Genomic DNA, 53,915 nt, shown 5'->3' with positions numbered 1-53,915 from the left:
ACCTGGCGCATGGTGCTCGGCGCCTTCGTGGTCGGCCTCATGCTGATCGCCGGCGCCTTCGTGCTGGGCTACAACATGGTCCACATCCCCAAGCCGCAGGACGCCGCGACCAAGCAGTCCAACGTCTACCTGTACGCGGACGGCACCCAGATCGCCCGCGACGGCGAGGTCAACCGCGAGAACGTCCCGCTGTCGAAGGTCTCCAAGGCCGCCCAGCAGGCCGTACTGGCCGCCGAGGACCGCGACTTCTACTCCGAGCCGGCCATCGACCTCAAGGCGATGGCCCGCGCGGCCTGGAACACCGCGACCGGCAAGGGCAAGCAGTCCGGCTCCACCATCACCCAGCAGTACGTGAAGAACTACTACCTGGCCCAGGACCAGACCGTCACCCGCAAGGTGAAGGAGTTCTTCATCGCGATCAAGCTGGACCGCGAGGTCACCAAGGACGAGATCCTGGAGGGCTACCTCAACACCAGCTTCTTCGGCCGCAACGCCTACGGCATCCAGGCCGCCGCCCAGGCCTACTACGGCGTCGACGCCGACGAACTCACCGCCGAGCAGGGCGCCTACCTCGCCGCCCTGGTCAACGCGCCGAGCATGTACGACGTCGTCGCCCACCCCGAGAACAAGGGCGCGGCGGTCGCCCGCTGGAACTACGTCCTGGACGGCATGGTCAAGGAGGGCTGGCTCAAGCAGTCCGAGCGGACCGGCGCCAAGTTCCCGATGCCGAAGCAGGCCACCACCTCGACCGCCTTCTCCGGCCAGCGCGGCTACCTCGTCGAGGCCATCAAGTCGTACCTGTACGACCACAAGATCATCGACGAGGAGGCGCTGGAGAACGGCGGTGGCTACCGCATCACCACCACCATCCAGCCCAAGATGCAGGACGCCTTCATCAAGGCCGTCGACGACCAGCTGATGGACAAGCTCGACAAGAAGAACCGCAAGGTCGACAACTACGTCCGCGCCGGCGGTGTCTCCATCGACCCGAAGACCGGCAAGGTCATCGCGATGTACGGCGGCATCGACTACACCAAGCAGTACGTCAACAACGCGACCCGCCGCGACTTCCAGGTCGGCTCCACCTTCAAGCCGTTCGTGTTCACCTCCGCCGTGGAGAACGCCTCCAACACCCAGAGCGGACAGGCGATCACCCCGAACACCGTCTACGACGGCACCAACAAGCGCCCCGTGGTGGGCTGGCCCGGCCCGGTCTACGACCCCGAGAACGAGGACTACGTCAACTACGGCAACATCTCCGTCCGCCAGGCCACCCAGAGCTCGGTGAACTCGGTGTACGCGCAGATGGCCGTGGACGTCGGCCCCGAGAAGGTCGAGAAGACCGCGATCGACCTCGGACTGCCCAAGAACACCCCGGACATGAACCCGTACCCGTCCATCGCCCTGGGCACCGCCACCGCGAGCATCCTCGACATGACGGAGGCGTACGCCACGCTGGCCAACCACGGCAAGCACGGCACGTACACGATGATCGAGAAGATCAGCAAGGACGGCGAGGTCGTCAAGCTCCCGACCACGGAGTCCACGCAGGCCGTCAGCCGCAAGGCCGCCGACACCACCACCTCCATCCTGCAGAGCGTCGTGCAGAGCGGCACCGCCACCGCCGCGCAGGCATCCGGTCACCCGGTCGCCGGCAAGACAGGCACCGCCGAGGAGGACAAGGCGGCCTGGTTCGCGGGCTACACCCCCGACCTCGCCACCGTCGTCTCCGTGATGGGCCAGGACCCCAAGACCGGCGCCCACAAGCCGCTCTACGGCGCGATGGGCCTGCCCCGTATCAACGGCGGTGGGGCGCCCACCGAGATCTGGGCGCAGTTCACCAAGGCCGCCCTGAAGGGCAAGAAGGTCAAGGAGTTCGACCTCGACCTCCAGGTCGGCGCGGACGTCGTGATCACCCCGCCGAGCACCCCGGCCGACGAGCCGAGCGCCACCGGCGACGAGGAGGAGACCGGCGACCCCACGGGCGGCGAGGAGACCGGCGACCCGACGGACGGCGGCGGCACCGACGGCGGAGCGACCGACGGCGGCACACCCACGACCGACGGCGGCGCGGCCGCCACAGGCGGCACGGCGACGGACGGAGGAGCCACCGCCGACGGAGGAGCCACCGCCGACGGCGGGGCCACGAACGGCGGAGCCACCGCCGACGGAGGAGCGTCGGACGGCGGAGCCACGGCCGACGGAGGAGCGGCACAGGGCGGAGGGACCTCGGAGGGCGACACCTCGGTGGGACCCTTCGGGTAGCCGCGGCCGCTCAGTGACCTGAGGTGGCCTTCAGTCCCACCACGGCCACGAGCAGCAGACAGACGAAGAAGATCCGGGCGGCGGTGGCCGGCTCCCCCAGCCACACCATGCCGAACACCGCCGCCCCGGCCGCCCCGATGCCCACCCACACGCCGTACGCCGTGCCGATGGGCAGGGTGCGGGCGGCGTAGGACAGCAGCAGCATGCTGGCGACGATGCCGGCACCGGTCAGCACACTGGGCAGCGGGCGGGTGAATCCGTCGGTGTACTTCATCCCGATCGACCAGCCGACTTCGAGCAGACCGGCGACGACGAGCAGAACCCAGGCCACGACGAGCACCTCCATGAGAGATCAACAGGTGCGTCGTCTTTTCTCTCCTGGCGGACCCGGTACGGCGCGTCTCGTCGGGTTCCTTCAAACATAGCAAGCAGACGCCGTGAGGGGCTGGTGACCATGGTCACCAGCCCCTCACGCCTATGAAAGCAATGCCTACAGATAATGCCTACAGATACAGGCCCGTGGAATCCTCCGACCCCTCGAAGCGGTCCGCGGCCACGGCGTGCAGATCGCGCTCACGCATCAGGACGTACGCCACGCCCCGGACCTCGACCTCCGCGCGGTCCTCCGGGTCGTAGAGGACCCGGTCGCCGGGCTCGACGGTGCGGACGTTCTGGCCAACCGCGACGACCTCGGCCCAGGCGAGACGCCGGCCCACGGCCGCCGTCGCGGGGATCAGGATGCCGCCGCCGGAACGCCGCTCGCCCTCGGCGGTGTCCTGCCGCACGAGCACACGGTCGTGCAGCATCCGGATGGGCAACTTGTCGTGCTGGGTCTTCTCGCTCACGCCCCGAACCTACCTGTCCCCGTCAGACCCTACGACGCCGAGTACCGAGCGCCAGGAGCCCGACGACGGCGACGACCGCGAGGGCGACGGGCACGATGCGCTCGACCCGGGGCGCGCCGTCCTCGTCGACGAACTGGCCGCGGACGTCGCCGACCACTCGGTTGACCGAGACGTACGCCGCGCCGAGGGTGTGGTCGATGTTGGAGACGACCTTGGCCTTCGCGTCGCCCACGATGGTCCTGGGATGGACCCGGACGCCGATCTCGTCGAGCGTCTCGGCGAGGGTCTCGCGGCGGCGCTTGATGTCCGCCTCGATCTCGGCCGGGGTCCTGATGTCCGAGCTCTCCGCCACCGCGCGGCCTCCCGTAGTCGGTTGTCCCTGAAATCCCTTGGTTACGGACAGTCTGTCAGCTCCACCCGGCGCGGCACCGCCAGGGCCCGCCATTACGCTGGACCGATGAGCGAGCGACTCCAGCCCGGCGACGTGGCCCCCGCCTTCACCCTCCCGGACGCCGACGGCAACGAGGTGTCCCTGTCCGACCACAAGGGCCGCAAGGTCATCGTCTACTTCTACCCGGCCGCCCTGACCCCCGGCTGCACCAAGCAGGCCTGCGACTTCACCGACAACCTGGAGCTCCTCGCGGACGCCGGGTACGACGTCATCGGCATCTCCCCCGACAAGCCCGAGAAACTCGCCAAGTTCCGCGAGAAGGAGTCCCTGAAGGTCACCCTTCTCGGCGACCCCGAGAAGACGGTGCTGGACGCCTACGCCGCGTTCGGCGAGAAGAAGAACTACGGCAAGACCTACATGGGCGTCATCCGCTCCACGATCATCGTCGACGAGGAGGGCAAGGTCGAACACGCCCTCTACAACGTCCGAGCAACAGGCCACGTAGCCAAGATCATCAAGGACCTGGGCATCTGAGGTCTTCCCTCGCGCCTCGTAGAACGCGGCCCGTACCGGAACTATCCGGTACGGGCCGTTCCGCATCCCGGACGTGACTGCCCGGTCTGCGGTTCGTTACTTCATGCGAGGACTGATCAAACAGTCGAACGGGAGGGGTGGGTGGGCATGGATGCGTACCGCAGGGAGCGACTCGTTCCAGCCGTCGCCGAGGCACGCAACTGGACAGACCTGATGCGGCGGCTCGATCTCCGGACAAGCGGGGGGCAGCGACGTGTACTGCAGGAAAAGGTCGCCAGTCACGGGCTGGACACAAGCCATTTCGCCAAGCGCAGCCCGTGGCGCAAGTACCCGGACGCCGCCATCGCCGAAGCCACCGCCTCGTCCTCCTCACTGCGTGAGGTAGCACTCAAGCTGGGCGCCACTCCGGCCACCGGCACGCTGTCCCATATCCGACGCCGCATCGACGCGGCAGGAATCGACATCAGCCATTTCCCAGGTATCGACCGCCCGGAGCTGGACCTACCCTTCACCACCGAGGAACTGAGAGCAGCCGCAGCCACATCGCACAGCGTGCGCGGCGTGGCGCGCTCATTGGGCGTTCCGGACGACAGCCGCTCGCGCGCCACGCTGCTACGCATGTTGCGCGAACGGGACGTTGACACACAGCACTTCACCCACACCCGTTTGGCGATTCCCGAGGACGCACTTCGCACCCTGATCCCCCAGGCATCAAGTTATGCCGATGTGATGCGAGGCCTTGATCTGGCGGTCAACGACACCAACCATCGACGCGTGCGGCGTGCCGCAGCGCGCCTCGGACTCGACACCAGCCACTTCAAGCGCCGCGCCTGGGGCAAGCCGGACAGCCCGGCTCCCGCCCCGACGGCTCATCGTGTACTCGTCGTTCTGCCCGAACACGCCGGACGGTCCAACAGAGCCCAACTACACCGAGCCCTGACCGAAGTCGGAGTGCAGTACGCGTGCGCGAGTTGCGGCAACCCTGGTGAATGGCTGGGCCGTCGCATCACCTTGCAGATCGACCACGTCAACGGGGACTGGCACGACAACCGTCAGGAGAACCTGCGGTACCTGTGCCCGAACTGCCACGCGCTGACAGATACGTGGTGCCGACAGAAAGAGCGAACGCCACTCGCAGGATAGGGGCCGATCACCGTACACTTGCAGCCGCCCGTCATGCTCGACGACGAGCAGCCAGCGGCCTTGGCGGAACGGCAGACGCCTCGCGTTTAGGGCGCGATGGGAGAAATCCCGTGAGGGTTCGAATCCCTCAGGCCGCACTCACCTTCATTTTCAAGGCCCGGCTTGCGACTTCCGCAGCCGGGCCTTGCCAGTGGGCACGCCTCAGCCCAACAGCTCCCGCAACACCGGCACCAATCCCCGGAACGCCTTGCCCCGATGGCTGATCGCGTTCTTCTCCTCCGCCGTCAGCTGGGCGCAGGTGCGGGTGTCGTCGTCCGGCTGGAGGATCGGGTCGTAGCCGAAGCCGTTCGTGCCTGCCGGCGCATGCCGCAGTACGCCCCTCAGCCGGCCCTCGACCACCCGCTCCGTGCCGTCCGGCAGGGCCAGGGCCGCCGCGCAGTTGAAGTGGGCGCCGCGGTGTTCGTCGGCGATGTCGCCGAGCTGGGCGAGGAGCAGTTCCAGGTTGGCCTTGTCGTCCCCGTGGCGGCCCGCCCAGCGGGCGGAGAAGATGCCGGGGGCGCCGTTCAGGACGTCGACGCAGAGGCCGGAGTCGTCGGCGATGGCGGGGAGGCCGGTGGCCTGCGCGAGAGCGTGCGCCTTCAGCAGCGCGTTCTCGGCGAAGGTGACGCCGGTTTCCTTGACGTCGGGGATGTCCGGGTAGGCGTCCGCGCCGACGAGGTCGTGGGTCAGACCGGCGTCGGCGAGGATGGCCTTCAGCTCGGTGAGCTTGCCGGCGTTGCGGGTGGCGAGGATCAGGCGGGTCATGCCCACCAGTATCGCCACCCGCTCCAGGGCCTCGTGGGGCCGTTACGACGTGCAGACCTTCGTCAGTTCGCCCGCCGCGTCGGTGATGCCGCTGATGTCGGGCGTGGTGTCCCCGTTCTCCACGGCGGTCTGGGTGTCGGTGACGGCCTTCTGGAGCGAGTCGACGGCCTTGTTGACGTCGGCGTTGTCCGTCTTGTCGCCGATGTCGTCGAGGTTCTTGTCGATGGAGGCGAGGGACTCCTCCAGCTGCGTGGGGTCGTCCGCGGCGGTCTGCACGGCCTGCTGGAGGTCGTTCACGCTCTGGGCGATGGCGTCGGCGGTCTGGACGCAGTCCAGGGCCTTGTTCACGGCGTCGCAGCCGGTGGTGAGCCCGGCCGTCAGCGCGACGGCGGCTACGGCTCCGGCGATGGTGGTCATACGACGTCGTCGGCTCGCGGCCATGGAACGGTCCTCCTGATGGACTGGGTGCAGGCCTGACGGCCCCCTGCGTGGTGCACGAACGGCTACTGCGGTGTGGCCGGGCGCACGGTGGTGTGCCGTGCGCCCGTATGTGCAAGGACGCGGGCGGGGTCGCCGCGGTTGCCACCGGCGGCCGCACCCTTGGTGCGCCCTTTACCCTTCTTTACCTTTCGAGGACCGTATCAAGCGCCTTGCGCTGAAGGGCAGCCAGTTCGTCACAGCCGGAAACGGCCAGGTCGAGCAGGGAGTTGAGCTCCTCGCGGGCGAACGGCTCGGCCTCGGCGGTGCCCTGGACCTCGACGAAGCGGCCGTCGCCGGTGCAGACGACGTTCATGTCGGTGTCGGCCTTCACGTCCTCCTCGTAGCGGAGGTCGAGGAGGGGGACGCCGCCGACGATGCCGACGGAGACGGCCGAGACGGTGCCGGTGAGGGGCTGCCGGTTGGCCTTGACCAGCTTCCTGCCCTGGGCCCAGGCGACGGCGTCTGCCAGCGCGACGTACGCGCCGGTGATGGCTGCCGTACGGGTGCCGCCGTCGGCCTGGAGGACGTCGCAGTCGAGGACGATCGTGTTCTCGCCGAGCGCCTTGTAGTCGATGACGGCGCGCAGGGAGCGGCCGATGAGGCGGGAGATCTCGTGGGTGCGGCCGCCGATCTTGCCGCGTACGGACTCCCGGTCGCCGCGGGTGTTGGTGGCGCGGGGGAGCATGGAGTACTCGGCGGTCACCCAGCCCTCGCCGCTGCCCTTGCGCCAGCGGGGGACGCCTTCGGTGACGGAGGCGGTGCAGAAGACCTTGGTGTCGCCGAAGGAGATGAGGACGGAGCCCTCGGCGTGCTTGCTCCACCCGCGTTCGATGGTGACCGGGCGGAGCTGTTCGGGCGTGCGGCCGTCGATTCGAGACATGCCGCTGAGCTTAGGGGGTGTCGTGGGACACCCCCTCACCGCACCGGGGCGCTACATCATGTCCTCGATCTCGGCGGCGATGGGGTCGGCGTCGGTGCCGATGACGACCTGGATCGCGGTGCCCATCTTGACGACGCCGTGGGCGCCGGCGGCCTTGAGGGCGGCCTCGTCGACGAGGGAGGCGTCGTGGACCTCGGTGCGCAGGCGGGTGATGCAGCCCTCGACCTCGTCGATGTTGTCGAGGCCGCCGAGCCCGGCGACGATCTTCTCAGCCTTGGTGGCCATGGCGCTTCTCCCTGATGACCGTGTGGATCCGGTGGATCGCTTGGACCCGTGTGGACCGTATGGACCGCGTGGATCGTTGCGAATCGTTGGCGACTGGTCTACACCACGCGGGGGGTGCCCGCCAAGCGCGGGGCTCGTCGGGTGGCGCGAACGGGAGGCGAAGCAGGGGTGACATCACGAAGGCATAAAACGGGAATCGCGGGTTCCTTGGCCGCCCCCGGCCGTGCTACAACAGGTCTACACCACTGAATGGTGTAGACCTCTCCCGTGCTGCCCTCCCCCACACTCCCGTCCCTGGGTGGCGCCCTGCTCTCATGGAGGAAGTTGTGACCACGGCCAGCGCCGCTCCCGCGGCCGCAGACAACAAGGGCCCCAGCTGGGGCTCCCGCACGATGGCTGTCATGCAGCGTATCGGCCGCAGCCTGATGCTGCCGGTCGCCGTTCTGCCGGCCGCCGCGCTGCTCGTCCGGCTCGGCACCAAGGACATGCTGGGCAGCGAGTCGCTCCCCTGGTTCATCACCAAGTTCGCGGGCTTCATGGCCGCCGGCGGCGGTGCCATCCTCGACAACATGCCGCTGCTGTTCGCGGTCGGCATCGCGATCGGCTTCGCGAAGAAGTCGGACGGTTCGACCGCCCTCGCCGCGGTCGTCGGCTACCTCGTCTTCCAGAAGGTCCTCGGCACCTTCACCGACTCCAACCTCCCCCAGGTGGGCACGGTCGTCGACGGCAAGGTCGTCATGGTGGACGCGTCCGTCAACGCCGGCGTCCTCGGCGGTGTGGTGATGGGCCTGGTCGTCGCCCTGCTCTACCAGCGCTTCTACCGCACCAAGCTGCCCGACTGGGCCGGCTTCTTCGGCGGCCGCCGCCTGGTGCCCATCCTGGCCGCGTTCGCGGGCCTGCTCATCGGCATCGTCTTCGGTTACATCTGGCCGGTCCTCGGTGCGGGTCTGCACCACTTCGGCGAGTGGCTGGTCGGCTCCGGCGCGGTGGGCGCGGGCATCTTCGGTGTGGCCAACCGCGCGCTGATCCCGGTCGGCATGCACCACCTGCTCAACTCCTTCCCGTGGTTCCAGGCCGGTTCGTACGAGGGCAAGAGCGGTGACATCGCGCGCTTCCTGGCCGGCGACCCGACCGCCGGACAGTTCATGACCGGCTTCTTCCCGATCATGATGTTCGGCCTGCCGGCCGTCTGTCTCGCGATCTACCACGCGGCCCGCCCCGAGCGCCGCGCGGTGGTCGGCGGCATGATGTTCTCCATGGCGCTGACCTCGTTCGTCACCGGTGTCACCGAGCCGATCGAGTTCACGTTCATGTTCATCGCGCCCGTCCTGTACGCCATCCACGCGGTGCTCACCGGCATCTCCCTGGCCCTGACCTGGGCACTCGGCATGAAGGACGGCTTCGGCTTCTCGGCGGGCGTGATCGACTTCGGCCTCAACCTGGGCATCGCCACCAAGCCCTGGGCCCTGCTCCTGGTGGGCCTGTGCTTCGGCGCGCTGTACTACGTGATCTTCCGGTTCGCGATCGTCCGCTTCAATCTGCCGACCCCCGGCCGGGAGTCGGACGAGGAGCTGGCGGAGCTGCAGAAGGCGGAGGCCAAGTAGCCGCCGCGGCTCCCCCGAGCACGAGGAAGGCCCCCGGAGTCCGCTCCGGGGGCCTTCCTCGTACGACGTGCTCGCATCCGTACACCTGCTCGGATCGCGTACGGCGTCCTCAGATCTCGTACGACCTCCTGGGCACCGCCAGCTCCACCGGGCCGTCGTACACCGCGCGGGCGTCGACCAGGTTGACCTGGGGGTCCGTCCACGGCGGGACATGGGTGAGGACGAGACGGCGGGCGCCTGCCCGGGCGGCCGTCTCACCGGCCTCGCGGCCGTTGAGATGGAGGTCCGGGATGTTCTCCTTGCCGTGCGTGAAGGCGGCCTCGCACAGGAACAGGTCGGCGTCGCGGGCCAGTTCGTCCAGGGTGTCGGTGACGCCGGTGTCCCCGGAGTACGTCAGGACCCGGCCGGCGTGTTCGATCCGGATGCCGTAGGCCTCGACGGGGTGCGCGACCCGTTCCGTGTGGACGGTGAACGGGCCGATCTCGAACGTGCTCGGCTTGACCGTGTGGAAGTCGAAGACCTCGCTCATGGAGGAGGCGGACGGGGTGTCGGCGTAGGCCGTGGTCAGGCGCTGCTCGGTGCCCTCCGGACCGTAGACCGGGATGGGGTCGCAGCGGCCGCCGTCGTGCCGGTAGTACCGTGCGACGAAGTACGCGCACATGTCGATGCAGTGGTCGGCGTGCAGATGGCTGAGGAAGATCGCGTCGAGGTCGTAGAGACCGCAGTGGCGCTGCAGCTCGCCCAGGGCACCGTTGCCCATGTCGAGGAGCAGCCGGAAGCCGTCGGCCTCTACGAGGTAGCTCGAGCAGGCCGATTCCGCGGAAGGGAACGACCCCGAGCAGCCGACGACGGTGAGCTTCATGAGAGCTGGAACCTCCGCGCTGGCGTGAAGTCGTGACAGTCGTGTCAGTCGTGACGTGCAGACGGGTTGCGGATTGCAGTTGGCGGGGTTGCGAAGGACGGACATGGGTGCAACACGAGTGGTGCGGTCCGTTGAGCGTAAGGCGCAAAACGGTGGGTCGCTCCTCCGCCAGGGGCCGTTGTGGGCGAACTCACCTGTGCTGTCACCGGTTCGGCTGGTGGTGGGCCTTCACGGCGCACACGCGTGCGACGGGGGTGGACGTGAGGAGGGTGCGTTGTCGGGTGCGGGTGGGTGGGGGTTGCTCGCGCAGTTCCCCGCGCCCCTAAGAACCCAGGCCCTGCGGGCCTGAAAAGCGCGGGGCGCAGCCCCGGCTCTTCAGGGGCGCGGGGAACTGCGCGAGACGCCCCACCGGACCCGCACCCGCCGACGAGACAGGCACCCCCGAGCCATGACGCGACCTATGCCCAGAGCTGGCCCTGCAACGTCTCGATGGCCTCTTCCGTCGTCGCGGCGGTGTAGACGCCCGTCGACAGGTACTTCCAGCCGCCGTCGGCGACCACGAAGACGATGTCGGCCGGCTCGCCGGACTTGACCGCCTTGTTGCCGACACCGATCGCGGCGTGCAGCGCGGCCCCCGTGGAGACGCCCGCGAAGATGCCCTCCTGCTGGAGCAGCTCCCGCGTGCGCGTCACGGCGTCGGCGGAGCCGACGGAGAAGCGGGTGGTGAGGACGGACGCGTCGTAGAGCTCCGGCACGAACCCCTCGTCGAGGTTGCGCAGGCCGTACACGAGGTCGTCGTAGCGCGGTTCGGCGGCGACGATCTTGACGTCCGGCTTCTGCTCGCGGAGGTAGCGGCCCACGCCCATGAGGGTGCCGGTGGTGCCGAGGCCCGCCACGAAGTGCGTGATGGAGGGCAGGTCCGCGAGGATCTCCGGGCCGGTCGTGGCGTAGTGGGCACCCGCGTTGTCGGGGTTGCCGTACTGGTAGAGCATCACCCAGTCGGGGTGCTCGGCGGAGAGTTCCTTGGCGACGCGTACGGCCGTGTTGGAGCCGCCGGCGGCCGGGGACGGAATGATCTCGGCGCCCCACATGGCGAGCAGCTCACGCCGCTCCTGGGAGGTGTTCTCGGGCATGACGCAGACCATGCGGTAGCCCTTGAGCTTGGCCGCCATGGCGAGGGAGATGCCCGTGTTGCCCGAGGTGGGCTCCAGGATCGTGCAGCCGGGGGTCAGCCGTCCGTCCTTCTCCGCCTGTTCGATCATGTGCAGGGCGGGCCGGTCCTTGACCGAACCCGTCGGGTTGCGGTCCTCCAGCTTCGCCCAGATCCGGACGTCGGCGGACGGCGACAGCCGCGGCAGGCACACCAGAGGGGTGTTGCCCACCGCGGCCAGCGGGGAGTCGTAGCGCATGGGTGATCAGGCCATGCCGCCGGCCACCGCCGGCAGGATCGTCACGTTGTCGCCGTCGGAGAGCTTGGTGTTGATGCCCTCCAGGAAGCGGACGTCCTCGTCGTTGAGGTAGACGTTGACGAAGCGGCGCAGTTCACCGCCGTCCACGATGCGGGCGTGGATGCCCGTGTGGCGGCTCTCCAGGTCGGTGAACAGCTCGGCGAGGGTGGCACCGGCCCCCTCCACCGCCTTCTGACCGTCGGTGTACTGGCGGAGGATGGTGGGGATGCGGACCTCGATGGCCATGGTGTGCGGCTCCTGTCGGGAGTGGTCGGGGCGGTGGGCGCGCGGCGGCGCGACGCGCGGTGGTCACACGGGTGAGGGCGCCGCGGCTCACGGCCGTACGGCGGCAGGGGTCGGCGTCAACAGATGGCGCTGGCAAGCCTGCACAGGTCGACGTGCAGCCGCGCCACGAGCAGTGCGCCCGGCGTCTTCTCGCTCACGTCGTCAAGAACCATGGGCTCATCGTATCGATTCCCGGTCCGGGTCCCGGAGTGTGATCCCACATGCCGGACGGTTTCGGGCCGGGGAGCGAGACGACGCACCTCAGCGGCCGTACGGTCACCCGCTCGGGCGGACTGGCGTACGGCTTCAGGCGGAGCGCCGTACGACGAGTCGCGTCGGGGTGACCACCGACGACTGGGGGCCGGGCGCCGTCGCCCCGCCGGGCGTCGGGCCGTCGTCGGTGGGGCTGAACAGCAGGCGGGCCATCAGCCGGCCCATGCCCTCGATGTCCTGGTGGACGGTGGTCAGCGGCGGATCGGTGTGCTCGGCGATGGGCGCGAGGTCGTCGAAGCCGACGACGGCCACGTCGTCCGGGACGCGGCGGCCCCGCTCGCGCAGCACCTGGAGCGCGCCGGAGGCCATGAGGTCGGAGCCGACGAAGACGGCGTCGAGGTCGGGGCAGCGGTCGAGGAGCGCGGTCATCGCGTCGACGCCGCCCTGCCGGGTGTAGTCGGAGTGTTCGACCAGGAGGGGCGAGGCGTCCGGCAGGACGTCCCGGTAGCCGTCCAGGCGGTCGACGGCCGAGGCCTCCTGGTCGACGGGGCCGGTGATGGTGGCGACGCGCTCGCGGCCGAGGGCGACCAGGTGGCGGACGGCCTCGCGGGCGCCGCCCCGGTTGTCGGCGTCGACGTACACGCGGTCGTGCGCGGGCTCGCCGTCGCGGACCAGCGGCCGGCCGCCGAAGACGGCGGGCAGGCCGAGCCGGTCGATCATGCCGGGCAGCGGATCGTCGGCGCGCAGGGAGAAGAGCAGGGCGCCGTCGACGTGGCCGCCGCCGAGGAAGTCGCCGACCCGCGGGTACTCCTCGGGTTCCTCCAGGAAGAGCAGGACGGGCTGGGCGCCGTGGGCCACCAGTTCCTTGCGGATGCCGCGGAGGTGGAGGTCGAAGAAGGGGTCGATGAAGAGGCGGTTCTGCGGCTGGCTGGCGACGACGGCGATGGCGTTGTTGCGGCGGGTGACCAGCTGGCGGGCGGCGGAGTTCGGTACGTAGCCCAGTGCGTCGATGACCTCCCGGACCCGTTCGACGACCTCCGCGCGCACCTTGTCCTCGCCGTTGATCACCCGCGAGACGGTGGACTTCGAGACCCCCGAGCCGCGTGCCACGTCGTCGAGGGTGGGGCGCCGGCCGGGCAGTCGTCGCGTCTGTCGTGTCAACACCGTCTCCGTCACGGGCCGTTGGGTGCGTGCGCGTGCGTACGCATGGGCACGACCACCGTAGCCGCGAACAGGGTCCGCCGACGGTTCAGTACGCGTCGACGATGCGCACCTCCTCCTCGGTGACCTCGCCCTCGACGATCCGGTACGAGCGGAACTGGAAGTCGCCGAGGCCGTCGGTGTCGGCGGTGGAGACGAGGACGTAGTGGGCGCCGGGCTCGTTCGCGTAGGAGATGTCCGTGCGGGAGGGGTAGGCCTCGGTCGCCGTGTGGGAGTGGTAGATGACCACCGGCTCCTCGTCGCGGTCGTCCATCTCGCGGTAGAGCTTGAGCAGGTCGCCCGAGTCGAACTCGTAGAACGTGGGCGACATGGCCGCGTTCAGCATCGGGATGAAGCGCTCGGGGCGGTCCGAGCCGGCCGGTCCGGCGACGACGCCGCACGCCTCGTCGGGGTGGTCCTTGCGCGCGTGGGCGACGATCTGGTCGACGAGGGCCTGGGTGATGGTCAGCATGGTCGCCAGGATAAGCAGAAGGGCTGTTCCGTACCGGGGGGTGGTACGGAACAGCCCACATGCTGGGACCCCTTCTGGGGGGGGCGGGTCAGCCGACCTTCTCGAACTCCGGGTCGCGGCGCTCGGTGACCTCCGGGTTGCGGCTCTTCAGCACGGCCCAGCCGATGCCGAGGGCCGCGGCCCAGCCCGCCATGACGTAGAGGCAGACGCGGGAGTCGGCGTCGTAGGCGATGAGGCCGGTGACGAAGAGCAGGAAGACGATGGCGACCCAGCTGCACTTCGCGCCGCCGGGGGCCGGGAAGGAGGAGGCGGGCAGGCGGCCGGCGTCGACCGCGCGGCGGTAGAGGACGTGGCTGATCAGGATCATCAGCCAGGTCCAGATGCCGGCGGCGGTGGCGACGGAGACGACGTAGCCGAAGGCCTTCTCCGGGACGATGTAGTTCAGGATCACGCCGATGCCCATGAAGAGCACGGAGACGGTGATGCCGAACGCCGGGGTCTTCGTCGAGGAGAGCCTGCTGAAGACGCGCGGGGCCTCGCCGTTGTCCGCGAGGGTGCGGAGCATACGGCCGGTGGAGTACATGCCCGAGTTGCAGGAGGACAGGGCCGCCGTCAGCACGACGAAGTTGACGATGGCCGCTCCGGCCGGGATGCCGATCTTGGCGAAGGCGGCGACGAAGGGGCTCACGCCGGGCGCGAACTCGGTCCACTTGACCACGCAGAGGATGACGGTGAGGGCACCGACGTAGAAGAGCGCGATCCGCCAGGGCAGGGTGTTGATCGCCTTGGGGAGGGTCTTCTCCGGGTTCTCCGACTCGCCGGCCGTGACTCCGACCAGCTCGACGGCGAGGTAGGCGAACATCACGCCCTGGAGGGTCATCAGGGAGGAGCCGATGCCCTTGGGGAAGAAGCCGTCGAAGGCCCAGAGGTTGGAGACGGCGGCGGTGTCACCGGCGGCGCTGAAGCCGAAGGTGAGGACGCCGAGGCCGATCACGATCATGCCGATCAGGGCGGTGACCTTGACCATCGAGAACCAGAACTCGATCTCGCCGAAGATCTTCACCGAGATCAGGTTGGCGGCGAACAGGACCACCAGGAAGACCAGGGCGGTGACCCACCGCGGGATGTCCGGCCACCAGTAGTTGACGTAGATCGCGGCGGCCGTGAGTTCGGCCATGCCGGTGACGACCCACATCAGCCAGTACGTCCAGCCGGTGAAGTAGCCGAAGAACGGGCCGAGGAACTCGCGGGAGTACTCCGCGAAGGAGCCCGAGACCGGGCGGTAGAGCAGCAGCTCGCCGAGCGCCCGCATGATGAAGAAGATGATGACGCCGGCGAGGGCGTACATGAAGATCAGGCTGGGGCCGGCCTTGGCGATGTTCGCCCCGGCTCCCAGGAAGAGGCCGACGCCGATGGCGCCGCCGATCGCGATCATCTGGACCTGACGGCTGCCGAGCCCGCGCTCGTACCCCTCTTCGGGTGCGTCGCCGCGCACGGCCTCGTCGCCGTTCTTGCTGACCTGAGCGGAGGTCATTGTGTGGTGCGCCTTTCTCCACGCTGGGCCGATCCGAGCCGTTCGTCGACCCCGGATCGGGTTCCGATCCCCCCGGATGTGATGGAGCTGTGCCTGGTCGGCGATGGCCGACTCGGTGGCGCACCCGAGCGGACATGGGTGGCGTCCGTCGGGCGGTCTGGAAGATTTAACACGGCCGCAACAGTGATCGGCCGGACGTCGTGTGGCGCACGGCACAGGGAGAAGCGGACAAAGAACACCCGCGAGGGCATCCCTCGCGGGTGCGGTGACACGATCGTTATCCGGATTTGAGTGTCCTCTGAGCGAACACGGGACGAATCCGGAGGGCCCCGAAACTGAATGAAAGAGGGACAGAAGGGGCCCTGGAAGAGGCTCAGGCCATCAAGGTCGCGACGAGCGAGTCCTGGAGACCGCCCAGCCACAGGTACGCCATCACCATCGGCTTGCGCGGGTCCTCGTCCGGGAGGCGGTAGAGGAGGTCGGTGTCCTCCTCGTCGACGACGTCGAGCCGGGAGCCGATGGCCAGGCGCAGGTCGTTGAGGCAGCCGAGCCACTGCCGGGACTCCTGCGCCGACAGCTTGAGCACGGCGCCGCCCTCACCGGTCGCGGCCAGCGCGTCCAGGGAGTGGATCACCGCGAGGGCGTGGTCGCGCTTGCCGGCCCGCAGGTCGTTCTCGGTGAAGCGGCGGAACTCCGAGGAGTGCGCCCGCTGCTCCTCAGCCTCGCGGGCCGTCGGGGTGCCCTCGGGGTCGCTGTAGGCGTCCGGGAACAGCCGGAGCAGGACGGGGTCCTTCGGCGGTTCGCTCGGGCCCTCGGCGAAGAGTTCGGCGAGCGGGTCGTCGCCCGCGTCCTCCGCCGGTCCCGGTCCGATCAGCTCCAGGAGCTGCACCGCCAGCGAGCGGATGATGGAGATCTCGACCTCGTCGAGCGCGACGGCCGCGCCGCCGCCGGGGAGCGCTTCGAATTGTCCTGGCATCAGGTGCGTCGCTACTTCCGGTCCTGCTGGAGGGTGGCCCACAGGCCGTAGCCGTGCATGGCCTGCACGTCGCGTTCCATCTCCTCGCGTGTTCCGCTGGAGACGACCGCGCGGCCCTTGTGGTGGACGTCGAGCATGAGCTTGGTGGCCTTGTCCTTGGAGTACCCGAAGTACGTCTGGAAGACGTACGTCACGTAGCTCATCAGGTTCACCGGGTCGTTGTGGACGATCGTCAACCACGGCACGTCGGGTTCGGGTACGGCGAAGACCTCCTCCGCCGACTCGGTCTTCTCGATCTCCATGGGTACGGCTGCCGTCACACGGCCCATGCTGCCACCACAGGGGGGTGCCCGCACAAATGCAGGCCCGTGACCAGGGCCGACGAGAAACGACTCGCCGGAGGTTCGACGAAGATCTCCCAGAAATCGTCAGACTGACGAAATGGGAGTACGATCCCTTGCCATGAACACAGCGGACCTCGGTTTGCCGGTCGACGTCCCCTCGACCGCGCTCTTCACGGACCACTACGAACTCACGATGCTGCAGGCCGCGTTGAAGGCCGGCACGGCCGAGCGGCGATCGGTGTTCGAGGTCTTCACCCGGCGGCTGCCGGAGGGACGCCGGTACGGCGTGGTGGCCGGCACCGGACGGGTGCTGGACGCGGTCGAGAACTTCCGTTTCGACCCGGCCGTCCTCACCTTCCTGCGCGAACGTTCCATCGTCGACGCCCAGACCCTCGACTGGCTCGCCGGCTACCGCTTCGGCGGCGACGTGTGGGGCTACCAGGAGGGCGAGGTGTACTTCCCGGGCTCGCCGATCATGCGGGTCGAGGGCACCTTCGCGGAGTGCGTGCTCCTGGAGACCGTGATCCTGTCCATCCTCAACCACGACTCGGCGATCGCGGCCGCGGCCTCCCGGATGTCCAGTGCCGCCGGGGGGCGCCCGCTGATCGAGATGGGCGCCCGGCGCACGCACGAGCTGGCCGCCGTGGCCGCCTCGCGCGCCGCGTACGTCGGCGGCTTCACCTCCACCTCGGACCTGGCCGCCGGCTTCCGCTACGGCATCCCGACGGTCGGCACCAGCGCCCACGCCTTCACCCTGCTCCACGACCGCGAGCGGGACGCCTTCCAGGCCCAGGTGGACTCCCTCGGCCGCGACACCACGCTGCTGGTCGACACCTACGACGTCACCGAGGCCGTCCGCACGGCCGTGGACATCGCCGGGCCCGAGCTGGGCGCCGTGCGCATCGACTCCGGGGATCTGCTCCTCGTCGCCCACCGGGTGCGGCAGCAGCTGGACGAGCTGGGCGCGACGAACACCCGGATCATCGTGACCTCGGACCTCGACGAGTACGCCATCGCCTCCCTGGCGGCGGCGCCGGTGGACGCGTACGGCGTCGGGACGCAGCTGGTGACCGGCTCCGGGCACCCCACCTGCTCGATGGTCTACAAGCTGGTCGCCCGCGCGGAGTCCGCCGACCCCACGGAACCGCTGGTGCCGGTGGCGAAGAGGTCCAGCGGCGGGAAGACCTCCGTCGGGGGCCGCAAGTGGGCGGCCCGGCGGCTGGACGAGCACGGCGTGGCGGAGGCCGAGGTGATCGGCACCGGACCGGTGCCGGACGACCTCCAGGAGCGTCAGCTGCTCGTCCCGCTGGTCGAGGGCGGCCGGGTGCTCTCCCGGGAGCCCCTGGACGTCGTGCGCGAACGGCACGCGACCGCGCGGGCCGCTCTGCCGCTGTCGGCGACACAGCTGTCGCGCGGGGAAGCGGTCATCCCGACGGAGTACGTCTGAGCCGCCCGGGTACGTACGGGAGGGTCAGCGGGGGCACGCTGGGGGTGAGCTGGAGTGAACGGGGCCGGCACGCTCCACCACGAGCCCCCGAGCGCCCGCGCGATGGGCCCGTGCTCCGGTCCGCGCATCGGGCGAGCGCCGGATGCCCCCTCCCGAACAGCTCTCGAAGTCTCTAGGCTCGGAAGTTCGCAGTTTCCGACCGCGTCCCGTCCCACCCACACCCGAGAACCGAAGAGTCGAAGGACACCGACACCATGCGCCGCGCCTTGATCGTCGTCGACGTGCAGAACGACTTCTGCGAGGGAGGCAGCCTCGCCGTGGCCGGCGGTGCCGATGTGGCCGCCGCCGTCACCGAGCTGATCGGCCAGGCGGCCGGTCCCGGCTACCAGCACGTGGTGGCCACCCGTGACCACCACATCGCACCCGGTGGCCACTTCTCCGACAACCCCGACTACGTCCACTCCTGGCCCGCGCACTGCGTCGCCGGCACGGAGGGGGTGGGCTTCCACCCGAACTTCGCCCCGGCCATCGCCTCCGGCGCGGTCGACGCCGTGTTCGACAAGGGGGCGTACGCGGCGGCGTACAGCGGCTTCGAGGGCGCCGACGAGAACGGCGCCTCCCTCGCCGACTGGCTCCGGGCCCGTGACATCAGCGAGGTCGACGTCGTCGGCATCGCCACGGACCACTGCGTACGCGCCACCGCCCTGGACGCGGCGCGCGCGGGCTTCCGCACCCAGGTCCTGCTGGACCTCACCGCCGGTGTGGCCGAGGAGACCACTGAGCGGGCCCTGGAGGAGCTGCGCGAGGCGGGCGTGGAGCTGTCCGGCAAGCCGGTCGTGTAGCCCCCGAGAGGGCTCTGCCGGGTCACACCCGCACCGTCGGCCTCCTCAGCAGCGCTCTGATCGGGTGCCACAGTTCCGGGGTCGTCGAGGCCGGGCAGACCCGGGACGTGCGCCATATCAGGCCGTCCGGGTGGTGCAGGACGGCCGTGATCTCGTCCAGGGTCGGGGGCGCCGCGTTGCCGCGGAGGTAGATCGCTCGCATGCCCAGGTTGCGCAGCCGGGTCAGGGCCCGGGCGCGGTTCGCGGCCAGGACGAGCACCCGGACGGAGCCGTCGTCCGGCGGCGCCCACGGCGTGCCCGGAGTGGTCGCCCCGGGCAGGTTCAGGGCGACGACGACATTGCCGTCCGGCAGTTTGCAGAAACCTCCTGCGGCCATGCAGGTCACACCCCCGTGCGCGTCAGTGTCAATAAGAAGGCCACACCACGCACCTAAACACGTCCGGCCGCGACCCGCCAAGAGGGTCACGGCCGAACATGCTCTGACCTGCGGAAATGCTGTCTACTTCACCGCGGGGCCGACCTGGACCGAGATCGTGGAGCCGTCCTTGGCCTCCTTGACGATCTTGATCTTGGTGTTGGTGTCAGTGATCTTGACACCCGCCAGCGGGGTCGCCTCGTCGTAGTAGGTGCTGGTCCGGTCGTTGAACGTGGACACACCCTTCGACGACGGGATCCTCGTCAGCACGTCCGCCTTGTGCAGCTTCAGACCGTCCGTGCGGTAGAGGCTGAAGGGCGAGTCGTAGGACTGGATCCGGCTGCGCATCACCGTGCCGTCGGCCCACTTCAGCGCCGCCGGGTGCGAGTCGACCGGCAGGACGAGACCCGTACCGGGGTGCACGCTGGTGTTGTTGTCCGCCTGCGAGGTGTCCCACTTCCAGATCAACAGGCCGTTCTGGTACGGGAAGTGCTCCACCCAGGACGGACGCGTGGTCGAGAAGCCGAAGTTGTACGGGCCGACCTTCAGCGTCTTGTCGTACGACACGTACTGACGGTTCTCGGCGATGTAGTACTGCGCGTAGTCCTTGGCGAACGAGGCCCCCACGCGGGAGAAGCCCTTGGCGGTCCAGGCCGCGTCCGCGCTCTCCGCGTCGTCCGAGAAGAGGACGGCGCCGTCGGCGGTCACCGCGATCGAGTCGGCCGTGAAGCCCTTCAGGGCCAGGCCGCCGTCGGTCTGGTAGCGGAAGCGGAGGTCGAACTTCTGGCCCGCGTAGGCGTCCAGGGAGTACGACAGCTTCTTGTGCGCGGCGGAGGAACCGGTCAGCGCGGGCTTGCCGCTGGCGTCGCGCGGGATCGCCGCGCCGTCCGCCGTGCCGTCGATCGGCGTCCAGTTGGCGCCGCCGTCGGTCGACACCTCGGTGTAGAGGTAGTCGAACTCGGCCTCGATGTCGTACCAGCCGTCCAGGGTCAGCGCGGCCGAGGACTTGCCCGTGAGGTCGACGGAACGAGTCAGCGTGTTGGAGAAGTTGTTCCCGCTGCCGCTCCACCACTGGGTCGACCCCTGCGCCGGCGCGACGATCTCGGTGGTGACCTCCTTCTTCGGGAGTTCCACCACCAGGGCCTGCTTGTCCTTGGTGTTGTACTCCGCCACCCCGAGCTTGTGCTTCGACTTCGTCGCGGCCTTCGCCGTGTCGTAGTTCAGCCAGCCGAGCTGCAGCTTGTCCCAGGCGGTCATGTCACCGGGCAGGTCGCCGATGGCCTCCTTGCCCGTGCCGAGCCAGGAACCGGAGGACATCAGGGTCCAGAAACCGGTGGAGTTGTCGCCGCCCTGGGTGTCGTAGTGGTCCGGCAGACCGAGGTCGTGGCCGTACTCGTGGGCGAAGACACCGAGGCCGCCGTTCTCGGGCTGGACGGTGTAGTCGCCGACCCAGATGCCGGTGTCACCGATCTTGGCGCCGCCGAGCTTGTTGTCCGCCGGACCCGTGGCGCCGGCGTCCGAGCCGAACGCGTACCAGCGGTGCGCCCAGATGGCGTCCTCACCCTGCGCGCCGCCGCCCGCGGACTCGTCCTCACCGGCGTGCACGATCTGGAAGTGGTCGACGTAGCCGTCCGGCTCGTTGAAGTCGCCGTCGCCGTCGAAGTCGTAGCGGTCCCACTGGTCGAACTCGGCCACGTCGGCCTTGATCTCCGCGTCGGTGCGCCCCGCTGCCTTCTGCTGGGCGACCCAGGACGTGAGACCGTCGCTGACCACGTTCCACACGCTGGAGCAGGTGGACTGGCCGCAGGCGTTGTTGCCGTAGCGCGCCTCGTTGTAGGGGACCTTGACCCAGTCCGAGACCTCGCCCTCGATCGAGTAGCGGCCCGAGGACTGCCTCTCGTAGTACTTCTTCATCGACTCGGTCTTCTTGCCGGTGCCGAAGTACAGGTCCTGGAAGTGCGCCTGGTCGTAGTCCGCCTGCCAGGCCGTGGAGTTGTCCTGCGCGCGGTCCGGCTCGGCTATCTGGTTGTGCAGCGGGCCGGGGGTGCCGCCGTAGCGGCTGTCGATCTCGTCGCCGAACTCGACCAGGATCGTGAAGATCTTGTCGGTCTTCTCGCGGCCGAGCTCGACGTACTTGCTCTTGCCCTTCTTGCTCTTCAGCTGGACGACCTGCGAGCCGTCACGGTCCTTGACCGTGGCGTCGCCGGAGATGACCTGCTGAAGGGCCTCCTCGCGCTGGGCCTCCTGGGTCCTGCTCAGGGGGCCTTCGAGGTCGTGCTCGCCGGCGTGCTGGTGGTCCGACGGGTCGTGCCGGTCGACGGACGCCGCCGACGCGGTGTCGGCGGCCTGCGCCACGGTGAGGGCGGACAGGGTCGCCGCGGCCGTGGCGAGGGCGACACCGATCGCCGCCGCTCGAAACGTCCAGGGTCTGCTGGTCACTTGAGTTCCTCCCCCGCGTACCGTTCGCGCGGAAGGGGGATGGCCCCGATCGTGGAGGAGTCCGCGCGCGGTATACGCGTGTAGTCAAGTGGCGCCATTCGATCGGAGTTTCGACACAAAAAACAGATCTTGACTTGGACAGGTCAAGTGGATTATCGGCGTCCAGGGGAAGCGCTTGTTCGTTACCAGGTCGTTATGGGCGCGGCCCGCCCGCCTCTCGAACCGGCGCGCATATGCGTCCACTTGCCGGACCCCATGAATCCGTGCGCCCCCTGTGCACCCGGCACCGTGTGTCAGGTCACGCTTACCCGTCGTTCCACTCGGGCACCCTGGCGAATAGAGTCGATTGGCGGAGCGCCGGAGGTCGGCAGAAGCCAAGCCGACTGCACTGCTTCACCTTTGATTCCCACCCGAGGACACGATTGCCATGCCTCGTCCGACGACCGCACAGCTCGCCTACGGCTCCTGCACCGTGATCTTGTCCACCCTCGCCATGCTGCTGCTGTCACAGACGAGTTCCGGCGCGGGTATCGCGGTGATCGCCCTGTCCGCCCTGGCACTCGGCCTGCTCGTCGCGCTGACGGTGCCGCTGCCCAAGTCCGCGCCCGGCGCCGCCGCGCGCCCCAAGGCCTCCGCCACGGCCCCGGCCCGGAGCCGGGTGACCGCGCGGTCCCAGGCCGTACGGGAACGCGTGCACGAGCGGATGGGTTCCTGACCCGGCACTGGGTGACAGTGTGCTGAAACGCTTCGGCGGGCCCGTGACCCACGGACCCGCCGTCGTCGTGTGTGCGCCCCCGTGCCCGACCGGCCCGCCCGACCGGCCCGCGCGACCGATCCGCGCCACCGATGCGTTCGACCGGCCCGTTCGAGCCGCCCGTTCAAGCGGTGCTGACCACCACCGTCTTGGCCGCCTTGTCGTGCAGACCCTGTTTGTAGGGCTTGTCGAAGAAGCTCCAGCCGCCCGCGATCGCCGTCCAGATGCAGGCGCAGCAGAAGGCGAAGGGGATCCACAGCACGGCCGCGCGGATCAGCGCGGTCTGCACGGAGGGCGTGGATCCGTCGTTGAGGTTCGCCACCCGCAGCTTCAGCAGCCTCTTGCCGAGGGTCTGGCCGTTCTTGACGGAGAAGTACGTGTCGTAGGCGATGTAGAGGACCGCCGCGAGCGCCTCCTGGGCGAAGGACTTGCCGAACTCGAAGTCGTCCGAGTCCACCGTGTACTGGCTGATCCGGAACGCCCAGGCCAGCAGCCCCACCACGATCCCCACCAGGATCATGTCGATGATCCGCGCGAGCACCCGCTTCCCGCTGTCGGCGAGCGGCGGCATGCCGGAGAGGGGGTCGTTGGGGTAGCGACCGCCGCCGTAGGGGTCACCACCGTAGGCACCGCCGCCGTAGGGGCCCCCGCTGTAGGGAGGCGGCTGGCCGCCAGGGGGCGGCTGACTGCCGTACGGCGGCGGCTGCTTCCTGAACGGGTCGTCGTCGGGGGACTGACCGGAGCCGGAGGGCGGCGGTTCGGTACTCATGGCCCGAGTCGACCGCGAACCCCCCGCCACCGCATCCGGCACGGGGCCGTCCGGAGTACGGCTCCGTGCCCCTGACGGGCCGTTCGGAGGTGCCCCTAGTCGCCCGCCACGAAGGTGTGGGCCGCCTTGTCGTGCCAGCACTGGCGCCACGGCTTGTCCCAGACGCACCACAGCACGCCGACCACGCCGATGCCGAGCAGCCCGGAGACGGTGTGGACGAGCCAGCGGCGCAGGGAGCCCATGAACGACGGGGGCTCCAGGCCCTCGATGTCCCGGACCTCGATACCGAACAGCCGCTTGCCGAGGGTGCGGCCCCACTTGGCGGTGGGCAGCACCTCGTACGCGGCGCTGACGAGGAACAGGACGCCCAGGATGATGCCCAGGTAGACGGAGGTCGTGCCGTCGACCAGCCAGACGGTGACCTTCTCACCGGAGAGCTTGGCCGCGTCGATCTTCTCGTCGATGTGGTCGACCGCCTTGCCGCCGAACGGCACGGCGGCCACGGCCGTGACGCCGCCGACGACCAGGCTGTCCACCAGCCGGGCGGCCAGCCGTCTGCCGAGCCCCGCGGGCCTGGCCTCGGACTGCCGGCGCGCGGCCGCCTGGAACGGGTCCTCGACGACCGGCTTCCACGGCGTGACCGGCTGCTCGCCGTCCCCCCCGGCCAGCCGGTGCACCTGCTGGGCCCAGGAGGGCTGCCCGCCGCCGATGCCGACGGCCATGGGGGTGTCGGCCGACTGCGGGGCCGCGGCCTGCTGGGGCACGCCCGGCGTGAGCGGCGGGGCGGCGACCTGCGGGGACGGGGGCTGGGCGGCCTGCGGAGCAGGCGGGAAGGCGCCGCCGAACGCCGGCTGCTGCGGGGCCGGGACGGCGGGGGCCGCCGGGGCGACCGCCGAGGCCGCCGGGGCGGAGACCGCTGCCGCCGGGGCCGTGCCGCCCTGCTGCGGACCCTGCTGCGGCACCGAAAGGTCCTGCGGGCCGGACGGAGCCGACGGGGGAGAGGAGGACTGCGGGGCGAGGCCGAGGGCCTGCTGGGCGGCGACCTGGGCCGGGGTCAGGTGCGCGCCGAAAGCGGCGGGGGCCGCGGGAGCCGTACCGTCCTGCTGTCCCGCGCGCGAGGAGGACGGACGGAACGTCATCGTGCCGTCCGTCGGGGCGGGTTCCGTGCCGACGGCCGCCTCCGGGGCCCCGGAGCTGTTCGGTCGCCGGAAGACCACCGTGCCCGGTGTGGACCCGGCCTCGTCGTCGTCCGCCGGCGGGATGGTGGCCGTGCCGTCCGTGGTCGCCGTACGGCCGGGGTCACCGAAGGCCGCGGCACCGGTGGGGCCGGCCGGGCCGCCGCTGTCGTCGGCGGAGCCGGCCGTGTCTCCCGTGCCTGTCGTGTCGGCCGTGCCGGCCGAGAGGGAGAGGCGCGGGTCGGCGCCGGGTGCGGAACCCCAGGACACCCGGCGGTCCTTGTCGCCGCCGAAGCCGGTCTGGCGGGAGCGGTCGGCGCCCCACGCGGAGGCGGGCTCGGGGCGGGAGCCGTGCAGGGCGTTGGGGTCGGCGGCCGCCCTGGCCGCGTCACCGTCGCCCGCGGGGTCCTCGTCGAAGAAGTGCGGGCCCGTCTCCTCCACGGCGCCGGACGAGCCGGAGCCGGGCGGCGGGGCGAGCGGCTCACCGTCGGAGGGCGCCGGACGGCTCGTACCCGGCACCCAGGCGGCGCCGTTCCAGTACCGGACATATCCAGGAATGGACGGGTCCGGGTAATACCCTTCGCGGGGCCTGTCGTCACCGGGGGCCGGGGTTGGGGCGCTCATGTCCGTCGTCCCGTATCTGCTCGTGGGTTTGATGGAGGCAACCAGATCTACCAGACGTCGGCCCGGTCCATGACCGCTGCCTCCGGACCCGCCCCATTCGCGCACGGATCTGCTACGGGCGCGGCGGCCCGCCGGACGCGGCAGGACGGTCCGTGGACTCGTCGGAAAAAGTTTCGCGAACCCGCGTAATGCTGCGGGGCCCTGGCCCCTCTCACTCGTACGGGCCCCACCCAGGGGTCCCGCCAAGAGAGAGGAACGATCACCATGCGGCACACCGTCGTGGAGCGCGAACTGGAGCTCAGACTCGTCCTGTCGCCCGAGCGCAGCATCCCCGTGCCGGCCAAGCTGGCCTACCGCGGCGACGACCCGTACGCCGTCCACATCACCTTCCACGTCAACTCCGACCGGCCGGTGCACTGGACGTTCGCGCGGGAGCTGCTCGTCGAGGGGGTGTTCCGGCCGTGCGGGCACGGGGACGTGCGGGTGTGGCCGACGAAGGTGTCGGGCCGCAGCGTCGTCCTGATGGCGCTCAGCTCACCGGACGGGGACGCGCTGCTCGAGGCGCCCGCCGCCGCGGTGTCGGCCTGGCTGGAGCGGACCCTGCGGCTGGTCCCGCCGGGCGCGGAGTTCGACATGCTGGGCATCGACGACGGCCTGGCCCAACTCCTCGCCCAGTGAGGGGCGTGTCCCTGGAAGGCCGACGTCAGAACAGCTTGCCCGGGTTGAGGATGCCCAACGGGTCGAAGGCGGACTTCACCGCCCGCTGCATCTCCATGCCCACCGGGCCGATCTCCCGGGCCAGCCACTCCTTCTTCAGGATGCCCACTCCGTGCTCGCCGGTGATCGTGCCGCCGAGTTCCAGACCGAGGGCCATGATCTCGTCGAAGGACTCGCGGGCGCGCCGGGACTCGTCGGGGTCGGCCGCGTCGAAGCAGACGGTGGGGTGCGTGTTGCCGTCGCCGGCGTGGGCGCAGACCCCGATGGTCAGGTCGTACTTCTCGGCGATGCGGTCGACGCCGTCGAGCAGCTCGCCGAGCCTGGAGCGCGGCACGCACACGTCGTCGATCATCGTGGTGCCCTTGACCGCCTCCAGCGCGGTGAGCGACAACCGCCGCGCCTGGAGCAGCAGTTCGGACTCGGCCGCGTCGTCCGCCGGGACGACCTGGGTGGCGCCCGCCGCCTCGCAGAGCGCGCCGACGGCGGCGAGGTCGGCGGCCGGGTCCGGGGTGTCGAAGGCGGCGAGCAGCAGCGCCTCGGTGGTCTCCGGCAGCCCCATGTGCGCGAGGTCGTTGACGGCCTTCACCGTCGTACGGTCCATGAGTTCGAGCAGCGACGGGACGTGTCCGCCGGCCATGATCCGGCACACCGCGTCGCAGGCGGCTGCCGCCGACGCGAACTCCGCCGCCAGCACCAGCTGCCGGGGCGGCTGCGGCTTGAGGGCGAGGGTCGCGCGGACGACGATGCCGAGCGAGCCCTCCGAGCCGACGAAGAGCCGGGTGAGGTCGTAGCCGGCGACGCCCTTCGCGGTGCGTCTGCCGGTGGACATCAGCCGGCCGTCGGCGAGCACGACGTCCAGGCCGAGGACGTACTCGGCGGTCACCCCGTACTTCACGCAGCACAGGCCGCCGGAGGCCGTGCCGATGTTGCCGCCGATCGTGCACATCTCCCAGCTGGAGGGGTCCGGCGGGTAGCAGAGGCCGTGTTCGTTGACCGCCCGGGAGAGGGCGGCGTTGACGACGCCGGGTTCGACGACGGCGATGCGGTCGACCGGGTTGATCTCGAGGATCCGGTCCATCTTCGTCAGGGACAGCACGATGCAGCCCTCGGAGGCGTTGGCGCCGCCGGAGAGGCCGGTGCGGGCGCCCTGCGGGACCACCGGGACGCGCAGCGCGGTGGCGGTCCGCATGACGTGCTGCACCTGTTCGACGGTCCGGGGCAGGACGACGACCGCGGGGACACCGGCCTCGCAGAAGCTCGCCATGTCGTTGGCGTAGGAAGTGGTGACGTCCGGATCGACGAGGACCGCCTCCGGCGGCAGGCCGCTGAGCAGTCGGTCGACGAGGTTGCCGGTCGTCTCGTCGGACGGGGCTTGGATACGGCTCATGATCACAGGTTCGCACTCGCGGCCATCGGTGTGAACCCGTCGGCGCGAGCGTTCGGGTGCGGGATGTGGTCGTCGTATTGACGCACAGTGACGGCATGTCTGTGGAGAACGAGCAGCGGGCGGTGCGGCGGTGGGCCGCCGGGTTGCGGGCCACCGAGGGACGGGGCGCCGGGCGGGGGCGGCGGGTGGTCTGGGCCGTCGTCGGGTGTTTCGTGCTCGGGGGTGTGCTGATGGTGGTGCCGCCGGACGGAGGTGACGGCGGGGGCGGGGGCGGGGGTCGGGAGGCGCGGGTGGTGGGCGCGGCCGGGCCCGAGGGGCGGCGGGCGAGGACCGTTCCGGCTGCCCGGCTGCTCGCCGGGATGCCTGCCGCGCTGCCCGACGTGGCGGCGACCGTGCGTGAGCGGGAGGCCCGGGTGCGGGCCCGGCCGCGTGACCACGTCTCGTGGGCGGTGCTCGGCGTGGCGTACGTCGAACGGGCCCGCCGGACCGGCGGCGTCCTGGACCACCCCCGGGCCGAACGCGCCCTGCGGACCTCGCTGCGGCTCCGGCCGAGCGGCAACGCCGACGCCCTCGAAGGCCTCACCGCCCTCGCGGTCGCCCGTCGGGACTTCCGGGCGGCGCAACGCTGGGGCGAGAAGGCCGTACGGGTGGCGCCGGGGCGCTGGACCGCGTACGCCCTGCTCATCGACGCGTACGACGGGCTCGGCCGGTACAAGGCCGTGCGCGCGACCAGGGACAGGATGCTCGCCGTCGACTCCGGGCCGGCGGCCAGGGCGCGGGCGGCGCGGGTCTCCTGGGACCAGGGGGCGCGCGAGGACGCGGCCGCGGCGCTCTCGGACGCGGCGGCCACCGAGACGTCGGTCACGGGTCCGTCGGCCGCGGGTGCGGCGTGGTGGGTCCGGGCCGGGGAGCTGGCGTGGGAGCGGGGGGAGGCGGAGCAGTCGTTGCGGTACTGCGAGGCCGGCGGCTCCGGCGTCGCCGGGGGTGACCCGGAGGCCGGCGCGTGCCGGGGGCGTGCGCTGGTGGCACTGGGGCGGACGGCGGAGGGGGTGCGCGAGTACCGTTCGGCGCTGTCGCGGCGGCCGTCCCCCGAAGTGGCGTTGCGGCTGGGCGAGTTGTACGAGTCGCTGGGGCGGGCGAAGGAGGCGCGGGAGCAGTACGGCGTGGTGCGGACGCTGGTGGCTCGGTCCGCCGCGGCCGGGGTGAACGAGTCGCTCGTCCTCGGGGCGCTGGAGGCGGACCACGGGGATCCGGCGGAGGCGGTGCGGGTGCTGCGGGCGGAGTGGGAGCGGCAGCCGGGGTTGCGGGTGGCCGATGCGCTGGGGTGGGCGTTGCATCGGGCCGGGGCGGACGGGGAGGCGCTGGGGTTCGCGCGGCGGGCGACGGATCGGGCGCGGGGTGGGGAGGTGCGGAGTGCGGTGTACGCGTATCACCGGGGGGTGATCGAGCGGGCGGTGGGGTTGGAGGCGGCGGGGCGGCGGCATCTGGAGGAGGCGGGGCGGTTGAATCCGTATGTGGTGAGAGGTGGGTGAGGCGCGGGGGGGTGCGTGGGCGGGTGCGGGTGCGTGGGGGTTGCTCGCGCAGTTCCCCGCGCCCCTGAAAAGCAGGGCTGCGCCCCATGCTTTTCAGCCCGCAGTCCCGTCGCTTTTCAGGCCCGCGGGGCCGTGGCCTTTCAGGCCCGCAGGGCCTGGTCTTTTAGGGGCGCGGGGAACTGCGCGAGCAACCACGACGCACCCGCACCCGCCGACGAGACACGCACCCCCACCCCCTGACGCGCGCCCTCACAAGTTCCCCCTCTTCTCCTGCTCCCTCTCGATCGCCTCGAACAGCGCCTTGAAGTTGCCCTTGCCGAACCCCATCGACCCGTGCCGCTCGATGATCTCGAAGAAGACCGTCGGCCGGTCCTGGACCGGCTTGGTGAAGATCTGCAGCAGGTACCCGTCCTCGTCCCGGTCCGCGAGGATCTTGAGTTCGCGCAGGGTGTCGACGGGCACACGTGTGTCGCCGACCCACTCCCCCAGCGTGTCGTAGTAGGAGTCCGGCGTGGCGAGGAACTCGACACCCGCCGCCCGCATCGTCCGTACCGTCCCCACGATGTCGTCCGTGTTGAGCGCGATGTGCTGGACGCCCGCGCCGCCGTAGAACTCCAGGTACTCGTCGATCTGCGACTTCTTCCTGGCCAGGGCGGGCTCGTTGATGGGGAACTTGACCTTGAGCGTGCCGTCCGCCACGACCTTCGACATCAGCGCGCTGTACTCGGTGGCGATGTCGTCGCCCACGAACTCCTTCATGTTGGTGAAGCCCATGACTCGGTTGTAGAACTCCACCCATTCGTTCATGCGCCCGAGCTCGACGTTGCCCACGCAGTGGTCGATGGCCTGGAAGGTGCGCCGCGCGGGCGGCTCGACGAGGGGGTCCGCGGCGACGTAGCCGGGGAGGTACGGCCCGTCGTAGCCGGTGCGCTCGACGAGGGTGTGCCGGGTCGTGCCGTACGTGGCGATCGCGGCCAGCACGACCGTGCCGTGCTCGTCCTTCGTCTCGTACGGCTCGGTGACGGACCGCGCGCCGTGTCCGACGGCGTAGGCGTACGCGCGGCGGGCGTCCGGGACCTCGATGGCGAGGTCGACGACGCCGTCGCCGTGCTCGGCGATGTGCTCGGCGAGGAAGTGGCCCCAGGTGGTGGCGGGTTTGACGACCGAGGTGAGGACGAACCGGGCCGAGCCGTTCTCCAGGACGTAGCTCGCCGTCTCGCGGCTGCCGGTCTCGGGGCCGGCGTAGGCGACGAGGCGCATGCCGAACGCCGTGGAGTAGTAGTGGGCGGCCTGCTTGGCGTTGCCCACCGCGAAGACGACCGCGTCCATTCCCTTGACCGGGAAGGGGTCCGCCTGCCGTGCGGCGCCGGGGACGTCGTGTGTGCCGTGCGTGCCGTGTGTGTGCGCGGAGGTGGCTGCCATGACCGCAGAGTCCTCCGTACCCACAAGGTGTGCAACAGTTGGCGTATCCGCTGAGCAATCTGTTCAGCGACATGTCCATCTGGCGGCTTGTTCCGCGCAGCATGACCACCTCGGGAGGTCCGGTGGCGATCGATCATCTGGACGGGCGGTTGATCGTCCTGCTCGCGCGCGAGCCCCGGATCGGGGTGCTGGAGATGTCCCGACGGCTGGGCGTCGCGCGGGGCACGGTGCAGGCCCGGCTGGACCGGCTTCAGTCGAACGGCGTCATCCGCGGGTTCGGTCCGGAGGTGGATCCGGCCGCGCTCGGCTACCCGGTCACGGCGTTCGCGACTTTGCAGATCCGACAGGGGCAGGGGGCGGACGTACGGGCGCACCTGGCGACCGTGCCCGAGGTGCTGGAGCTGCACACGACGACCGGCAGCGGGGACATGCTGTGCCGGCTGGTGGCCCGTTCGAACGCCGATCTCCAGCGGGTGATCGACCGGGTCGTCGGTTTCGACGGCATCGTCCGGGCCGCCACGGCGATCGTCATGGAGAACCCCGTCCCGCTGCGGATCATCCCGCTGGTGGAGCAGGAGGCCCTTCGCGAACGCGCCGACGGCTGAGCGCGGACCATTTCCTCTGCCCTGCTGCCCCTCCCCCTCGCCATGGGGCGAGCCGGGGGGAGTCCCGTCGGGCGCGGGTCAGCAGCTCGGTACGGACCCCTTGCCCGTCTCCAGCGCGACGAGGGAGCCGACCGCGCCCTTCAGGGTCGTCACCGGGATGAGCCGCAGCCCCTTGGGCAGCTCGGTCTTCGCGTCGGAGCACTCGGCCTCGGGGACCAGGAAGACGGTCGCGCCGTCACGGCGGGCGGCCTGGGTCTTGAGGGCGACCCCGCCCACCGGACCCACCTTGCCCGAGGTGTCGATGGTCCCCGTCCCGGCGATGACCCGGCCGCCCGTGAGGTCGCCCCCGCTGCCGTCGCCGTCGAGCTTGTCGACGATGCCGAGAGAGAAGAGCAGCCCCGCGCTGGGGCCGCCGACGTCGGCGAGCCGCAGGGTGACCCGGACGTCCCCGGAGTCCTCGCCGAGGTAGGCGAGCGCGGCCTCGGTGGCGGTGTCCTGGGACTCCTTCATCTCGGCCTCGTTGTGCTCCTGGATCTCCTCGGTGGTGTCGCCGCTCGGGTAGACCGCCTCGCGCGGCATGACGGCCTGGTCGGTGCGGAACCAGCCGTCGAGCACATCGCCGAGGCCGACGCGGGCGTCCGGTCCCGTCGCCTCGATCGTCGTCATGCGCAGCTGGCCGCTGGTCCTCCGGGCCTGCGCGCCGCTGATCGTGATCACCGGCTCGCCCTTGTTCTCGCCGAGCACGTTCGCCGTCATCCCCGGCTGCGCCACGGTGAACGGCAGCGGCGCGAGCGCCACCGTGACGAGCAGCCCCACCACGGGCAGGGCGCTGATGGCTACGGCGACGGGACGCGAAAGGCTGGAGAGACGAGAGAGCACGGGATCAATCTAACGTGAGAGGTACTTCCGGCCAGGGGGGCGGTGGTGCCGCGGGACCTCAGTTGACGTCCACGTCCTCGAAGAGCGCGAGGAGCTGCGTCAGGACCCGTACGCAGGAGTCGACGTCGGCCGCCGTCAGCTCGCCTCCAGCCTGCTTCAGCAGCGCGCTCTCCCGGGCGACCAGCACGTCGATGGCCGTACGGCCGGTGTCGGTCAGCCGGATCAGGGAGGAGCGCTGGTGAGCGGGGTTGGGGATGGCCTCGACGAGGTCCCGCCCGGCCGCCTCGTTGACCATCCGCTGCACGAACTGCCTGCTCAGCGCCAGTGTGCGCCCCATCTGCGGCACGGTCATCGGCCGCCCGGCCATGCGCAACAGCTCCAGGACCGCGCGCACGCCGACCGGGAAGCCCTCCTTCCGTTCCTTCAGCTCCAGCGCGCGGGTGGTCCGCCGGTAGAGCGGCCCCAGGACGGCGAACACCTCGGACAGCCGCCCCGCGAGCGCCTCGGGCGGCAGCGGCTCGTCGACCCCTGTCACGGGCTCACTGGTCCCTGCTACGGGCTCATTGGTCTCGGTCACGGGCTCATTGTCTTCCACGCCCCATCGCACACCTTCGCAGAATAATGACAACTGGGTTGTCATCCTCCCTCCGACATGACAACTTAGTTGTCATGACTGACGCCACGCAGGTCCCCACACACACGTTCCCGTCCGACGACGGCCCCCTCGCCTACCAGGACACCGGTGCGGGCACTCCGCTCGTCCTGCTGCACGGCGGCTTCACGGACCACACCATGTGGCGCGATCTGGTCCCCGCGCTGACGGCGGCGGGCCACCGGGTCATCGCCCCGGACGCGCGGGGCCACGGCGCGTCCGCCAACGCGAGCAAGCCGTTCCGCTTCACCGACGACCTCGCCGCGCTGCTGCGCCACCTGGAGACGGGCCCCGCGATCCTGGTCGGCATGTCGATGGGCGGGGGCACGGCGGTCGACACGGCCCTGGAACATCCCGACCTGGTACGCGCGCTCGTCGTCAGCGGCGTCGGCACCAGCGAGCCCGAGTTCATGGACCCCTGGACCAAGGACAGCGTCGCCCGGTACTACGGCACGCTGATGTCCGGCGACATCGAGGGCTGGCTGGAAGTGGTCGGTGAGGCGGTCGCCGGTCCGCACCGCGCGGTCGACGACGTGGACCCCGACATCGTCCGGCGGGTACGGGAGATGAGCCGGGCCACCGCCCTCAAACACACCCTCGGCGAGAAGGACTGGCACGTCCCGGTCACGGACACCTGGGCCCGCGCCACCGGCATCACCGCCCCCACCCTCGCGATCAACGGCGCCCTGGACGCCCCCGACCTCATCGCCATGGCCGAACGCCTGGTCACCACGGTCACCGCGGTCGCCCCGAAGAGCCACGTCATCACGATCGAAGGGGTCGGCCACTACGCGAACATGGAGCAGCCGGACGTCTTCACGGCACACCTGCTGAACTGGCTGGACTCGCTGGACCCACGCCCCTGACCGGCACGCCCCGCATCACCGGAGGGGGTGTCACCGAAGAACGTCTCACCGCGGGGAATCTCGCCCAAGGGCAGGTCACCGAAGCGCGTCGGCGACCTCCCGTGCCGCGTCCATCACCCGCGGCCCCACCCTCTCCGGCACCGCGTCGGCCAGCATCACCACGCCCACGCTGCCCTCGACGCCCGTCACCCCGAGCAGCGGCGCGGCGGCCCCGCTCGCCCCCGCCTCCAGCTCGCCGTGCGTGAGCGTGTATCCCGGCCAGTCCCCCGGCTGCTGCCGCCCCGACAGGATGGCCCGACCCGCGGCGCCCCGGTCGAGCGAGTGCCGGAACCCGGCGCGGTACGCCACGTGGTAGTCCGTCCACGTCGGCTCGACGACGGCGACGGCCAGCGCCTCGGTGCCGTCGACGAGCGTGAGATGGGCGGTCGCCCCTATGTCCTCGGCCAGCGATCGCAGCGCGGGCAGCGCGGCCTCCCGTACCAACGGATGCACCTGCCGCCCCAGACGCAGCACCCCCAGCCCCACCCGGGCACGTCCGCCCAGGTCACGACGGACGAGGGAGTGCTGCTCCAGGGTGGCGAGCAGGCGGTAGACAACGGTCCGGTTGACCCCGAGCTTGTTGGACAGTTCGGTGACGGTCAGCCCGTGGTCGGTGTCGGCGAGCAGCTTGAGGACACGCAGTCCCCGATCAAGCGTCTGAGAGGTCTCCGCGGTCACGACGCCCACTCCTTCTTGGTGAGGGCGGCGACCTCTGTCACGGCTGATGCGTCACCGGTCCCGTTCGGCGACGCGCTACAGAGGCCGCCGATCGGCTGAACCCGGACGATCCGGGCGGAGTCGCTTCACGGCTGCGCTCCGCGGCGGCGCTGCCACGGGGCGTGTGCGTAGCGGGACAGTAGACGAGCGGGTTCGCTGAGCGGAAGACTCCGTCCAGAATCCGGGCAGTGACCGGTACGGACTACTTCGCTTTGTCGCGAAATGTACGGGCGCACCGCGCACGCCGAGCCCCGGAGCGCGCGCTGCGCGCGAAGACCCAAAGGCGCCCCGGAGCGCGGCCGCCCGTGGCGCGCTCGGAGGCTCGACGGCACGCTCGGAGGCTCGTTGGCACGCTCGGAGGCTCGACGGCACGCCGGTTTCCCGAAGCGCGCGCCCCGGAGTCACTTCATCCGGGTCGCCCACTCCTGCACCTTGGCGATCCGCTGGCGCAGTTGCCCCGCCGTGGCCTCGGCGCTCGGCGGTCCGCCGCACACCCGCCGTACCTCGGTGTGGATGACCCCGTGCGGCTTGCCGCTCTGGTGGGAGTACGCGCCGACCATGCCGTTGAGCTGTTTCCGCAGCTCCAGCAGTTCCTTGTGGGTGACCACGGGCCGCCGGTCGGCCGGCAGCTCCACCAGGTCGGCCTCGGCGTCGGGCTTCTTGCGGCTGTGCGCGATCTGCCGCGCCTGCCGCTTCTGGAGCAGCAACTGCACCTGGTCCGGCTCCAGCAGACCCGGGATGCCGAGGTAGTCCTGCTCCTCCTCGCTGCCGGGATGGGCCTGCATGCCGAACTCGGCGCCGTTGTACATGACCCGGTCGAACACGGCGTCGGACTCGAGCGCCTCGAACGGCAGCATGTCCTGCTCGCCGGTGTCCTCGTCCTGCTCCCGCTCCGCCTCCGCGAGGAGCTTCTCCTCCTCGGCGTACGGGTCCTCCTCGCCCGCCTTCTTCGGCTTGTCGAGGGCGTGGTCCCGCTCGACCTCCATCTCGTTGGCGAAGGTGAGCAGGTCGGGCACGGTCGGCAGGAACACGGACGCGGTCTCGCCACGCCGCCGGGACCGTACGAACCGTCCGACGGCCTGGGCGAAGAACAGCGGCGTGGAGATGGTGGTGGCGTAGACCCCGACGGCGAGGCGGGGCACGTCGACGCCCTCGGACACCATCCGCACCGCGACCATCCACCGGTCGGTGCTGCCGGCGAACTCGTCGATACGGTCCGAGGCACCGGAATCGTCGGACAGGACGACCGTGGCGCTGGTCCCCGTGATCTCCCGGATCAGCTTGGCGTAGGCGCGGGCGGAGTCCTGGTCGGTGGCGATGACGAGGGCGCCGGCGTCCGGGATGCCCTTACGGACCTCGGTGAGCCGCTGGTCGGCGGCGCGCAGCACGCTCGGCATCCACTCGCCGCGCGGATCGAGCGCCGTACGCCAGGCCTGGCTGACCGCGTCCTTGGTCATGGGCTCGCCGAGGCGCGCGGCGATCTCGTCGCCCGCCTTGGTCCGCCAGCGCATGTTGCCGCTGTAGGAGAGGAAGATGACGGGCCGCACGACGTTGTCGGCGAGCGCGTTGCCGTAGCCGTAGGTGTAGTCGGCGGACGACCGCCGGATGCCGTCCGCCCCCTCCTCGTACGTCACGAAGGGGATGGGGTTGGTGTCGGACCGGAAGGGCGTACCGGTGAGCGCGAGCCGGCGGGTGGCGGGCTCGAACGCCTCCAGACAGGCCTCGCCCCAGGACTTGCTGTCACCGGCGTGGTGGATCTCGTCGAGGATGACGAGCGTCTTGCGCTGCTCGCTGCGGTTGCGGTGCAGCATGGGCCGCACGCCCACACCGGCATAGGTGACCGCGACGCCGTCGTACTCCTTGCTGAGCGGGCCCGCGCTGTACTCCGGGTCCAGCTTGATCCCTATCCGCGCCGCGGCCTCCGCCCACTGCTTCTTCAGGTGCTCGGTGGGCGCCACGACCGTCACCTGCTGCACGACGTGGTGGTGCAGCAGCCAGGACGCGAGCGTCAGCGCGAAGGTCGTCTTGCCGGCGCCCGGGGTCGCGACCGCGAGGAAGTCCCGCGGCTGCTCCTGGATGTACTTCTCCATCGCCCCCTGCTGCCAGGCACGCAGCTTGCTGGCGGTGCCCCAGGGGGCGCGGCCGGGGAAGGCGGGCGAGAGGTGGTGGGACGAGGAGGAGGTGGCGGTGGTAGTCACGGTCTCCGGTCTGGGGGTCGAGCGGCTCGGCGGGTAGCCCCGGGCGACTCGCGCAGCGACTCGGACACCACGGCTACGTATGACAACCGGGCCACCCTACCGGCGCCCGGACCGTGTCCACGCGCGTACGACACCCCCTCCTCCGGCGATGGGATCCACCTCACAACCCCCGCAACCGCTCGGCGATCGCACCGACCTCGCTCTCCTCACCGGACGCGACATCGATGACCAGGTCGTACGCCCGGTCCTGGTCCACCGCCCCGAGGTCCACCCCGTTGACCGCCAGAAAGGTGGCCGCCGCGAGCCAGGCCGTCCGCTTGTTGCCGTCCACGAGCGGGTGGTTGGTGGCCAGGGCGTGAAGCAGGGCGGCGGCCTGCTCGTAGCGGTCGGTGTAGGCCGGAGTGCCGAACATCCGGGCACGCGAACGGTGCACGGCGGATTCCAGCAGCCCCGCCTCCCGCGTCTCGGGCTTCCGCCCGCCGAAGGCGATCTCGGCGATGGCCGTCACATCGGCGACGGTCAGATGACGGCTCGTGTCTCGCACCTGCGCGCTCATTCCCCCAGCCTCCGCAGCAACTCGGCATGCCGCGCGGCGAGCCGCTCGGCCACCGCCCGCACGCTGACACCCTCCGCCCGCAAGAACATCTCGACGGCGTCCTCGGCCACCTCCTCGGGCCGCCGCCCGAGCGCATCGGCGAGGTCGGCGAGCGCACGACGGCGCTCGGGGTCGAGGTGGAGCGTGATCTCGGTCATGGAGCGAGGCTAGGGGGAGCAATCACCCGACAACCACCGGTTTACGCAACCGCGTGGTCACCCAGGCCCCCACCAACGCCACCCCCGCCATCGGCAGGAACACCGCGACGAAGGCCGCCGGGTGGGAGGCGGTGCCGGCGGCCGTGGTGGCCGTGTGGCCGACCGCGCCGCCACCCAGCGCGGCGAAGGCGGCGCCGCCCGCCGCGAGGAGCAGCGCGTTGGTGAGACCGTCGGAGATCTGGAGCGCGGCGGAGTTGGTCCCCGCCTCCTCGGGCGCGGACAGCTGGAGCAGCAGCACGCTGGTGGAGGAGATCACCAGCCCCATCCCGAAGCACCCGAAGGCCCAGGCGACGGCCACGATCCACACCGGGACGGAGTCCACCAGCACCCCCGGCAGCGTGGTGATCGCCGCCGCGACCAGCACCATCCCCACCGTCATCAGCCGCTCCCGGTACGGCTCCACCCGCGCCCGCGCCTGCACCCACGATCCCAGCGCCCAGGTCCCCCCGCCGGCAGCCAGCGAGAACCCGGCGAGCGTCGGCGACAACCCCCGCTGGGTCACCAGCATCAGCGGCACGAACGACTCGGCCGCCACGAACGAGCCCGCCGCGACGCCGCGCAGCAGCACCACCGACGGCAGCCCCCGCACCGCCCGGTACGTCCCCCGCGGCAACAGTCCCAGCACGGCCGGCACCAACAGCCCGGCGCCCGCGACCGCCGGCACCAGGGACCACCACGACAGATCCTGAGCCGCGTACTGCAGCAGCCCGGCCCCGAGGGAGATCCCGAAGGCGAGTCGAATACGGCGGCGGTCGAAGGAGGGGGCCGGGGCGGAAGCGGAGGACGGGGGCGGGGACGAGGAGGAGGGCGAGGCCGAAGCCGAGGACGAGGACGGGGACGGGGGCGAGGGCGAAGCCGAAGACGGGGACGAGGGCGAGGGCGTCACCGGTCCGGATGCCCTCCGTCGTATCTGCGGCAGGGCCAGCGCCAGCGGCAGTACGACGAGCGCCGGAATACCCAGGAACACCCAGCGCCAGCCCAGTTGTTCGGTCACCGCGCCCGAGGCGAGGGGGCCGACCACGGAGGGGACGACCCAGCTCGCCGCGAAGGCCGCCATGATCGAGGGCCGCAGCCGCTCCGGGTACGCGCGCCCGACCACGACGTACAGCGCGACGATCACCAGCCCGCCGCCGAGCCCCTGCACGGCCCGGCCGAGGACGAAGAGCCACATCGCGCCGGCCGTCCCCGACAGCACCAGCCCGGCCGCGAAGGCACCGATGCCCGCCGTCAACGCCCCGAGCGGCCCCCGCCGGTCCGCCCACTGCCCCGCCAGCACCATGCCGAACAGGCTCGTCGTGAAGTACGCCGAGAACGCGAAGCCGTACACCGAGATCCCGTCCAGCTCCCGCGCCGCGACGGGCATGGCCGTGCCGACCGCCATGGCCTCGAAGGCGATCAGCAGCACGACGGAGACGATCCCGATACTGAGCCCCCGGTAGGAACGGCTCAGCACACTGTCCTCACCGTCGGCGACCGACGTCGGGGCGGGGCTCTGCGTGACACCCGCGCCACGCGGTTCGGAATCGACCATGCGAGCCAGCGTAAGGGGCACGACTGACTTTCGCCCCTGTCCAAAGCCCCCCAGCCTCCAGGACCTTGGTCGTAAGACCGGCCCGCCCTGCCCCCTGCACCCCTCATTCATGAACGGCGTATGGCAGTCCCGTTGCAGCACCCCCACCGCCCTTGAGCCCCCCACCCGCCCCCGCCTACGGTCGACACATCGAGTCCGGAGCACCAGCCCCCACCGGGGCCCACACTCCGACCCGGCCGTGTGCCCGAGTGGTTCAGGGACTCGCCTGCAAAGCGAATTACGCGGGTTCGATTCCCGCCACGGCCTCTGATACGTGGTCTGAGCTGCGTAAACGCGGAACAGACAGTGCCGCCCGGCTCTGTGACTCCTAGTCGTCATGGAGCCGGGTAAGTCGCTTGACGCTCTGGCTCCTCGAACCGAGGGAGCCATAGACCATGGCCGAGGCAGTACAGAAGGGTGCGCGCAAGAGCGCGCTACGCGCTCCTAGGAGAGTCGCCGAGAGCGCGACAGACACAGACACTCGTGCGCACTCTGCCGCGTCCGTACGTGCGCTCACGTCGCCCGAGGACGTCAGGGCAGCGCTCATCGCTGAGCTTGACTTGCACCTGTCGACCACGACGAACAAGCACGGTCGCCCCTTCCAGCGGAAGACGATCAATGCCTACGTGAACGCGGGCAAGGCACTCTCTGCCTGGATCGGAGCATCGCAGCACGTCAACGCGGTGGGTGTGGAAGTCACCTCGTTCACCGACGTGGATGTCTCGACAGCCAACGCGTTCTTCCGCTGGTGGTACCAGACCAAGGACGTGCCCAAGAGCCAGGACGGGAAAGGCGGATACACGGGCGGGGTCAACACGACACAGCGGAACCTCCGCGCGCTGTTCGTCTACCTCTCCGAGGAGTACGACCACCCGAACCCGTACGACGACCCGAAGTTCCACAAGTACGCGGCTCCGCAGCTCGGCAAGCCAAAGACCCTGTCCGAGGAGTTCATCCAGGACACGCTGGATATCACCGCATGGGGACCAGGGCGAAAGGACTTCGAGACCACGCGGGACCACGCGCTTCTCCGTGTGCTGACTGAGGGCCTGCGCGCAGAGGAGATCCTGAACATCCGCGTCCAGGACCTGGATCTCCAGGGAGCGGTTCTCGTCGTCGTCCCGCTCAAGATGGACCGCAACAGCATCGATGGCCGGGTCATTCCGCTACAGCCGTCCACGGTCAAGGCGCTCCAGCGGTACCTACGTCTCCGCACCACACACAAGCGGCACGCTGAGCCGTGGCTCTGGCTCGGCCTCAACAACCGCCCACGGCTCGGTTACTCGGGTCTGTGGAACATGACCAAGCGGGTGGCAGAGCGAGCCGGGTACGACTCGGCCGAGGTGTCGCCGCACTGCTGGTGCCACTCGTGGGCGGATGACCTGAAAGCCAGGGGCGTATCCGGCGAGCACATCATGGCCATCCGAGGGTGGAAGAGCCCGGCCATGCTGCGCAGGTACGGGGCCGACATGGCCAGTCAGCGCGCGGTCAACACCATGCACAACCTGGGCGACCGCTACTCCTGACCGTCGCTCGCCGTTCAACCGTCACCCACGGTAGACGGCCGGCTGAGCGCTGAGTGACGACGGTGGGTGTGGTGCATCTCCGTTCCACACCCACCGTGTCAGGCTGCGTGGTCGGCCAGCAGTGCCGCGACCTCTGGCACGTCCGCGTACTCCTGGAGCCTGGCCAGTACGACGCGGACCCGTTCGGCTGTGCGCTCCGAGGCCACGTCTGCCGCTATGCGGATCACGCGCTCGGCCACGGCCGCCGCTTCCTCTGGCTCGTTCGCATCCGCCAGCGCGATAGCGAGCCAGGACAGGTACAGGGCCATCTCTCGTGTGTGCGTGGCGTCGTAACCCGAGAGCACATCACGGAGCAGCGGCACCGCTCGCAGCGGCCTACGGAGCTCCGTATAGACGCGTGACTCCATTACCTGGAGTTCGCCCGCGTCCACCCAGTACAGGTAATCGGGCGGCTCGTCGGCACCTTCCGCGTCCTCACCCTGGCTCAGCGCTTCTCCGGCCTCGCCCAGCGCGCGCATGGCGGCACGTGCGTTCTCCGTCCCGCCCGCTTGTGTGTGCGCCCACGCGACGCGGTCCCAGTACAGGGCGCGAGCCTTACCCGGCGCATCGTCTCCCGCGTCGTGGAGCGCAGCCTGAGCCAGCGTCAGGCCCTCGTCTGTCCGACCCGTGTTGCTCATCTGGTAGGCGAGCGAGCCAGCCAGGTTCCCGGCAAGCGTCATGTCCTCGGCCTGCTTGGCTGCGCTCAGACCGAGACGATAGATCCGCTCGGCTTCCTCGTGCCGTCCGGCGTCGGATGCGATCCATCCGGCGATCTGTGCCAGCTCTCCGATCTGGACCAGAAGCGCGCGGCCGACCTCTTCCGTGTGCGTGTTCTCGCGGTACAGGCGGACGGTCTTCCGCAGCTCTCGCAGCGCCGGACCGATGAGGTCACCACCCGCTAGAACGTCGTCGGCGAGGCGTAGCCCGTGGACGCGCTTCTGTAGGTCGAGCACTTCTCCCACACCCACCCGCCGAGGTGAGCGCACCGTAAGCAGACTGAGTGGGTCACCCTCGGGAAGGAAGTCATCCAGCGTCGGCATAGACGGTTGGGTGTGGGACTCGCCATCCCCTTCCAGCAGGCGAGCCGCCAGCGCGACCACTTCGCCGTCCGCACCGAGTAAGCGGTCCAGGCTCTCGGCCAGCTCCATGGACGGCAGTTGCTTGCCAGCGAGGACCCGCGACAGAAACGCGTGGTCGTAGTTCATCAACCGCGAGGCAGCACGGATCGATAGCCGCCGTTCCTGTAGCGCGGCTCTCACGCGCTGCCCGAACTCCCCGCTCATGGTGCCAGCGTAGACAGTCACCGGGCAGTCAACACCCAGTCACCGGAAGTGAGTGCTCCGGGCTTTCAGACTCGAACCATGACCGCCGCGCCTACTCGTCATCCTTCACGAACGAGCCTTGCCCGAGCACGGTGTAGAGGCGTCCTTCCTCACGGAGAGCGGCCACGGCCTTCTGCACTGTGGACGGGGCTACGTCCATCTCGGCGGCCAACTCATTCACGGCGGGGAACCGAGAGCCCTTCTCGTACTGGCCAGCGTCGAGACGGCGGCGCAGTTCCGCCGCGACCTGGGGCCATACGGGCTTGCTGCGGTCAAGATCCATGTTTCTCAGCGTCCGCGAATGCGCGAGATCACGCGACCGCGTATACGCGAATGCGCGTATGCTCGATAGCGCAGGACCTTGACAGCACCCATAGCACCGCCCAAACGGAAGACCCCCGCGACTGCGCGAACAGTCCGGGGGCGTGGCCGATCACCCAAGGAGTGACCGACGTGAGAACTCTACTGGCCCTCATCCTCTCGTGGCTCATGCCATCGACCGGCAAGCGCCGCGCTACCTCACCCGAGCCGACACCGCACTCTCCCGCGGATTCGCCGACACGACGGCTGACCATCACGCGCTCAGCGGTGGGTGTGGATCTTCCCCGCTCCCCTCGTCCGCCCGCGTATCTGCGAGGCGAGGACACCCCGCTCATCCGCCCGTACCTCGTCGCGTACGAGCGAGAGCAGGAACGGCGACGGCAGCGGGACCGGCGCACAGCCGCCACCCTGGCAACCCTCGGCATCGACTTCCATGGAGCGGCGGTATGACTGACGCCGAACTCCCCGCGCCGGGCGCTCTGGTGCGAGACACAGCCAGAGACCGCATCGGCGAGTTCATGGGCAAGCAAGGTCCCTACTTCATGCTCCGCCCGCTGGGCGGTGGTCGTGAGTGGGAGGTGTCCCCTGGTTACGCGGAGCCGCTGAGCCCGGAAGAAGTGTTGTCCGTGAAGGTCAAGCAAGCCAACGCACAGAGCACTGGAGCTGTCCTGTGACCCGAGCCGTGTACCGCTTCGTAGACCACACGATCCGCCACGCTCCCGAAGGCGGGTACACGTTCGAGGTCTTCTGTACGGCCTTTGAGTGCGGCCAGGAGTCAGGCCCGCAGGGCAAGCAGGACGACGCCCAGGACTGGGCGCTACGGCACACGGCCAAGACGGGGCACGACCTGTTCCGCCGCGTCGTCACCGACCACGCGAGGGTGACGCGAGCCGACCAGGAAGAGCACGAACGCCCGGCCGTCGAGACAGACGGCACGGACTAGCAACACCGCACGACAGGGCGGGTGTGGGACGTCTCCGTGTTCCACACCCGCCTGGGTCATCGACACGACGAGGAGCCATGAGCCAGGATCACGATTCACCACGGAGTCCAGCCGAGACCCTACGGACGGCACTCGTCGATTTCCTAGCTTCGCCGTGTCAGCAAGACACGACGAACCAGGGAGACGAGATGACCCGCCAGCACTTCGACCACAGCAACTGCGCCCACGAGAAGACGAAGGCCGGGCGTGCAGCGTGCAGAAAGACCATGCGCGCCGAGGCACTGGGCGAGACCGCCGCGAAGGCGCCGACGGCAGGGACCGCGAAGGCTCCCGCGAAGAAGACCGCGACGGCCGCTGCCGCTCCGACTGCGAAGAAGTCGCCCACCCGAGCGACCCCCGCGAAGAAGACAACGCCCGCTCCTGCGAAGGCTGTCGAGCCGAAGGCCGACGACGCCGCGAAGTAGCCCAGCCCCAGCAGAGAAGCCCCTGACTCACCACGAGTCGGGGGCTTTTCGGCGTGCTCGCCGGCACTCACTGACCAGCCAGAATGACGGAAAGCTCTGTGCGCGCGTCTGGCGAGATCGGTTAGCGAGTGCGTGTCTTCTGTCGCTCGCGCTGTGCTGGGAGCCGAGAGACGCGATTCTGTCGCCCTAACGCACAAGAGAGCGCGTGACGTTCGCTCGCATACGCGAGACGACTAAGCGGCGAGAGCCTTTCTGACTGGTGTGGTACGTCCATGCTGGATCGGGTCGCACGCCAGGCACGCACGAAAGCCACGTCTGTCTATCCGCGTGTTCTCAGCGTTGAACGCGTGGCCTCGTAGGCAGTGCGTCTTGGACTCGTTCTGATTCCCGTGATAACCGCCCGGATGCCTGCCCTTGGCTGCCTTGTCGCGGTTGTTGTCGAGAGCGTCACCGATGAACCAGTGACGCGGGTTCTGGCAGTAAGTCACGTCGCAGGTGTGGCAGACAAAGAGATCCGGCTCTAGCTCCTCGCCGATGATCCGTTCCGCGAACCACCGATGAGCGCGGACCTTCTTTCCGCCGACCTGAAAGACTCCGTACCCCTTCTCGGTGCGATGACCTTTCCAGGGCCAGCACGCATTGGGCCCGCCCGAGATATCGACGTTATCCACGAAGCGGGTATAGGCATCCACGTATCGATTGCTCATGAATCCACGATATCCGCGATATTGCGGTTTCCCCGCGTCGCGCGCCATATACATCACCTTGACATCGATGTCAATTCTCTGTCACTCTCGAATAGCCAAACGAGGTATATCACTTGGGCGGCACTTGAAATTCAGGAGGGAGGAAATGGCAATGACAAAGTCCGTGCAGAAAGTAGAGACCAGGGCAGAGCGGGATGCCCGACTCGACCGAGAGGCCGAGGAAGTATTCCAGCTCAAGTACCAGGGATACACGGACGTCCAGATCAGGCGAGAAAAAGGCATTACGCGAGACGCCCTCACACGCCGCCTGGAGCGTGCTCGTAGGAATCTCGGAGAGTCCACGAGCAACGAGGTTCGGACGAACCTCGAACGCAGCCTGGACGACGTCATCAAGCGCACGTACGAACTCCTGGATGAGGCCGAGACGGTGAGCGAGAAGGCGCAACTCCTCCGCGTCATCACCGACACGGCCGCGAAGAAGGCTCGCCTTCTGGGGGTGGAAGCCCCGAGCAAGCTGGTGCACTCGATGGAGCAGGAATGGGGCGACAGTGCCCCTTAAGGTTCTGAGTGCTGCCGAGCGCAAGGTATCCCGCAATACCGTGGATTACTGCCGAACTCACGGGCCCGGCTGTAAAAAGCATCGCTATCCTCACCCTGAGATCTGGGGACATAATCTCGATAGTAGGCGTTGGTTCATGACGCCCGACGAATCCCTAGACGTGGAACTCACCTTCACGGCAGACCTACTCGCCATCATGGGAAAGATGCCCCGAGATGAGTTCCTGGCTCAGCCGTGCAAGGTCGAGCAAATGCCCCGCGTCGAATATCGGAAGACGTTCGACAGGTCCCCGGAAAGGGACAAGGGGCTGGAGGAAATGATCCGCAAGGGTCGGAGCCAGCAGGCGCGGCAAGACGTGCCCGACGCATTCCGTGCCACACCAGCCGCTTTCGAGGAAGAGGAGTAGGGACCATGGCCGACAAGGTCACTCAGCAACTGTGGGAGCGGCTCAAGGCGGGAACGTCTCCGAGCCGGTTCGAGACCCCGGAGCCGAAGGGCGACGCCACGACGCGTGAGATCCAGCGTCAGATGCGCGGCGACACGGATTACAGCAGCATCCACGAGGCCAACGCCAAGGGCCGCGAGGAGCACGAGCGCGACGTCCGCCGCCGTACCCGTGCGCTCGCCAATCAGGGTGTGCCGCACCCGGAGGCGACGGCCCGCGCACAGATCCAGCGCGAAGCCCGCGAGAGCGCGGAGCGCGACCGTCGGCAGCAGGTGTTCGAGGCCATGAGCCAGTCGTCGGAGCGTGAGCGCGAGCGGGCGAAGTGGGAGCAGCGAGCCAACCGGCCGGTGCGTCCCGACGGTGCCCCCGAGCCGGGCACGCCCTACGTCTCGCCGGATGGCCAGACCGCGCGGCGTGACCGCGTCTCGGAACGTCTCATGGCCCAGGCCAACGGGACGGTCTGGAACCTCTACCAGCAGGAGGAGGCCGACAACCAGTTGGTCTCCGAACTGCAAGCCATCACCGGCGCGCACCGCTAGCCCGCTCGCCGGCCGTTTGCACCACGCACCTATCAGCCAGCAAACCGACGCCTGAGGAGGCAAAGCTAATGGCTGCCATCGAACTCGACACCACCGAGCTGGAGACCGTCATCGAGGCGGGCATCCGTGACCGCTCGGTCGCCCTGGATCTCCTGAACCTGCTCCGCACCGCGAACGGCAAGGAGTCGCTTCCCGACCGCTCGCACGCGACCACCCACGGACCCGACGTGACCCGCCCGGCGCTGGCCGGTATCCAGGCCGCTCTGGGCGCGTCGTGAAGGTCCGCGAGGCTCGGGAGAAGGTACTCAGCACCCTCCACGCTCAGAGCCCGTACGGGATGGCGTACGGGAGCGCCTTCGAGGCGCTTCCCGACCTCTCCTTCAGTGCCCGCCATCGGCTTCTCGGCCGGATGCTCGACCGTGGCGAGATCGAGGTCGACAGGGTGTACCGCTGCCTGATCCTCCCCGGCCAGCCCGTGGACTCTCACCGTCTGTACCGAGCGCGGGCCTGACACACAGACCGGCTGGTGTGGGAGAGGCCCCGGGGGGTTTGGCCTACCCTCCTTCACCCCGCGCGGGGAGTTGTCCACTCTCCCACACCAGCCTTTCAACTCCCGGTCCCTGATTGTCGTCGGCCAGCCGGGACGACTCGGGTCGTGAAGGGTGCCGAGTCACGAGGCTGGGTGTGGCAGTTCCCTCGATGGCTGCCACACCCAGCCTCTTCACGTATCCGAATCCGCGGGAGGGGTGCACTGGTCATGAGCGACTTCCAGTATTGGTGCACTCGGTCCAAGGTTCGCCAGTTCATCCGCGAGACGTTCGAGGACGTGGAGGAGTACGGCATCAACCTGGGTCCGACGCAGGATCAGGTGGCGGCCGAGTTCTTCGATGGTGACCTCCACCAGGCGCTCGCTGCCCTACGCGACTTGGAACGGCTCGGTGACGCCCGACGGGTCGTGAGTTTCGGCGAGTACCGCTGGATTCCCGCCGAGGTCCCAAGGCCAGCCAAGTCATCGACTCGGACCAGGAAGGTCAAGGCTCACACCGAGCTGACAAGGCGCATCCTCGAATACGTCACGGATGAGTTCAACGAGGGCGCGGCCGGTAACCGCCACTACCTGCCCAGCACTCACGACGTGGCCAAGGCGTGCGTCCGTGGCGGCGGGGATGCCGACTCATGCCGTCGGGCCTTGAAGCACCTCCACCGCCTGATGGAGTCGGGCGAGATCATCCAGGTGAAGGACGAGGACGTCAGCGCTTGGTCTTGGCACTGCGCCTTCTGGGCCCTGCCCGACTCCGGCATTGAGGCCAGCGAAGCCACGCCCGAGATCGTGCCGGTCAATAGGTTCGGCTTCACCGACGAGGAATGGGCCGCTATGAAGCCGTGGCAGCGGAACGCTATCCGTTCAATCGAGATGGCAGAGATGGCGCCGTCTTCTTGGTGAGCCCCGAGCTAGCGGAATCGCTCTGCGCGCTTCTCGGGCGCTCTCTCGTCTCGCCGACACAGAGAGACACACAAGATGTGAGAGACGCCGAGACGCGCGCTCAGCGCCGTTTGGGGCACATAGAGCGCGCGTCACTCAGCGCGTGAGCGTCAGACACGCGAGACGGCTACCTCAACAACCGTGTACGCCGCCTTCCCCATGACACCGCTCACGTCCACAGTGAGGTGGACAGAACCCACCTTTGCAGCCTGGTACATCCGCTCCGCCTCCTCTGGGTTCACCTCGCCCAAGGCTTCCTGGATGCGCTCCTGGATCTGCGGGTGATCGCTCGGGATGAACTCGGGGATCTCACTCTGGTCGGTCATGTTCCACACCGCCCTTTCTCGCGTCGTGTTCGCCGTCGAGCGACGCTATCGGCGTACGTGCGGGCTTATTTCAACCCGTGACCCTCCGTGGTCGCGTGGTTCACCGGTTCGATTCGTATGGTCCCTCCTACACCCAGCCACCAAGCGGAGGAGCAGCCATGAGCCCGCGCATTGCCGACCCGACCGATAACCCGTTTCTCGACCTCATGGACTGGCGAGAGCGCCGAAGCGCTGAGAGCGCGTTTGGACGTCTCTCTGTCGCCGCGAACAGAGTTCGTCACGCGCTGCCTGTCTGGCGCCTCACGCGTCGATTCTGAGCGCCTAACGCATACGCACGCGCGCTCTCGTCACTCTCGCGTCGCGCGCTCTCACGAGAAGCCCCGTACTGAATTCCGGTGCGGGGCTTTTCTGTGCGCGGACCGATCAGTAAAGAGTTCGCAAAGCATTCTAGCCATACCGGCACGTAGGAACTTGCCGGTGATAGCCCGCAAGAGCAGCATTGATCTTGTCAGAACCGGCGAAAAACCTGGGAGAGGTAATGCCCGCTCAGATGTATCCGTGGGAAAAGTGGATGAACGGGGAACTCCACATCCTCCAGCACGGAAAGAACTTCAACAAGGACCCGCAGGACTTCGCCAAGTCGGCCCGCAAGTACGCCCGCCGATACGGCAAGAAGGCCGCCGTGCGCAGCATCGGCGACAAGATCTTCCTCCAGTTCTTCGAGGTCGAGGACAAGTAATCACCCATCGGGAACCGAGGGAAGAACGGGAAAGATGAACCATGTCTACGCTTACGCGGCTCAAGGTCTATCGCCGCCACCACTGCGAGCGGCAACACCAGTCGTTCATGACCTTCGCCAAATGCGTATGGCCGAGCGCTCTCTACGTCTGGTGCCGTCACGAGGAGGGCACGGAGACGCCCTACGCGCTGGTCATTCGGTGCGTGAAGCGGCACGAGACCTGGGCCCCTCCGCGTGTCCGTCTGTGGGCGACTCAGGAAGCGGCCGAACTCCAAGCAACCGCGTATTGCGGCGGCGGATGCTACTACGCCCACGAGGTCATCCGACTGGAGATGGAATGAGAAAAGCCCCCGTGTGGCGACAGGGGCTTTCTCTCGAAACGGCGCAACCAGGAAAGGAAAGGAAGCGGAATGCAGAGTAACACTGCCGCATTCTTCGAGGCAATTTGTGGCTCTCACTTGCCCACTATCACGTTCATCTCCAGCCCAAATAGGGACGCTCGCGGCAGCATCATTCCCAGCGTCCACGACCGGGTTAAGCCCAAGCCCATGTACGTGAAGCACCTTCTCCGTCACGCGGCCAAGGGCTCCACGGAACTCTTCTTCGCCCCCGCCCCGATGAGAGGTGGCGGGATGCCGAGCGAGGCAGACGCAATGGACGCGGCCGTCATTTGGGCCGACGTGGACCAGGAGTTCACCGAGGAACAGTGGGCGCTCATCGAGCGGCTGGACGCCACGGTGAACGAGTCGGGGGGTGTGGGACGTCACCACGTGTTCGTCCCGCTCGATGTGCCACACCCCCCGCACGTCATCAAGGAGTTGAACCAGGTTCTCCGCGTCGCGCTCGACGGCGACAGCAAGCAGAGTCCCGCGTCCTTCCTCCGGGTGCCTGGCTCGTGGAATCGCAAGGCTGATCCGGTGCTCTGTCGCACTGTGCGTCTGTCGTCGTCTCGTCAGACGCTCCCGAGCATCGCTCAGGCGCTCCGTACGGGCGGTGAGAGCGTCGGTGCTCAGTCTCGTGTCAGCGGCGAGCGCGAGACGCCGACAGGAGCGCTCAGCGCGTTGACGCTGCCCGAGATGCCCGAGGGCTTCGACTACTGGGCGCGCGACCTGACCTCTCAGCGGATGCGCAAGGTTGTCCGCGAGTGGAACCAGCGGTTCACCGACGGCCGCAACATCCAGCGGCACAAGGCCACTATGGCCATCGTCAAGGACGCGATCCGCTACGGGCTGACCGTCGATGAGGCGTACGGGTTCGCCATGGAGTGCTCGCCTCTCCTCGACAAGCAGGAGGAAGAGAACGGCTACTCCATCGCGAAGGACGTAGCGCGTACGTGGCGGCGTGAGGCGGCGTCTGCCACACCCAGCCGTGCGGTGACTGAGGCCGCCGCGAGCGAAAGCGCCGGCGTGCGAGACGAACCGGCCGTGACCAGCGCGGATGACGACGACTCCCTGATCGGGGAAGTGGTTGATGGTGGGGACGCCTTCGAGGAGCGCGTAGCGGAAGAGCTGGAGCGCCTGCGTATCCGTGAGGAGGCGCAGCGTCGGCACCGCGCCAGGGAGCGAGGGGAAGCGAAGATCCCCGACATCCTGGTCGGCGGTGACTTCCTCGCTCGTGAGCTTCCCGCCGAGCGGCACCGCATCGCCGACCTGTGGCCGATTGACGGGCGGATCATGTTCAACGCCAAGGATAAGGCGGGGAAGACCACGACGCGGAACAACTTGATCCGCTCTCTGTGCGATGGCTCGCCGTTCCTCGGCCAGTTCGCCATGAAGGTGCCCGAGGGTCGCATCATCATCGTGGATAACGAGCTGTCCGCAACGATGGGCCAGGAGTGGCTACAGGCTCAGGGCATCCTCAACCCGGACAAGTTCGCCGTGGTTCATCTGCGGGGCTTGATGGGCTCGTTCGATATCAGAGACAAGGCCGTCCGCAAGGAATGGGCGGAGCGATTCAAGCGCGCGGGCAGTGAGGACGGAATCATCATCCTGGACTGTCTTTACCCGCTCATGCTGAGCCTGGCCCTCGATATGAACACCCAGGCGGGTTATGTGCTGGAAGCATTCGACAGCCTCTTGGACGAGAGCGGCACCAAAGAGGGCACGATCATTCACCACATGGGCCACCAAAACGAACGGGCCGTTGGTGACTCGCGTCTCGGCGGCTGGCCGGACGCTACGTGGAACCTCACGCTCAAGAAGGCCGACGACCGCACCAGCCCGCGACTTCTGAGCGCGTACGGACGCGGCGTGAGTCTGGGTAAGACAGAGCTTGTCTACGACCCTGCCACGCACCACCTGACGACGGCGGCTGTAGACCTCGGTCTGACCGGTGAAGGCGACATGGGCGGTGATGGTGCTGGGGGCGACGGCAGCGGCAGGCAGCCGCTCACCGCTGCGGAGAAGCGGGCATGGGAAGTCATCCAGGCTGTGCCACGACCGACGAGTAAGCACCGGCTGTTTGTGGCCTCGGGACTGGACAAGACCAAGCGCGGCAGCTTCAACCGCAGCGTGGACAACGTGATCAAAAAGGGATACGCGGAAATGGACGACTCCGGAATGGTGAGTCCCGTGTCGGCGTGAACGATGTCTCATCTCGTGACCGTGCGGAAGTCTCGCTCAATCATGTCTCGGAGACATGTCTCTATGTCTCATCGAGACAGCGTTTCCGCACGTCACGGGATGTCCCAATGATGTCTCATCGTGTCTCTTCCGATCAATGTCTCAATGTCTCAGCGCGCTATAAGAGCGCGCGACAAAGAGACATGCTGCTGAGACAAACGCATGGGACTACAGCCCGCATATTCGCCGAGAGAGTGAGCGGGAGAGTCGAGAGCAGACGGAACAGACGGAACAGACGGAATTGAAAGGCTGGTGTGGGACATGTCGATGATTGCTGCGCCGCATGGGAAGTGGTTTGCCCGAGTCGAGATCCGTGAGGGAGGCGGCGTAGACGAAGGGGGCTGGGGAGAGCCTGAGCCTGTGTACCTGGAAGTCGTGGCGTGGGACGGCGAGGGACACGCGATGGTCGTGAACTTCGAGGGTGGGTGCCTGCGGAGGGCAAACGAGATCGACGGGTTCTCTGGGCTGGCGACCGCGTTCGAGAAGGACGCTGTGGGGGTGTTGGATGACGAAGGTGGAGACGAGTTCGCGGATCTGGACGACGACGAGGTTGGTGTGGAACAGGGGTAGCCCTCCTGACAGACGCGGGGAGGCCAGGCGTGCCTCTCGTGCTGAGGCCCCCGGCTCACGTGTACGCGAGTAGGGAATGCCACCCCTACCGCTCCGCTGGGTAAGTCGTCGTGCAGCCGTGATCGCCTTGACCCAACGCGTTTCCCCAGCTCAGACTAGGTGTTGTCACAGAGCTGGCTCATATAGCTGCAAAGCGAGTTACGCGGGTTCGATTCCCGCCACGGCCTCCACCTGCCTGGCCAGGCAGCACGAAAGGGGCGGCGACCCGGAAGGGGCGCCGCCCTCTTCGCCGTCCGTCCCGACGCTGCCGGGCGGGTCCGCGGAGAGGCAGGCCGCTACGGTGTGCGACATGGGTGGGGAGTCCACGATCAGGACGCGACCGTGCAGGTGGTGTCAGGCGCCGGTGCGGCAGCCGCCCGGCTGGTGGCGCAGGCGGCGGTACTGCGGCAAGCGGCACCGCCGCTGGTACCGCTTCGTGGATGCCGTGCTGCGAGTCCTGGACAGCCTGTAGCCGTCGGTCACCCCGCGTCCGGCAAGGCTTCCGGGAGGCCTTCCTCGTCCGCCCTTCGCCGTGCCCGGCGGGCGTTCTCCGCGCGTACGGTGTCGAGCCATCGCCACAGGCCGAGCTCCTCCGACTTCAGGCCCGGGCAGGCGATGCGGTGCGGTATGCGGCAGACGGCCCCCGGTGCGGGCTCGTCCTCCCGGCTGTTCCAGCCGACGCCCTGGGAGTCGACGTACCACCGGTGCCAGGCCGGCACCATGTGGGCCGGCGCGGACAGGTCGGGCTCCAGGAGGACGTGGGCGTCGTAGTACGTGGGACGCCGCTCACCGGTGAGCCCGCAGTCGGGGCAGATGGGCGGGGCCGGCGGCTCGGGGCCCGTGGCGCCCTCCACCGCGGCCTGGGCCCGGTCGACGTTCTCCCACGGTCGTGGTGTGTCCGGCGGTGGCTGGCGATGTCCGTCGGCGCCCGACAACCGGACGATGCTCGGTTTGCCCGTGTCCGTGTCCCCCATCGTTCCAGCGTCCGCACGGCACTCGGACACAGGGAGGGCGCAAACAGGGCGCATCAGGGCACGAGGGACGTGGCGGACGTGGCGGACGTAGCGCCTGGTTCCACCGCCCCAGCCGGGACATGCCACGGACCGGATGCGCGAGCGTGGTCAGAGCTCGGCGCACGCCTCGTTGCGCAGGCGTTCCACCCAGCAACCCGTCGCCGTTCTCTCGTGGTTCTCGCGGTGGAGGCGCCAGAGGGTGAAGGCGAAGGTGGAGAGGTCGGCGTCGAGGGGGCAGAGGGTCGACTCGGGCTCGCTCCAGTTGAGGATCGCGCCGGTGGTGCCGTCGACGACGAGGCTGCTGCCCTCGACGAAGTGGCCGAGGCGGATCAAGTGGGCCGCCCGGGACGGGAGTCGGCCGGGGGCAAGCACGTCGGCGCGCTCGTGCGCGTAGTACTCGGCGAGGGTCGGCAGCGGGATGTCCGTGTCGAGGTGGAAGAAGCCGTGGTCCTCGGGCAGGCCCATGTCCCGCAGGAAGCGGCGGGTCGGCTCGTGGGTGAGCGTGGCCGGGAAGTCGAAGTCCTCGAAGCGCCACACCCTGCTCCGGCCGAACTCCTCGTCCAGCAGCAGGGCCGGCAGGTCCAGCGCCAGACCGGAGCGGGTGACCGGTCCCCCGGTCAGCACCGCGAGGTCGTCGACGCGGGTCGGATCGTGCAGGTCACGCAGGTCGTTCAGGTCCGTCAGGCCCATGGTTCCCATCGTCATTGTGCTCACGGCTCCCCCGACACATGGTTCTCAATGTGCTGCCCCCACGGGGATGACCGCGCCGCCGAGCGGTCGTCGTCCCCACTTCCGAGAACCATACGCCGACCCACTGACAACGCCCGCCGTACGCACGAACACGCACCTCAGGGGCTGCGCCGGAGGCCGCCCGCGGCGGCCTCCCCCGGCCCTACGCCCCCGTCACCACCGCCGCCTGCGGGCGGATCGGCAGCCGGTTCACGGGACGGCCCGTGGCCGCCCGTACCGCCGCCGCGATGGCCGCCGGGGAGGTGACCACCGGCACCGCGCTGGCCGCCTTCGCGCCGAAGGGCGCGACGACGTCCCGTTCCTCCACCAGTTTGACGAGCTGGATGTCGGGGGCGTCGAGGGCGGTGGGCAGGGCGTAGCCGGTCAGGTCGGGGTGGCGGACCAGGCCCCGGGGGGTGCGCAGGTTCTCGGTCAGCGCGATGCCCACGCCCTGGGTGACGCCCGCCTCGATCCGCGCGGTGAGCTGGTCCGGGTTGAGGATCCGGCCGACGTCCTGGGCGACGGCCAGCTCCACGACCCGTACGGAGCCGAGTTCGATGTCGACGTCCACCACGGCCCGGATCGCGCAGAAGGCCAGGCCCACGAACGCGTCGCCCTGGCCGGCCTCGTCCAGCGGTTCGGTCGGGTGCGGGCGGCACTGGGCGGTGGCCCAGAGTTCCTTGCCGTCCAGGGCCTCCGCGACCGTGGTGGAGAGCACACCGTCGTACGACGTGATCTTGCCGTCGGTGATCTGGAGCAGCTCGGTGGACATGCCGAACTTGTGCGCCAGGGGCTGGAGGAGCTGGGTGCGGACCATCTTCGCGGCGCGTTCCACCGCGCCGCCGGAGACCCAGGTGTGGCGGCCCCGGCAGCTGGGGCCGGCCGGGGGCTGGTCGGTGTCGACCTGGGCGATGTGGACCTCGTCGATGCCGAGGGTCTCCTGGACGATCTGCCGGGCGAGGGTGGAGAAGCCCTGGCCGGTGTCGACGGCCGCGCACAGCACGGTCGCGACGCCGTCGTGGACCTTCACGGTGGCCGTGGAGACCTCGTCCGCGCCCTCGGCGCCGAGCATGTGGACCATGCCGAGGCCGTAGCCGACACCG

At 69.2% G+C, this 53,915-nt stretch carries 61 protein-coding genes, 2 tRNA genes and 1 riboswitch (2 of these 64 cut by a window edge); of the genes, 26 read left to right on the top strand and 37 right to left on the bottom strand.

The features are described 5' to 3' along the window. Positions 1 to 2,265, top strand: the 3' portion of a protein-coding gene (locus HW837_RS34375; protein WP_237314250.1) for a transglycosylase domain-containing protein. The gene continues 90 nt to the left of window position 1, outside the view; 2,265 of the gene's 2,355 nt are visible here — the last part of the coding sequence; its start codon lies beyond the left edge, outside the window; its stop codon occupies positions 2,263 to 2,265. A gap of 10 nt (positions 2,266 to 2,275) precedes the next feature. Here HW837_RS34375 and HW837_RS34370 read toward each other — a convergent pair whose 3' ends face one another. The 3 genes from HW837_RS34370 to HW837_RS34360 form a co-directional block, all read right to left on the bottom strand. Beyond that, positions 2,276 to 2,596, bottom strand: coding sequence for a DMT family transporter (locus HW837_RS34370; protein ID WP_045560647.1), 321 nt, complete (start codon positions 2,594 to 2,596; stop codon positions 2,276 to 2,278). 27 nt (positions 2,597 to 2,623) lie between these two features. Further along, a riboswitch (guanidine-III (ykkC-III) riboswitch) is annotated at positions 2,624 to 2,699 on the bottom strand. A gap of 69 nt (positions 2,700 to 2,768) precedes the next feature. Then, positions 2,769 to 3,110 (bottom strand): GroES family chaperonin, encoded by a 342-nt coding sequence (locus HW837_RS34365; RefSeq protein ID WP_033525031.1) that lies wholly within the window; start codon positions 3,108 to 3,110, stop codon positions 2,769 to 2,771. Between the two features lie 22 nt (positions 3,111 to 3,132). Beyond that, positions 3,133 to 3,462, bottom strand: a complete 330-nt coding sequence (locus HW837_RS34360) for a DUF3618 domain-containing protein (RefSeq protein WP_193381137.1) — start codon at positions 3,460 to 3,462, stop codon at positions 3,133 to 3,135. A 105-nt stretch (positions 3,463 to 3,567) separates the two neighbouring features. Between HW837_RS34360 and bcp the strand changes: the two genes are divergently transcribed. The 3 genes from bcp (at position 3,568) to HW837_RS34345 (ending at position 5,315) form a co-directional block, all read left to right on the top strand. Further along, the gene (gene bcp, locus HW837_RS34355; RefSeq protein ID WP_045560649.1) at positions 3,568 to 4,035 is read left to right on the top strand and encodes a thioredoxin-dependent thiol peroxidase; all 468 of its coding nucleotides are present in this window, start codon (positions 3,568 to 3,570) and stop codon (positions 4,033 to 4,035) included. Between the two features lie 147 nt (positions 4,036 to 4,182). Beyond that, positions 4,183 to 5,178 carry an HNH endonuclease signature motif containing protein gene (locus tag HW837_RS34350; RefSeq protein WP_177262083.1) on the top strand — a complete coding sequence of 332 codons (996 nt, stop codon included), beginning with the start codon at positions 4,183 to 4,185 and terminating at the stop codon, positions 5,176 to 5,178. Positions 5,179 to 5,232: 54 nt separating this feature from the next. Then, positions 5,233 to 5,315 (top strand) — tRNA-Leu (locus HW837_RS34345). A 64-nt stretch (positions 5,316 to 5,379) separates the two neighbouring features. Here the strand turns inward: HW837_RS34345 and rdgB are convergent. The 4 genes from rdgB to HW837_RS34325 all read right to left on the bottom strand — a co-directional run bounded on the left by rdgB (position 5,380) and on the right by HW837_RS34325 (position 7,627). After that, positions 5,380 to 5,982 carry an RdgB/HAM1 family non-canonical purine NTP pyrophosphatase gene (rdgB, locus tag HW837_RS34340; RefSeq protein ID WP_045560767.1) on the bottom strand — a complete coding sequence of 201 codons (603 nt, stop codon included), beginning with the start codon at positions 5,980 to 5,982 and terminating at the stop codon, positions 5,380 to 5,382. Positions 5,983 to 6,024: 42 nt separating this feature from the next. After that, positions 6,025 to 6,423 carry a hypothetical protein gene (locus HW837_RS34335; protein ID WP_045560651.1) on the bottom strand — a complete coding sequence of 133 codons (399 nt, stop codon included), beginning with the start codon at positions 6,421 to 6,423 and terminating at the stop codon, positions 6,025 to 6,027. Positions 6,424 to 6,604: 181 nt separating this feature from the next. Beyond that, positions 6,605 to 7,342 (bottom strand): ribonuclease PH, encoded by a 738-nt coding sequence (rph, locus tag HW837_RS34330; RefSeq protein WP_045560652.1) that lies wholly within the window; start codon positions 7,340 to 7,342, stop codon positions 6,605 to 6,607. A 51-nt stretch (positions 7,343 to 7,393) separates the two neighbouring features. Continuing rightward, on the bottom strand, positions 7,394 to 7,627 hold the full coding sequence (locus HW837_RS34325; RefSeq protein ID WP_045560653.1) for a PTS sugar transporter subunit IIB: 234 nt from the start codon (positions 7,625 to 7,627) through the stop codon (positions 7,394 to 7,396). Positions 7,628 to 7,953: 326 nt separating this feature from the next. Here HW837_RS34325 and HW837_RS34320 point away from each other — a divergent pair, with 326 nt between their 5' ends. Then, complete coding sequence (locus tag HW837_RS34320) at positions 7,954 to 9,231, top strand: PTS transporter subunit EIIC (RefSeq protein WP_045560654.1); 1,278 nt, start codon at positions 7,954 to 7,956, stop codon at positions 9,229 to 9,231. Between the two features lie 109 nt (positions 9,232 to 9,340). Here the strand turns inward: HW837_RS34320 and HW837_RS34315 are convergent, their stop codons facing one another. From HW837_RS34315 to clpS, 9 genes are all read right to left on the bottom strand, one after another. Then, entirely contained in the window at positions 9,341 to 10,093 is a 753-nt protein-coding gene (locus HW837_RS34315; RefSeq protein ID WP_045560655.1) for an MBL fold metallo-hydrolase, read from the bottom strand. Between the two features lie 458 nt (positions 10,094 to 10,551). Beyond that, on the bottom strand, positions 10,552 to 11,502 hold the full coding sequence (locus tag HW837_RS34310) for a PLP-dependent cysteine synthase family protein (protein WP_045560656.1): 951 nt from the start codon (positions 11,500 to 11,502) through the stop codon (positions 10,552 to 10,554). Between the two features lie 6 nt (positions 11,503 to 11,508). Then, positions 11,509 to 11,787: a MoaD/ThiS family protein gene (locus HW837_RS34305; RefSeq protein WP_013003250.1), complete on the bottom strand. Its 279-nt coding sequence runs from the start codon at positions 11,785 to 11,787 to the stop codon at positions 11,509 to 11,511. A gap of 116 nt (positions 11,788 to 11,903) precedes the next feature. Then, positions 11,904 to 11,999: a putative leader peptide gene (locus HW837_RS50115; RefSeq protein WP_309474684.1), complete on the bottom strand. Its 96-nt coding sequence runs from the start codon at positions 11,997 to 11,999 to the stop codon at positions 11,904 to 11,906. A gap of 133 nt (positions 12,000 to 12,132) precedes the next feature. Further along, on the bottom strand, positions 12,133 to 13,200 hold the full coding sequence (locus HW837_RS34300) for a LacI family DNA-binding transcriptional regulator (RefSeq protein ID WP_045560657.1): 1,068 nt from the start codon (positions 13,198 to 13,200) through the stop codon (positions 12,133 to 12,135). Between the two features lie 88 nt (positions 13,201 to 13,288). Next, positions 13,289 to 13,711, bottom strand: coding sequence for a M67 family metallopeptidase (locus HW837_RS34295; RefSeq protein WP_045560658.1), 423 nt, complete (start codon positions 13,709 to 13,711; stop codon positions 13,289 to 13,291). An 88-nt stretch (positions 13,712 to 13,799) separates the two neighbouring features. Continuing rightward, entirely contained in the window at positions 13,800 to 15,245 is a 1,446-nt protein-coding gene (locus HW837_RS34290) for an amino acid permease (protein ID WP_045560659.1), read from the bottom strand. A gap of 373 nt (positions 15,246 to 15,618) precedes the next feature. Beyond that, a complete protein-coding gene (locus HW837_RS34285) occupies positions 15,619 to 16,221 on the bottom strand; it encodes a DUF2017 domain-containing protein (protein ID WP_045560660.1) in 603 nt (200 codons plus the stop codon). Positions 16,222 to 16,232: 11 nt separating this feature from the next. Next, positions 16,233 to 16,550 carry an ATP-dependent Clp protease adapter ClpS gene (gene clpS / locus HW837_RS34280; RefSeq protein ID WP_045560661.1) on the bottom strand — a complete coding sequence of 106 codons (318 nt, stop codon included), beginning with the start codon at positions 16,548 to 16,550 and terminating at the stop codon, positions 16,233 to 16,235. A 133-nt stretch (positions 16,551 to 16,683) separates the two neighbouring features. On the opposite strand from clpS, the gene HW837_RS34275 reads away from it, so the two are divergent. Next, positions 16,684 to 18,012, top strand: coding sequence for a nicotinate phosphoribosyltransferase (locus HW837_RS34275; protein ID WP_045560662.1), 1,329 nt, complete (start codon positions 16,684 to 16,686; stop codon positions 18,010 to 18,012). Positions 18,013 to 18,266: 254 nt separating this feature from the next. Then, a complete protein-coding gene (locus tag HW837_RS34270) occupies positions 18,267 to 18,854 on the top strand; it encodes an isochorismatase family protein (RefSeq protein ID WP_045560663.1) in 588 nt (195 codons plus the stop codon). Between the two features lie 22 nt (positions 18,855 to 18,876). On the opposite strand, the gene HW837_RS34265 is transcribed toward HW837_RS34270, so the two are convergent. Together HW837_RS34265 and HW837_RS34260 are read right to left on the bottom strand one after the other, a co-directional pair. Next, positions 18,877 to 19,230: a hypothetical protein gene (locus tag HW837_RS34265; protein ID WP_045560664.1), complete on the bottom strand. Its 354-nt coding sequence runs from the start codon at positions 19,228 to 19,230 to the stop codon at positions 18,877 to 18,879. A gap of 123 nt (positions 19,231 to 19,353) precedes the next feature. Then, complete coding sequence (locus HW837_RS34260; protein WP_193381138.1) at positions 19,354 to 21,708, bottom strand: immune inhibitor A domain-containing protein; 2,355 nt, start codon at positions 21,706 to 21,708, stop codon at positions 19,354 to 19,356. A gap of 427 nt (positions 21,709 to 22,135) precedes the next feature. On the opposite strand from HW837_RS34260, the gene HW837_RS34255 reads away from it, so the two are divergent. Beyond that, complete coding sequence (locus tag HW837_RS34255; RefSeq protein WP_093791772.1) at positions 22,136 to 22,423, top strand: hypothetical protein; 288 nt, start codon at positions 22,136 to 22,138, stop codon at positions 22,421 to 22,423. Positions 22,424 to 22,586: 163 nt separating this feature from the next. On the opposite strand, the gene HW837_RS34250 is transcribed toward HW837_RS34255, so the two are convergent. Beyond that, the gene (locus HW837_RS34250; RefSeq protein WP_045560667.1) at positions 22,587 to 23,231 is read right to left on the bottom strand and encodes an RDD family protein; all 645 of its coding nucleotides are present in this window, start codon (positions 23,229 to 23,231) and stop codon (positions 22,587 to 22,589) included. 95 nt (positions 23,232 to 23,326) lie between these two features. Beyond that, positions 23,327 to 25,030, bottom strand: a complete 1,704-nt coding sequence (locus HW837_RS34245; protein WP_193381139.1) for an RDD family protein — start codon at positions 25,028 to 25,030, stop codon at positions 23,327 to 23,329. 264 nt (positions 25,031 to 25,294) lie between these two features. Here HW837_RS34245 and HW837_RS34240 point away from each other — a divergent pair, with 264 nt between their 5' ends. Continuing rightward, positions 25,295 to 25,708 carry an SsgA family sporulation/cell division regulator gene (locus HW837_RS34240; protein WP_045560669.1) on the top strand — a complete coding sequence of 138 codons (414 nt, stop codon included), beginning with the start codon at positions 25,295 to 25,297 and terminating at the stop codon, positions 25,706 to 25,708. 25 nt (positions 25,709 to 25,733) lie between these two features. Here HW837_RS34240 and HW837_RS34235 read toward each other — a convergent pair whose 3' ends face one another. Then, positions 25,734 to 27,140, bottom strand: a complete 1,407-nt coding sequence (locus HW837_RS34235; RefSeq protein ID WP_045560670.1) for an FAD-binding oxidoreductase — start codon at positions 27,138 to 27,140, stop codon at positions 25,734 to 25,736. Positions 27,141 to 27,229: 89 nt separating this feature from the next. Here HW837_RS34235 and HW837_RS34230 point away from each other — a divergent pair, with 89 nt between their 5' ends. Further along, positions 27,230 to 28,666, top strand: coding sequence for a tetratricopeptide repeat protein (locus HW837_RS34230; RefSeq protein WP_196789729.1), 1,437 nt, complete (start codon positions 27,230 to 27,232; stop codon positions 28,664 to 28,666). Positions 28,667 to 28,915: 249 nt separating this feature from the next. Here HW837_RS34230 and hppD read toward each other — a convergent pair whose 3' ends face one another. Continuing rightward, positions 28,916 to 30,088 (bottom strand): 4-hydroxyphenylpyruvate dioxygenase, encoded by a 1,173-nt coding sequence (gene hppD, locus HW837_RS34225; RefSeq protein ID WP_193381140.1) that lies wholly within the window; start codon positions 30,086 to 30,088, stop codon positions 28,916 to 28,918. A 122-nt stretch (positions 30,089 to 30,210) separates the two neighbouring features. Between hppD and HW837_RS34220 the strand changes: the two genes are divergently transcribed. Beyond that, the gene (locus HW837_RS34220; protein ID WP_177262086.1) at positions 30,211 to 30,693 is read left to right on the top strand and encodes an Lrp/AsnC family transcriptional regulator; all 483 of its coding nucleotides are present in this window, start codon (positions 30,211 to 30,213) and stop codon (positions 30,691 to 30,693) included. Between the two features lie 78 nt (positions 30,694 to 30,771). On the opposite strand, the gene HW837_RS34215 is transcribed toward HW837_RS34220, so the two are convergent. Next, complete coding sequence (locus tag HW837_RS34215) at positions 30,772 to 31,572, bottom strand: S16 family serine protease (RefSeq protein ID WP_193381141.1); 801 nt, start codon at positions 31,570 to 31,572, stop codon at positions 30,772 to 30,774. 58 nt (positions 31,573 to 31,630) lie between these two features. Continuing rightward, positions 31,631 to 32,107: a MarR family winged helix-turn-helix transcriptional regulator gene (locus HW837_RS34210; RefSeq protein ID WP_045560673.1), complete on the bottom strand. Its 477-nt coding sequence runs from the start codon at positions 32,105 to 32,107 to the stop codon at positions 31,631 to 31,633. Positions 32,108 to 32,241: 134 nt separating this feature from the next. Between HW837_RS34210 and HW837_RS34205 the strand changes: the two genes are divergently transcribed. Beyond that, the gene (locus tag HW837_RS34205; protein WP_193381143.1) at positions 32,242 to 33,090 is read left to right on the top strand and encodes an alpha/beta fold hydrolase; all 849 of its coding nucleotides are present in this window, start codon (positions 32,242 to 32,244) and stop codon (positions 33,088 to 33,090) included. 75 nt (positions 33,091 to 33,165) lie between these two features. On the opposite strand, the gene HW837_RS34200 is transcribed toward HW837_RS34205, so the two are convergent. The 5 genes from HW837_RS34200 to HW837_RS34180 all read right to left on the bottom strand — a co-directional run bounded on the left by HW837_RS34200 (position 33,166) and on the right by HW837_RS34180 (position 38,388). Further along, on the bottom strand, positions 33,166 to 33,807 hold the full coding sequence (locus HW837_RS34200) for an IclR family transcriptional regulator (RefSeq protein ID WP_013003228.1): 642 nt from the start codon (positions 33,805 to 33,807) through the stop codon (positions 33,166 to 33,168). Between the two features lie 440 nt (positions 33,808 to 34,247). Further along, positions 34,248 to 36,044, bottom strand: coding sequence for a DEAD/DEAH box helicase (locus HW837_RS34195; protein WP_045560675.1), 1,797 nt, complete (start codon positions 36,042 to 36,044; stop codon positions 34,248 to 34,250). Between the two features lie 160 nt (positions 36,045 to 36,204). Continuing rightward, complete coding sequence (locus tag HW837_RS34190) at positions 36,205 to 36,600, bottom strand: type II toxin-antitoxin system death-on-curing family toxin (protein WP_045560676.1); 396 nt, start codon at positions 36,598 to 36,600, stop codon at positions 36,205 to 36,207. Continuing rightward, on the bottom strand, positions 36,597 to 36,797 hold the full coding sequence (locus HW837_RS34185) for a hypothetical protein (protein WP_045560677.1): 201 nt from the start codon (positions 36,795 to 36,797) through the stop codon (positions 36,597 to 36,599). Before HW837_RS34185 ends, HW837_RS34190 begins: the two co-directional genes overlap by 4 nt. Positions 36,798 to 36,819: 22 nt before the next feature. Continuing rightward, positions 36,820 to 38,388, bottom strand: a complete 1,569-nt coding sequence (locus HW837_RS34180) for an MFS transporter (protein ID WP_193381144.1) — start codon at positions 38,386 to 38,388, stop codon at positions 36,820 to 36,822. Between the two features lie 234 nt (positions 38,389 to 38,622). Between HW837_RS34180 and HW837_RS34175 the strand changes: the two genes are divergently transcribed. Both HW837_RS34175 and HW837_RS34170 read left to right on the top strand, forming a co-directional pair. Further along, positions 38,623 to 38,694: transfer RNA gene (locus HW837_RS34175), tRNA-Cys, on the top strand. Between the two features lie 128 nt (positions 38,695 to 38,822). Then, on the top strand, positions 38,823 to 39,953 hold the full coding sequence (locus tag HW837_RS34170; RefSeq protein ID WP_193383559.1) for a tyrosine-type recombinase/integrase: 1,131 nt from the start codon (positions 38,823 to 38,825) through the stop codon (positions 39,951 to 39,953). 98 nt (positions 39,954 to 40,051) lie between these two features. Here the strand turns inward: HW837_RS34170 and HW837_RS49025 are convergent, their stop codons facing one another. From HW837_RS49025 to HW837_RS34155, 3 genes are all read right to left on the bottom strand, one after another. Then, positions 40,052 to 41,275, bottom strand: coding sequence for a helix-turn-helix domain-containing protein (locus HW837_RS49025; protein WP_193383558.1), 1,224 nt, complete (start codon positions 41,273 to 41,275; stop codon positions 40,052 to 40,054). Between the two features lie 91 nt (positions 41,276 to 41,366). Continuing rightward, positions 41,367 to 41,597, bottom strand: coding sequence for a GntR family transcriptional regulator (locus tag HW837_RS34160; protein WP_193383557.1), 231 nt, complete (start codon positions 41,595 to 41,597; stop codon positions 41,367 to 41,369). A gap of 299 nt (positions 41,598 to 41,896) precedes the next feature. Then, positions 41,897 to 42,070 (bottom strand): hypothetical protein, encoded by a 174-nt coding sequence (locus HW837_RS34155; protein WP_193383556.1) that lies wholly within the window; start codon positions 42,068 to 42,070, stop codon positions 41,897 to 41,899. Positions 42,071 to 42,081: 11 nt separating this feature from the next. Here HW837_RS34155 and HW837_RS34150 point away from each other — a divergent pair, with 11 nt between their 5' ends. From HW837_RS34150 to HW837_RS34140, 3 genes are all read left to right on the top strand, one after another. Continuing rightward, a complete protein-coding gene (locus HW837_RS34150) occupies positions 42,082 to 42,309 on the top strand; it encodes a hypothetical protein (protein ID WP_193383555.1) in 228 nt (75 codons plus the stop codon). Next, the gene (locus HW837_RS34145; RefSeq protein ID WP_193383554.1) at positions 42,306 to 42,578 is read left to right on the top strand and encodes a DUF7848 domain-containing protein; all 273 of its coding nucleotides are present in this window, start codon (positions 42,306 to 42,308) and stop codon (positions 42,576 to 42,578) included. Before HW837_RS34150 ends, HW837_RS34145 begins: the two co-directional genes overlap by 4 nt. A 188-nt stretch (positions 42,579 to 42,766) precedes the next feature. Continuing rightward, the gene (locus tag HW837_RS34140; protein WP_193383553.1) at positions 42,767 to 43,042 is read left to right on the top strand and encodes a hypothetical protein; all 276 of its coding nucleotides are present in this window, start codon (positions 42,767 to 42,769) and stop codon (positions 43,040 to 43,042) included. Between the two features lie 233 nt (positions 43,043 to 43,275). On the opposite strand, the gene HW837_RS34135 is transcribed toward HW837_RS34140, so the two are convergent. Then, positions 43,276 to 43,749, bottom strand: a complete 474-nt coding sequence (locus HW837_RS34135) for a hypothetical protein (RefSeq protein ID WP_193383552.1) — start codon at positions 43,747 to 43,749, stop codon at positions 43,276 to 43,278. 151 nt (positions 43,750 to 43,900) lie between these two features. On the opposite strand from HW837_RS34135, the gene HW837_RS34130 reads away from it, so the two are divergent. The 6 genes from HW837_RS34130 to HW837_RS34105 all read left to right on the top strand — a co-directional run bounded on the left by HW837_RS34130 (position 43,901) and on the right by HW837_RS34105 (position 46,736). Further along, a complete protein-coding gene (locus tag HW837_RS34130; RefSeq protein ID WP_193383551.1) occupies positions 43,901 to 44,308 on the top strand; it encodes a hypothetical protein in 408 nt (135 codons plus the stop codon). Between the two features lie 136 nt (positions 44,309 to 44,444). Beyond that, positions 44,445 to 44,714: a hypothetical protein gene (locus HW837_RS34125; protein WP_193383550.1), complete on the top strand. Its 270-nt coding sequence runs from the start codon at positions 44,445 to 44,447 to the stop codon at positions 44,712 to 44,714. 5 nt (positions 44,715 to 44,719) lie between these two features. Then, on the top strand, positions 44,720 to 45,292 hold the full coding sequence (locus tag HW837_RS34120; protein ID WP_193383549.1) for a hypothetical protein: 573 nt from the start codon (positions 44,720 to 44,722) through the stop codon (positions 45,290 to 45,292). Between the two features lie 68 nt (positions 45,293 to 45,360). Next, on the top strand, positions 45,361 to 45,570 hold the full coding sequence (locus tag HW837_RS34115) for a hypothetical protein (RefSeq protein WP_193383548.1): 210 nt from the start codon (positions 45,361 to 45,363) through the stop codon (positions 45,568 to 45,570). A gap of 59 nt (positions 45,571 to 45,629) precedes the next feature. Further along, complete coding sequence (locus HW837_RS34110; protein ID WP_193383547.1) at positions 45,630 to 45,803, top strand: hypothetical protein; 174 nt, start codon at positions 45,630 to 45,632, stop codon at positions 45,801 to 45,803. Between the two features lie 246 nt (positions 45,804 to 46,049). Further along, entirely contained in the window at positions 46,050 to 46,736 is a 687-nt protein-coding gene (locus tag HW837_RS34105) for a hypothetical protein (protein ID WP_193383546.1), read from the top strand. Positions 46,737 to 46,885: 149 nt separating this feature from the next. On the opposite strand, the gene HW837_RS34100 is transcribed toward HW837_RS34105, so the two are convergent. Beyond that, positions 46,886 to 47,101, bottom strand: coding sequence for a hypothetical protein (locus HW837_RS34100; RefSeq protein ID WP_193383545.1), 216 nt, complete (start codon positions 47,099 to 47,101; stop codon positions 46,886 to 46,888). 571 nt (positions 47,102 to 47,672) lie between these two features. Here HW837_RS34100 and HW837_RS34095 point away from each other — a divergent pair. The 3 genes from HW837_RS34095 (at position 47,673) to HW837_RS34085 (ending at position 51,031) form a co-directional block, all read left to right on the top strand. Further along, positions 47,673 to 47,840: a hypothetical protein gene (locus HW837_RS34095; protein WP_193383544.1), complete on the top strand. Its 168-nt coding sequence runs from the start codon at positions 47,673 to 47,675 to the stop codon at positions 47,838 to 47,840. Between the two features lie 548 nt (positions 47,841 to 48,388). Then, on the top strand, positions 48,389 to 50,422 hold the full coding sequence (locus HW837_RS34090; protein WP_193383543.1) for an AAA family ATPase: 2,034 nt from the start codon (positions 48,389 to 48,391) through the stop codon (positions 50,420 to 50,422). Between the two features lie 300 nt (positions 50,423 to 50,722). Continuing rightward, on the top strand, positions 50,723 to 51,031 hold the full coding sequence (locus HW837_RS34085) for a hypothetical protein (protein ID WP_193383542.1): 309 nt from the start codon (positions 50,723 to 50,725) through the stop codon (positions 51,029 to 51,031). A gap of 518 nt (positions 51,032 to 51,549) precedes the next feature. Here HW837_RS34085 and HW837_RS34080 read toward each other — a convergent pair. The 3 genes from HW837_RS34080 to HW837_RS34070 all read right to left on the bottom strand — a co-directional run. Further along, a complete protein-coding gene (locus tag HW837_RS34080; protein ID WP_193381145.1) occupies positions 51,550 to 52,044 on the bottom strand; it encodes a DUF6083 domain-containing protein in 495 nt (164 codons plus the stop codon). 147 nt (positions 52,045 to 52,191) lie between these two features. Next, positions 52,192 to 52,788, bottom strand: coding sequence for an SUKH-4 family immunity protein (locus HW837_RS34075; RefSeq protein WP_237270500.1), 597 nt, complete (start codon positions 52,786 to 52,788; stop codon positions 52,192 to 52,194). 187 nt (positions 52,789 to 52,975) lie between these two features. Further along, positions 52,976 to 53,915 carry the end of a xanthine dehydrogenase family protein molybdopterin-binding subunit gene (locus HW837_RS34070; RefSeq protein WP_193381146.1) on the bottom strand. It continues 1,376 nt past the right edge of the window, so 940 of the gene's 2,316 nt are visible here — the last part of the coding sequence; the start codon falls outside the window, past its right edge — the gene reads right to left on this strand; its stop codon occupies positions 52,976 to 52,978.

It is taken from the genome of Streptomyces caniscabiei (assembly GCF_014930365.1).
Taxonomy (GTDB): domain Bacteria; phylum Actinomycetota; class Actinomycetes; order Streptomycetales; family Streptomycetaceae; genus Streptomyces; species Streptomyces caniscabiei.
Note: the sequence above shows the minus strand (reverse complement) of the source record. Positions and strands in the feature narration are given on the sequence as shown.

Excerpts from the sequence above, each read along its gene's own strand:
- HW837_RS34160 (WP_193383557.1), bottom strand. The coding sequence starts at position 41,597 with ATGGATCTTGACCGCAGCAAGCCCGTATGGCCCCAGGTCGCGGCGGAA.
- HW837_RS34240 (WP_045560669.1), top strand. The coding sequence starts at position 25,295 with ATGCGGCACACCGTCGTGGAGCGCGAACTGGAGCTCAGACTCGTCCTG.
- HW837_RS34080 (WP_193381145.1), bottom strand. The coding sequence starts at position 52,044 with ATGGGGGACACGGACACGGGCAAACCGAGCATCGTCCGGTTGTCGGGC.
- HW837_RS34140 (WP_193383553.1), top strand. The coding sequence starts at position 42,767 with ATGACCCGCCAGCACTTCGACCACAGCAACTGCGCCCACGAGAAGACG.
- HW837_RS34170 (WP_193383559.1), top strand. The coding sequence starts at position 38,823 with ATGGCCGAGGCAGTACAGAAGGGTGCGCGCAAGAGCGCGCTACGCGCT.
- HW837_RS34230 (WP_196789729.1), top strand. The coding sequence starts at position 27,230 with ATGTCTGTGGAGAACGAGCAGCGGGCGGTGCGGCGGTGGGCCGCCGGG.
- HW837_RS34125 (WP_193383550.1), top strand. The coding sequence starts at position 44,445 with ATGACGCCCGACGAATCCCTAGACGTGGAACTCACCTTCACGGCAGAC.
- HW837_RS34245 (WP_193381139.1), bottom strand. The coding sequence starts at position 25,030 with ATGAGCGCCCCAACCCCGGCCCCCGGTGACGACAGGCCCCGCGAAGGG.
- HW837_RS34325 (WP_045560653.1), bottom strand. The coding sequence starts at position 7,627 with ATGGCCACCAAGGCTGAGAAGATCGTCGCCGGGCTCGGCGGCCTCGAC.
- HW837_RS34180 (WP_193381144.1), bottom strand. The coding sequence starts at position 38,388 with ATGGTCGATTCCGAACCGCGTGGCGCGGGTGTCACGCAGAGCCCCGCC.
- HW837_RS34350 (WP_177262083.1), top strand. The coding sequence starts at position 4,183 with ATGGATGCGTACCGCAGGGAGCGACTCGTTCCAGCCGTCGCCGAGGCA.
- HW837_RS34100 (WP_193383545.1), bottom strand. The coding sequence starts at position 47,101 with ATGACCGACCAGAGTGAGATCCCCGAGTTCATCCCGAGCGATCACCCG.
- HW837_RS34110 (WP_193383547.1), top strand. The coding sequence starts at position 45,630 with ATGGCGTACGGGAGCGCCTTCGAGGCGCTTCCCGACCTCTCCTTCAGT.
- HW837_RS34305 (WP_013003250.1), bottom strand. The coding sequence starts at position 11,787 with ATGGCCATCGAGGTCCGCATCCCCACCATCCTCCGCCAGTACACCGAC.
- HW837_RS34090 (WP_193383543.1), top strand. The coding sequence starts at position 48,389 with ATGTACGTGAAGCACCTTCTCCGTCACGCGGCCAAGGGCTCCACGGAA.
- HW837_RS34105 (WP_193383546.1), top strand. The coding sequence starts at position 46,050 with ATGAGCGACTTCCAGTATTGGTGCACTCGGTCCAAGGTTCGCCAGTTC.
- HW837_RS34120 (WP_193383549.1), top strand. The coding sequence starts at position 44,720 with ATGGCCGACAAGGTCACTCAGCAACTGTGGGAGCGGCTCAAGGCGGGA.
- bcp (WP_045560649.1), top strand. The coding sequence starts at position 3,568 with ATGAGCGAGCGACTCCAGCCCGGCGACGTGGCCCCCGCCTTCACCCTC.
- HW837_RS34250 (WP_045560667.1), bottom strand. The coding sequence starts at position 23,231 with ATGAGTACCGAACCGCCGCCCTCCGGCTCCGGTCAGTCCCCCGACGAC.
- HW837_RS34315 (WP_045560655.1), bottom strand. The coding sequence starts at position 10,093 with ATGAAGCTCACCGTCGTCGGCTGCTCGGGGTCGTTCCCTTCCGCGGAA.
- HW837_RS34185 (WP_045560677.1), bottom strand. The coding sequence starts at position 36,797 with ATGACCGAGATCACGCTCCACCTCGACCCCGAGCGCCGTCGTGCGCTC.
- HW837_RS34265 (WP_045560664.1), bottom strand. The coding sequence starts at position 19,230 with ATGGCCGCAGGAGGTTTCTGCAAACTGCCGGACGGCAATGTCGTCGTC.
- HW837_RS34085 (WP_193383542.1), top strand. The coding sequence starts at position 50,723 with ATGTCGATGATTGCTGCGCCGCATGGGAAGTGGTTTGCCCGAGTCGAG.
- HW837_RS34095 (WP_193383544.1), top strand. The coding sequence starts at position 47,673 with ATGAACGGGGAACTCCACATCCTCCAGCACGGAAAGAACTTCAACAAG.
- HW837_RS34255 (WP_093791772.1), top strand. The coding sequence starts at position 22,136 with ATGCCTCGTCCGACGACCGCACAGCTCGCCTACGGCTCCTGCACCGTG.
- HW837_RS34130 (WP_193383551.1), top strand. The coding sequence starts at position 43,901 with ATGACAAAGTCCGTGCAGAAAGTAGAGACCAGGGCAGAGCGGGATGCC.
- HW837_RS34190 (WP_045560676.1), bottom strand. The coding sequence starts at position 36,600 with ATGAGCGCGCAGGTGCGAGACACGAGCCGTCATCTGACCGTCGCCGAT.
- HW837_RS34075 (WP_237270500.1), bottom strand. The coding sequence starts at position 52,788 with ATGACGATGGGAACCATGGGCCTGACGGACCTGAACGACCTGCGTGAC.
- HW837_RS34115 (WP_193383548.1), top strand. The coding sequence starts at position 45,361 with ATGGCTGCCATCGAACTCGACACCACCGAGCTGGAGACCGTCATCGAG.
- HW837_RS34150 (WP_193383555.1), top strand. The coding sequence starts at position 42,082 with ATGACTGACGCCGAACTCCCCGCGCCGGGCGCTCTGGTGCGAGACACA.
- HW837_RS34290 (WP_045560659.1), bottom strand. The coding sequence starts at position 15,245 with ATGACCTCCGCTCAGGTCAGCAAGAACGGCGACGAGGCCGTGCGCGGC.
- HW837_RS34135 (WP_193383552.1), bottom strand. The coding sequence starts at position 43,749 with ATGAGCAATCGATACGTGGATGCCTATACCCGCTTCGTGGATAACGTC.
- HW837_RS49025 (WP_193383558.1), bottom strand. The coding sequence starts at position 41,275 with ATGAGCGGGGAGTTCGGGCAGCGCGTGAGAGCCGCGCTACAGGAACGG.
- HW837_RS34285 (WP_045560660.1), bottom strand. The coding sequence starts at position 16,221 with ATGCCAGGACAATTCGAAGCGCTCCCCGGCGGCGGCGCGGCCGTCGCG.
- HW837_RS34310 (WP_045560656.1), bottom strand. The coding sequence starts at position 11,502 with ATGCGCTACGACTCCCCGCTGGCCGCGGTGGGCAACACCCCTCTGGTG.
- rph (WP_045560652.1), bottom strand. The coding sequence starts at position 7,342 with ATGTCTCGAATCGACGGCCGCACGCCCGAACAGCTCCGCCCGGTCACC.
- HW837_RS34335 (WP_045560651.1), bottom strand. The coding sequence starts at position 6,423 with ATGGCCGCGAGCCGACGACGTCGTATGACCACCATCGCCGGAGCCGTA.
- HW837_RS50115 (WP_309474684.1), bottom strand. The coding sequence starts at position 11,999 with ATGGTTCTTGACGACGTGAGCGAGAAGACGCCGGGCGCACTGCTCGTG.
- HW837_RS34270 (WP_045560663.1), top strand. The coding sequence starts at position 18,267 with ATGCGCCGCGCCTTGATCGTCGTCGACGTGCAGAACGACTTCTGCGAG.
- clpS (WP_045560661.1), bottom strand. The coding sequence starts at position 16,550 with ATGGGCCGTGTGACGGCAGCCGTACCCATGGAGATCGAGAAGACCGAG.
- rdgB (WP_045560767.1), bottom strand. The coding sequence starts at position 5,982 with ATGACCCGCCTGATCCTCGCCACCCGCAACGCCGGCAAGCTCACCGAG.
- hppD (WP_193381140.1), bottom strand. The coding sequence starts at position 30,088 with ATGGCAGCCACCTCCGCGCACACACACGGCACGCACGGCACACACGAC.
- HW837_RS34205 (WP_193381143.1), top strand. The coding sequence starts at position 32,242 with ATGACTGACGCCACGCAGGTCCCCACACACACGTTCCCGTCCGACGAC.
- HW837_RS34295 (WP_045560658.1), bottom strand. The coding sequence starts at position 13,711 with ATGCTGACCATCACCCAGGCCCTCGTCGACCAGATCGTCGCCCACGCG.
- HW837_RS34155 (WP_193383556.1), bottom strand. The coding sequence starts at position 42,070 with ATGGAAGTCGATGCCGAGGGTTGCCAGGGTGGCGGCTGTGCGCCGGTC.
- HW837_RS34275 (WP_045560662.1), top strand. The coding sequence starts at position 16,684 with ATGAACACAGCGGACCTCGGTTTGCCGGTCGACGTCCCCTCGACCGCG.